The organism is Bacteroides sp. LFL-34, from assembly GCF_027257075.1.
Lineage (GTDB): Bacteria > Bacteroidota > Bacteroidia > Bacteroidales > Bacteroidaceae > Bacteroides > Bacteroides ovatus.
The window spans coordinates 1-57,671 of record NZ_JAPQKZ010000012.1; the positions used below are offsets into that span (position 1 = coordinate 1).

At 39.4% G+C, this 57,671-nt stretch carries 49 protein-coding genes, 1 tRNA gene and 2 pseudogenes (1 of these 52 running past the window's edge); 25 read left to right on the forward strand and 27 right to left on the reverse strand.

What is annotated here, in order from left to right; translation table 11 throughout:
* Nucleotides 1–143: 143 nt before the first annotated feature.
* The 3 genes from N5O98_RS09135 to N5O98_RS09145 all read right to left on the reverse strand — a co-directional run bounded on the left by N5O98_RS09135 (nt 144) and on the right by N5O98_RS09145 (nt 6,575).
* Nucleotides 144–1,604 carry a SusD/RagB family nutrient-binding outer membrane lipoprotein gene (locus N5O98_RS09135; RefSeq protein ID WP_004299187.1) on the reverse strand — a complete coding sequence of 487 codons (1,461 nt, stop codon included), beginning with the start codon at nt 1,602–1,604 and terminating at the stop codon, nt 144–146.
* Between the two features lie 13 nt (nt 1,605–1,617).
* Nucleotides 1,618–4,572 (reverse strand): SusC/RagA family TonB-linked outer membrane protein, encoded by a 2,955-nt coding sequence (locus N5O98_RS09140; RefSeq protein WP_332108454.1) that lies wholly within the window; start codon nt 4,570–4,572, stop codon nt 1,618–1,620.
* An 830-nt stretch (nt 4,573–5,402) separates the two neighbouring features.
* Entirely contained in the window at nt 5,403–6,575 is a 1,173-nt protein-coding gene (locus N5O98_RS09145; protein ID WP_004299185.1) for a site-specific integrase, read from the reverse strand.
* Between the two features lie 449 nt (nt 6,576–7,024).
* On the opposite strand from N5O98_RS09145, the gene N5O98_RS09150 reads away from it, so the two are divergent.
* On the forward strand, nt 7,025–10,060 hold the full coding sequence (locus N5O98_RS09150) for a SusC/RagA family TonB-linked outer membrane protein (RefSeq protein ID WP_269495617.1): 3,036 nt from the start codon (nt 7,025–7,027) through the stop codon (nt 10,058–10,060).
* Between the two features lie 19 nt (nt 10,061–10,079).
* A complete protein-coding gene (locus tag N5O98_RS09155; protein WP_004299182.1) occupies nt 10,080–11,492 on the forward strand; it encodes a RagB/SusD family nutrient uptake outer membrane protein in 1,413 nt (470 codons plus the stop codon).
* 626 nt (nt 11,493–12,118) lie between these two features.
* Here the strand turns inward: N5O98_RS09155 and N5O98_RS09160 are convergent.
* The 5 genes from N5O98_RS09160 to N5O98_RS09180 all read right to left on the reverse strand — a co-directional run bounded on the left by N5O98_RS09160 (nt 12,119) and on the right by N5O98_RS09180 (nt 15,861).
* Complete coding sequence (locus tag N5O98_RS09160; RefSeq protein ID WP_004323496.1) at nt 12,119–12,769, reverse strand: MarC family protein; 651 nt, start codon at nt 12,767–12,769, stop codon at nt 12,119–12,121.
* Nucleotides 12,770–12,830: 61 nt separating this feature from the next.
* Nucleotides 12,831–13,523 (reverse strand): YjjG family noncanonical pyrimidine nucleotidase, encoded by a 693-nt coding sequence (locus N5O98_RS09165; protein WP_004299179.1) that lies wholly within the window; start codon nt 13,521–13,523, stop codon nt 12,831–12,833.
* 97 nt (nt 13,524–13,620) lie between these two features.
* On the reverse strand, nt 13,621–14,478 hold the full coding sequence (locus tag N5O98_RS09170; protein ID WP_004299178.1) for a Cbp1 family collagen-binding glycoprotein adhesin: 858 nt from the start codon (nt 14,476–14,478) through the stop codon (nt 13,621–13,623).
* Nucleotides 14,479–14,511: 33 nt separating this feature from the next.
* Nucleotides 14,512–15,186, reverse strand: a complete 675-nt coding sequence (gene rsmI, locus N5O98_RS09175; RefSeq protein WP_004299177.1) for a 16S rRNA (cytidine(1402)-2'-O)-methyltransferase — start codon at nt 15,184–15,186, stop codon at nt 14,512–14,514.
* Between the two features lie 12 nt (nt 15,187–15,198).
* Entirely contained in the window at nt 15,199–15,861 is a 663-nt protein-coding gene (locus tag N5O98_RS09180) for a hypothetical protein (protein WP_004315220.1), read from the reverse strand.
* 140 nt (nt 15,862–16,001) lie between these two features.
* Here N5O98_RS09180 and N5O98_RS09185 point away from each other — a divergent pair, with 140 nt between their 5' ends.
* The 4 genes from N5O98_RS09185 to N5O98_RS09200 all read left to right on the forward strand — a co-directional run bounded on the left by N5O98_RS09185 (nt 16,002) and on the right by N5O98_RS09200 (nt 19,386).
* Nucleotides 16,002–16,601, forward strand: a complete 600-nt coding sequence (locus N5O98_RS09185; protein WP_004299175.1) for a thymidine kinase — start codon at nt 16,002–16,004, stop codon at nt 16,599–16,601.
* Nucleotides 16,602–16,622: 21 nt separating this feature from the next.
* On the forward strand, nt 16,623–17,747 hold the full coding sequence (locus N5O98_RS09190) for an AI-2E family transporter (protein ID WP_074705872.1): 1,125 nt from the start codon (nt 16,623–16,625) through the stop codon (nt 17,745–17,747).
* A gap of 103 nt (nt 17,748–17,850) precedes the next feature.
* A tRNA-Lys gene (locus N5O98_RS09195) sits at nt 17,851–17,923 on the forward strand.
* A 242-nt stretch (nt 17,924–18,165) separates the two neighbouring features.
* Nucleotides 18,166–19,386, forward strand: coding sequence for a site-specific integrase (locus tag N5O98_RS09200; RefSeq protein ID WP_074705875.1), 1,221 nt, complete (start codon nt 18,166–18,168; stop codon nt 19,384–19,386).
* A 284-nt stretch (nt 19,387–19,670) separates the two neighbouring features.
* Here N5O98_RS09200 and N5O98_RS09205 read toward each other — a convergent pair whose 3' ends face one another.
* Genes N5O98_RS09205 through N5O98_RS09215 form a run of 3 tightly spaced genes read right to left on the reverse strand, consistent with a single transcriptional unit; the run spans nt 19,671 to nt 20,612 of the window.
* A complete protein-coding gene (locus tag N5O98_RS09205) occupies nt 19,671–19,964 on the reverse strand; it encodes a helix-turn-helix domain-containing protein (RefSeq protein ID WP_002560566.1) in 294 nt (97 codons plus the stop codon).
* A 53-nt stretch (nt 19,965–20,017) separates the two neighbouring features.
* Nucleotides 20,018–20,311 carry a DUF3876 domain-containing protein gene (locus tag N5O98_RS09210; RefSeq protein WP_022199166.1) on the reverse strand — a complete coding sequence of 98 codons (294 nt, stop codon included), beginning with the start codon at nt 20,309–20,311 and terminating at the stop codon, nt 20,018–20,020.
* 22 nt (nt 20,312–20,333) lie between these two features.
* Nucleotides 20,334–20,612, reverse strand: a complete 279-nt coding sequence (locus N5O98_RS09215; protein WP_022199165.1) for a helix-turn-helix domain-containing protein — start codon at nt 20,610–20,612, stop codon at nt 20,334–20,336.
* 533 nt (nt 20,613–21,145) lie between these two features.
* Here N5O98_RS09215 and N5O98_RS09220 point away from each other — a divergent pair.
* From N5O98_RS09220 to N5O98_RS09270, 11 genes are all read left to right on the forward strand, one after another.
* Nucleotides 21,146–21,955: a helix-turn-helix domain-containing protein gene (locus N5O98_RS09220; RefSeq protein WP_022199164.1), complete on the forward strand. Its 810-nt coding sequence runs from the start codon at nt 21,146–21,148 to the stop codon at nt 21,953–21,955.
* Nucleotides 21,956–21,960: 5 nt separating this feature from the next.
* Nucleotides 21,961–23,331 (forward strand): MATE family efflux transporter, encoded by a 1,371-nt coding sequence (locus tag N5O98_RS09225; RefSeq protein ID WP_022199163.1) that lies wholly within the window; start codon nt 21,961–21,963, stop codon nt 23,329–23,331.
* Nucleotides 23,332–23,333: 2 nt separating this feature from the next.
* Nucleotides 23,334–23,573 carry a hypothetical protein gene (locus N5O98_RS09230; protein WP_022199162.1) on the forward strand — a complete coding sequence of 80 codons (240 nt, stop codon included), beginning with the start codon at nt 23,334–23,336 and terminating at the stop codon, nt 23,571–23,573.
* Nucleotides 23,536–23,946, forward strand: coding sequence for an RteC domain-containing protein (locus N5O98_RS09235; protein WP_017141875.1), 411 nt, complete (start codon nt 23,536–23,538; stop codon nt 23,944–23,946). Before N5O98_RS09230 ends, N5O98_RS09235 begins: the two co-directional genes overlap by 38 nt.
* Nucleotides 23,947–24,074: 128 nt before the next feature.
* Entirely contained in the window at nt 24,075–24,407 is a 333-nt protein-coding gene (locus tag N5O98_RS09240; protein ID WP_022199160.1) for a helix-turn-helix domain-containing protein, read from the forward strand.
* A gap of 284 nt (nt 24,408–24,691) precedes the next feature.
* Nucleotides 24,692–25,276 (forward strand): BfmA/BtgA family mobilization protein, encoded by a 585-nt coding sequence (locus N5O98_RS09245; RefSeq protein ID WP_022199159.1) that lies wholly within the window; start codon nt 24,692–24,694, stop codon nt 25,274–25,276.
* A gap of 4 nt (nt 25,277–25,280) precedes the next feature.
* Complete coding sequence (locus N5O98_RS09250; protein ID WP_022199158.1) at nt 25,281–26,201, forward strand: DUF5712 family protein; 921 nt, start codon at nt 25,281–25,283, stop codon at nt 26,199–26,201.
* A 920-nt stretch (nt 26,202–27,121) separates the two neighbouring features.
* Nucleotides 27,122–27,484 (forward strand): 4-fold beta flower protein, encoded by a 363-nt coding sequence (locus tag N5O98_RS09255; protein WP_022199156.1) that lies wholly within the window; start codon nt 27,122–27,124, stop codon nt 27,482–27,484.
* Nucleotides 27,485–27,682: 198 nt separating this feature from the next.
* Nucleotides 27,683–28,195, forward strand: coding sequence for a TIR domain-containing protein (locus N5O98_RS09260; RefSeq protein ID WP_022199154.1), 513 nt, complete (start codon nt 27,683–27,685; stop codon nt 28,193–28,195).
* 24 nt (nt 28,196–28,219) lie between these two features.
* Complete coding sequence (locus N5O98_RS09265; RefSeq protein WP_022199153.1) at nt 28,220–28,783, forward strand: TIR domain-containing protein; 564 nt, start codon at nt 28,220–28,222, stop codon at nt 28,781–28,783.
* 10 nt (nt 28,784–28,793) lie between these two features.
* Nucleotides 28,794–29,639 carry a macro domain-containing protein gene (locus tag N5O98_RS09270; RefSeq protein WP_022199152.1) on the forward strand — a complete coding sequence of 282 codons (846 nt, stop codon included), beginning with the start codon at nt 28,794–28,796 and terminating at the stop codon, nt 29,637–29,639.
* 734 nt (nt 29,640–30,373) lie between these two features.
* Here the strand turns inward: N5O98_RS09270 and N5O98_RS09275 are convergent.
* Nucleotides 30,374–31,358 (reverse strand): annotated as a pseudogene (locus tag N5O98_RS09275) (IS30 family transposase).
* 553 nt (nt 31,359–31,911) lie between these two features.
* On the opposite strand from N5O98_RS09275, the gene N5O98_RS09280 reads away from it, so the two are divergent.
* The 5 genes from N5O98_RS09280 to N5O98_RS09300 all read left to right on the forward strand — a co-directional run bounded on the left by N5O98_RS09280 (nt 31,912) and on the right by N5O98_RS09300 (nt 34,302).
* The gene (locus N5O98_RS09280) at nt 31,912–32,166 is read left to right on the forward strand and encodes a hypothetical protein (RefSeq protein ID WP_134978752.1); all 255 of its coding nucleotides are present in this window, start codon (nt 31,912–31,914) and stop codon (nt 32,164–32,166) included.
* Nucleotides 32,163–32,648, forward strand: coding sequence for a flavodoxin domain-containing protein (locus tag N5O98_RS09285; protein ID WP_022199148.1), 486 nt, complete (start codon nt 32,163–32,165; stop codon nt 32,646–32,648). The genes N5O98_RS09280 and N5O98_RS09285 overlap by 4 nt, the downstream gene beginning before the upstream one ends.
* Before the next feature lie 272 nt (nt 32,649–32,920).
* Nucleotides 32,921–33,280: a hypothetical protein gene (locus N5O98_RS09290; RefSeq protein ID WP_022199146.1), complete on the forward strand. Its 360-nt coding sequence runs from the start codon at nt 32,921–32,923 to the stop codon at nt 33,278–33,280.
* Between the two features lie 40 nt (nt 33,281–33,320).
* Complete coding sequence (locus N5O98_RS09295) at nt 33,321–33,695, forward strand: hypothetical protein (protein ID WP_022199145.1); 375 nt, start codon at nt 33,321–33,323, stop codon at nt 33,693–33,695.
* Between the two features lie 13 nt (nt 33,696–33,708).
* Complete coding sequence (locus N5O98_RS09300) at nt 33,709–34,302, forward strand: type 1 glutamine amidotransferase family protein (protein ID WP_022199144.1); 594 nt, start codon at nt 33,709–33,711, stop codon at nt 34,300–34,302.
* 99 nt (nt 34,303–34,401) lie between these two features.
* On the opposite strand, the gene N5O98_RS09305 is transcribed toward N5O98_RS09300, so the two are convergent.
* A complete protein-coding gene (locus tag N5O98_RS09305) occupies nt 34,402–34,914 on the reverse strand; it encodes a GNAT family N-acetyltransferase (protein WP_004309086.1) in 513 nt (170 codons plus the stop codon).
* A gap of 334 nt (nt 34,915–35,248) precedes the next feature.
* Here N5O98_RS09305 and N5O98_RS09310 point away from each other — a divergent pair, with 334 nt between their 5' ends.
* Nucleotides 35,249–35,614, forward strand: coding sequence for a DUF6463 family protein (locus tag N5O98_RS09310; protein WP_004309084.1), 366 nt, complete (start codon nt 35,249–35,251; stop codon nt 35,612–35,614).
* Nucleotides 35,615–35,668: 54 nt separating this feature from the next.
* On the opposite strand, the gene N5O98_RS09315 is transcribed toward N5O98_RS09310, so the two are convergent.
* The 4 genes from N5O98_RS09315 to N5O98_RS09330 form a co-directional block, all read right to left on the reverse strand.
* Nucleotides 35,669–36,247: a DJ-1/PfpI family protein gene (locus tag N5O98_RS09315; protein ID WP_004306443.1), complete on the reverse strand. Its 579-nt coding sequence runs from the start codon at nt 36,245–36,247 to the stop codon at nt 35,669–35,671.
* An 82-nt stretch (nt 36,248–36,329) separates the two neighbouring features.
* Nucleotides 36,330–37,184, reverse strand: coding sequence for a bifunctional helix-turn-helix domain-containing protein/methylated-DNA--[protein]-cysteine S-methyltransferase (locus tag N5O98_RS09320; protein ID WP_009040657.1), 855 nt, complete (start codon nt 37,182–37,184; stop codon nt 36,330–36,332).
* The gene (locus N5O98_RS09325) at nt 37,181–37,711 is read right to left on the reverse strand and encodes a methylated-DNA--[protein]-cysteine S-methyltransferase (protein WP_009040656.1); all 531 of its coding nucleotides are present in this window, start codon (nt 37,709–37,711) and stop codon (nt 37,181–37,183) included. The genes N5O98_RS09320 and N5O98_RS09325 overlap by 4 nt, the downstream gene beginning before the upstream one ends.
* A gap of 435 nt (nt 37,712–38,146) precedes the next feature.
* A complete protein-coding gene (locus N5O98_RS09330) occupies nt 38,147–40,240 on the reverse strand; it encodes a BT4734/BF3469 family protein (RefSeq protein ID WP_004306440.1) in 2,094 nt (697 codons plus the stop codon).
* A 347-nt stretch (nt 40,241–40,587) separates the two neighbouring features.
* On the opposite strand from N5O98_RS09330, the gene N5O98_RS09335 reads away from it, so the two are divergent.
* Nucleotides 40,588–41,238, forward strand: coding sequence for an HU family DNA-binding protein (locus N5O98_RS09335; protein ID WP_009040654.1), 651 nt, complete (start codon nt 40,588–40,590; stop codon nt 41,236–41,238).
* Between the two features lie 213 nt (nt 41,239–41,451).
* Here N5O98_RS09335 and N5O98_RS09340 read toward each other — a convergent pair whose 3' ends face one another.
* The 10 genes and pseudogenes from N5O98_RS09340 to N5O98_RS09390 form a co-directional block, all read right to left on the reverse strand.
* Nucleotides 41,452–42,531: a linear amide C-N hydrolase gene (locus tag N5O98_RS09340; RefSeq protein ID WP_009040653.1), complete on the reverse strand. Its 1,080-nt coding sequence runs from the start codon at nt 42,529–42,531 to the stop codon at nt 41,452–41,454.
* A 258-nt stretch (nt 42,532–42,789) separates the two neighbouring features.
* Nucleotides 42,790–44,847: a glycosyl hydrolase family 95 catalytic domain-containing protein gene (locus N5O98_RS09345; protein ID WP_022199141.1), complete on the reverse strand. Its 2,058-nt coding sequence runs from the start codon at nt 44,845–44,847 to the stop codon at nt 42,790–42,792.
* 120 nt (nt 44,848–44,967) lie between these two features.
* A complete protein-coding gene (locus tag N5O98_RS09350; RefSeq protein ID WP_022199140.1) occupies nt 44,968–46,827 on the reverse strand; it encodes an outer membrane protein assembly factor BamB family protein in 1,860 nt (619 codons plus the stop codon).
* Between the two features lie 31 nt (nt 46,828–46,858).
* Nucleotides 46,859–47,776, reverse strand: a complete 918-nt coding sequence (locus N5O98_RS09355) for an endonuclease/exonuclease/phosphatase family protein (RefSeq protein WP_009040650.1) — start codon at nt 47,774–47,776, stop codon at nt 46,859–46,861.
* 17 nt (nt 47,777–47,793) lie between these two features.
* A complete protein-coding gene (locus N5O98_RS09360; RefSeq protein WP_022199138.1) occupies nt 47,794–49,590 on the reverse strand; it encodes a RagB/SusD family nutrient uptake outer membrane protein in 1,797 nt (598 codons plus the stop codon).
* 17 nt (nt 49,591–49,607) lie between these two features.
* Nucleotides 49,608–53,120, reverse strand: a complete 3,513-nt coding sequence (locus N5O98_RS09365) for a TonB-dependent receptor (protein WP_009040648.1) — start codon at nt 53,118–53,120, stop codon at nt 49,608–49,610.
* Between the two features lie 228 nt (nt 53,121–53,348).
* Nucleotides 53,349–54,368, reverse strand: a complete 1,020-nt coding sequence (locus N5O98_RS09370; RefSeq protein WP_022199136.1) for a FecR family protein — start codon at nt 54,366–54,368, stop codon at nt 53,349–53,351.
* Between the two features lie 33 nt (nt 54,369–54,401).
* Nucleotides 54,402–55,004, reverse strand: a complete 603-nt coding sequence (locus N5O98_RS09375) for an RNA polymerase sigma-70 factor (protein WP_022199135.1) — start codon at nt 55,002–55,004, stop codon at nt 54,402–54,404.
* A gap of 52 nt (nt 55,005–55,056) precedes the next feature.
* Nucleotides 55,057–56,796 (reverse strand): annotated as a pseudogene (locus N5O98_RS09380) (ATP-binding protein).
* 299 nt (nt 56,797–57,095) lie between these two features.
* Nucleotides 57,096–57,416 (reverse strand): DMT family transporter, encoded by a 321-nt coding sequence (locus tag N5O98_RS09390; RefSeq protein WP_118161424.1) that lies wholly within the window; start codon nt 57,414–57,416, stop codon nt 57,096–57,098.
* Between the two features lie 154 nt (nt 57,417–57,570).
* Between N5O98_RS09390 and N5O98_RS09395 the strand changes: the two genes are divergently transcribed.
* A protein-coding gene (locus N5O98_RS09395) for a Crp/Fnr family transcriptional regulator (protein WP_008640756.1) crosses the window boundary here: on the forward strand, nt 57,571–57,671 show its 5' portion. The gene runs 472 nt beyond the window's last position; only the first 101 of its 573 coding nucleotides appear in the window; the start codon lies at nt 57,571–57,573; the stop codon falls past the right edge of the window.

A 57,671-nucleotide genomic window follows, 5' to 3' on the forward strand; every position in this document is an offset into this window, starting at 1 on the left:
TAACGAAAAACTTTATACCTAAAGATACGAAAACTTTGGGTAATAACAAAGCCCGGGCTTGAGAAAGTCTGGGCTTTGCGCATAAAAAAAGGCTGTGTCAGCGTTTTGACACAACCTCTTTCGTATCATTTATGGTAATTCAATTATAAATCAAACCATAGTTTTTCCCAGATTTTCGGAGATTCTTTCGGTGCATTAATATTAGCTGTCATTTCTTCAGGACTATATTCCCATCTTCTGATCAATTCTTTTGAAGTTGCATCTTCCGGGACTTGCAATGTCGGGACCTCGTTTCCGGCAGTACCAGATCGCCTCCATTGTACAAACTCCTCAAACGGACGATCCATCAAATCAATCCATTGCTGCATATGAATCTCATACAGAGCTTTTTCCTGGGTCATCGTTGTCAATTCCGGTAAACCTGTAACATATGTATCAATATCGGATTCCGCAACTCCATAAAAAGCACATGCTTCACGAATTCCTTTCAGGTACAGTTCATTAGCTTTCGACAGATTTTGAGCAACTCCTAATCCGCGCGCATAAGCTTCTGCTTCCAAAAGTAGCTGTTCTTGACAAGAATAAATCAATTCCGGAGCGTCTCTTCTGAAAAGGTAGTTGCTTACAACAGATGACAGTAGATTTTCTTCATCATCCGTCTTTGCAGCCTCTCTATTACCCAACCCCCGGTATACACCATCCGCACCCGGTTCAAAATAACAGGGAATACGGGGATCATTACGTTCTTGCATCGGTTTCAACATATAATTGCTGGCAAAGAACAATATTTGTGTCCCCCCAACCAATTCTATAAGTTCATATTTAGGGTTCTGGTTACCCGGATCTGTAGAGTAAGGAAATACCAAATTGTCCGCTGCTGATGCAACCATTCCTCCAGCCTGCAGCAACGTACCAATAGCAGCAGCCTTAGAAGGGTCTTTATCTACCATAACCATCAATGTTCTGAATTTTAAAGACTTTGCCAAAGTCATCCATTTGTTCATATCACCTTTGTAATAGATATCGTACTCATCAATTGCATTAGCATCATTCAGATCTATAAGCTGTAATGCCTCATCAAGTAATGACAAAACACCATTCAATACACTTTCCTGAGAATCAAATTTCGGATATTTAATTGTTCCGTTCCAGGATTCTGTGAAAGGAATATCTCCCCACAACATCGTTGCCTCATACATATGCTCAGCCAAAAGAATCTTACACTGCGCAATAGCATTGTGATTCACCGGTTCTGACTCTTCTGCATTTTTAATAGCTAACATCAAATTATTGCCACCTACAGAATAATAATGTTTCCAGACATTCCCTGTACTATAAGGAGAAATAGTATATACAGATTCATCCCAGCCACCGTAATCAAGTCCACCATCAACTTGACACTGTGAACTCATAGATAAAGGAATATAAAAGTCACCACCAGTGCGTGTTCCAGCCCAGTTTACAGCTACATAGTTAAACAAATACCCGGGATCAACTTTCTCGGCAGTATTGGGATCATGGTTAATATCGAGCCAATCGCTACATGAAGTTAAACATGCCAAAGCGCTCAATGCGTATGTTAATATTTTCTTTTTCATTATCATATTCGTTTAAATCTTACAATGTTAATCTGACATTAAATCCAAAACTTCTGGTAGAAGGTATGCTGTTAAACTCTACACCACCCCCAATCTGAGAAGGACCGAAGAAGTTAGCTTCCGGATCAATATGTGGCACATGATCTTTAATAATCCATAAGTTACGTGCCTCAAAACCTAAATCCAATGATTTAACAAAAAAGCTCTTGAACCATTTGCGTGGGAAGCTATAAGACAACTGTACCTCTCTGAGTTTTACAAATGATGCATTATAGATATTCCCTTCATTATTACTAGAATTGGATATATGCTGCCAATAATCCTGCATACTTTTCACAGGAACATCATTAGGTCTATATGTTCCATCATCCTGAAGGATTACACCCGGCTCAATAAAGGAAGCATCTTCACGGTGAGCTATTGTTTCAGCAGCCAAACCGCTACTTCTTAAATTAGCTACAGTCTCTGAATACAAAGAACCTCCATGACGGATATCAATCAAGAAACTCAAGGTAACTCCCTTATAAGTAAATGTATTGTTGATTCCCATCGTAAAATCAGGATATACATCTCCTAAACGCACGTTATTAACAGTTTCTCTCAAACCTGTTTTAGAATTAATCACATAATTTCCTTGGTCATCACGTTTCCAACCCGTGCCATACAAGCCAAACGAATCTCCTTTAGCAGCCTTAATTTGTAAACCGCTCAGTCCACTCGTTAACGTATATTCATCAAGTCCTTCAGCTAACTCCTCCACTGTCTGCTTATTTGAAGCAAATGTTGCATCCAGGTCCCATTTAAAATCACGTGTTTCCACAGGAGTCAACCCCAAAGTTACTTCAACACCTTTATTGGCAATCTTCCCGGCATTAATATTATTGGCAAAGTAGCCTGTTGACAATGGGACATCAATACTTACAATCTGATTCTTTGTAATATTGCTATAATAAGTCATATCTAACCTAATTTTTCCACCGAAGAAACGCAAATCAGCTCCAACTTCAAAAGAACTTTGATTTTGCGGCTTCAAATTCTCATTTGGTAAGACACGAGGTCCCGTAAAGCCAACTAATCCCATATGGGGGAAAGTGTTAACATTACCCAGATATTGCAAAAAGTAAGTACTAGCGGGAGTATATTTAAATGCCAAATTGTACGGATCTTCATCACTACCCACATTAGCATAACTCAAACGAACCTTACCAAAATTCAGAATATCTTTGTTTTCCATCAACTCCGTAAAAATAAAACTACCACTTATGGAAGGATAGAAATAGGAACGATTATTGATCGGTAGAGTAGACGACCAGTCATTACGTTCTGTTACATTTACGAAAAGCATATCTTTGTATCCCAAACTAATATCTCCATATAAACCAACAAGACGTTTCTTTTCATAATAATTTACCGGAGTAGTAGACTTCGCATTAGTATATGTGTATAGCCCATCAACAACCAGATTCTGCGCCTGCACATTTTCATTCTTCCATTCCTCCTGATAGAGATTATGCCCCATCATTACCTTAAAATGATAGTCATTTGCAAAAGTCTTCTCGTAAGAAACCATTAAGTCATTATTTATAATTCTTTTATACAAATTCCAAGTCTGGAACTTTCCGTTCAAGGCTCCTACAGTACCTTTTGCATATACCTTACGCCTTCCTTCTGTGTAAAAATCTGTTCCGGCATTATTGGTGATAGTCAGTCCTTCAATCGGTTTATAAGTCAATGTGATATTACCAATCATACGATCTAAATTATTGGTAAACTTATTCTTATTAATAATCCAATATGGATTATTACTTTTACCTTCCGGATCTAATGTGATTTGCTTTCCATTCTCATCCACCCAATTCTTTTGAATATCATGTATATCAATAGTTCTCGGCAATCCATTAATCAATGGAATCAGTAGGTTACTATCATTTGCACCTTGCGCTGGACGACCTTCAGAGTCGGAACGTATATATTGAGCAGAAATACGACCTGTGAAGTTCTTAGTAAAATTCATACCCGCATTGACAGAAAAAGCGTATTTATTATAGTCAGATCCAGGTACAACACCAGTCTGATTAGTAGAAGTAAAGCTCAAACGGAAGTCCGCCTTTTCACCACCCCCCGCAACTGATACATTATTAATATAACTCATTCCCGTTTCATAGAAATCCTTTACATTATCAGGATTTGCCTTCAAAGTCACTTTATCACCTTTGTAATCTGTAAACTGCTGATCTTGTACCGATGAGATCTTCGGTCCCCAACCATTCAACATTTTCACATTATATACACCATAACTGCCTTGTGCATATTCATTTTGAAAGTCAGGTAACTTTAGTACATTTTCAAATCGTGTAGAAGAGTTTACTGTTACAAACACCGGTGAGTTCTTCTTTCCCTTCTTAGTAGTAATAACGATAGCACCATCCTTTGCACGCGCTCCATACAATGCTGTTGCAGCTGCTCCCTTCAATACATTGATAGATTCAATATCATCTGAATTAATATCCCCTGCACGATTACCGACATCAACTATACCATTAGTTCTGTCAGGGTTATAGGAACCATTGTCAATTGGAAGCCCGTCAATAATAAATAAAGGAGAAGAAACGGTACCAATAGACGAAGCTCCACGAATCTGTATACTTGAACTACCACCTACCGTACCAGATGATTGGGCTATTTGCAGTCCCGCAATCTTACCAGACAATGAATTAAGTACATTACTTTCACGTGCTTTAGTTATTTCATCTCCCTTCACACTAGATACGGCATAACCTAGGGATTTTTCCGATCGCTTAATCCCCATAGCTGTCACTACAACCTCATCTAGATTTTGGGAATCAGACTTTAGCACAACTTTTAAAGTTGGTTTGATCACCACTTCTTGTGTCTGCATACCAATATACGAAATCTGCAAAGTCTTTGCAGAACTAAATACAACTATAATATGTTGATTACTAACAATATATATGATGTTTGCTTTCCTTTGGAAATATTTTTTTGTTGTAGTTATTATACAGATTATCAATATATTAAGCACCTACCAAACATATTAGTTTACTGATTTATGATACCAGATTTCTATCAAAAATAGGGCATAACCATCTATTAATTAATTATTTAAGTTCTTATCTTATATGATATAAGCTAAAACTTATTTCCATCTTAACTGTTGAAGATGGTTTTCTTGTTCTAAATTATATCCAATAATTATTGACTATAATAATATATTCATTAGCAAACGGTAATCTAAGAAAAAGAAAAACTCCAGATGAAAAAATGCATATTTTATTACTGTATATTTTAAAATATGCAGGGGTGGATTCAAATATCCTCCAAAATCGCAGAGAATATGATTGATGAATATTTATATTGGATGGTTATATGCTTTTTCTGTATCAAAGAGATTGTGTAATTACATCTAATTATGCAAAAAGAGGTATTTATCATTTATCTGATGCTAAAATGAAAGAACCCCAAATGCCGGATTTTAATAGCTATTAGAGGCTGTCAAGTTTATAAATTAGCTTTTAATCCTTTCCTTTTAAAGAAAGCAAGGGCTTCTCTACGACCAATGACTCGTTCCTTTTAAAGGAACGCTTTATTCCTTTAAATGGGACGAGTGATAATATTCGTAATTATGATGTATCTTTAGATTATATATATGCGTTTTCGGAACTTATATTGCATATTCTTTCATTTAATTATACACACTTTCTTCTATTAGAGAAAATTATACCTTCCATTTCTATAACCAAATCTTAAAAACAGAACACTTTCGTTTAGTTTTTGTGCTTATTATTATTTTTTTGATGAGGCAGTTTTCTCAAGATCACGCACCACTGTAATATCCATTATATTCGCATATACCTGCGTGGTCTTTACACTTTTATGTCCTAACAGTTTTTGTACAGTAGTTATATTGGCACCATTATATAATAATAAGGTAGCATTTGTATGACGGGCGGTGTGAAACGATACACGTTTATCAATTTTAGCCAAGCCTGCCAATATGTTTAATTCCTTATTAATATTAGAATTGTCTTTCAACTTGAAAAAACTATTGAAGTCATCTTTATAGCGTTGCAATATCTGGATTCCTTTACCCTCAAATAATAAATATAAAGGAAGGCGTACCTCCATACCTGTTTTGACAGATTTGTATATTATCCAAGTCTCCTGATGGAACTCAACAATATTTGCAGAGGTCAGATTAGTGAAATCAGAATATCGTAATCCAGCATAACAGCAAAATAAAAAAGCATCTTTTGTTTTTTGCAGTCTCGTATATCTTCCAGTCAGCTGCAAATTCTCAAATTTGTGTAACTCTTCCGGAGCTAAGTGTGTATGGCTTCCTTCTATACTTTTAATTTTATATTTTCTAAAGGCATACTTCTGTATATCCATATACTCCTTATTTATTGCAACATTAATATATCGTTTCAGATGCTTCATGTGCTTGGCAATAGTATTAAGGTGATAACCTTTAGATTGCAGATAATTATCAAATGAAGACACAAACTCAAATGTCAAATCGGTAAATAATACCTCTTTCTTGAACTCCTGAAGTAATTCAAGCGTGGAAAGGTGATTTTGACGGGTACTTTCTTTCAAAGAAGAATTGGCTATCTCCTCTTTAAAAAAAGTCAAAAACGACCTTCCATTGCTTAGAGGTTTATCAATAGAATTTTTTAATAAATCTAACGATATGGACTTTCCCTGTTGCCATAGTCCAAGTTCTGTTTGCTCAATAGCTGCTATATTTTCATATAACATACGATTCAAAACATTCGCATTAGGATGATTCTTCACCATTTTTCGTTTGGCATCCCACTGTTCCGGTTTGAGATATATTTTGGTGGAGAAATACATCTTTTTCCTGTTCAGATAGGCTTCTACCTGAACTAATGCCATTCCTCTTTTATTCAATCTCTTCTTTCTGTTAAACACAAGGTTGTAACTGATCTTTTCCATACTTTCATTTTTTAATTAATAATAGAACAAATTAGACGTAATTCTGTGCTATATCAGAGGCGAATAAGCATTAATATCTCTAAAAAATAAATCTTCAAATCACTTGGTATTCACAAAACTTTAAATTAAATGCCACTTTTTTATTCGCTTTTTCACGAAAAAAGCAAAAAGAATGGCTTTTAAAGGTGTTTTATGACTAAAAACGAGTAAAAGAAATATTAAAAGAGGCATTTTGCTTATGCAAAGTGTCAATTGCTGTTTTAGCAATCAAAGCTTTTGGTTGAAAAAAATATGCTTATCGGCATAAATACAGCTTGTAAAATAACAAAATGTTATATTTGCAACCTTTTTTTATTAATATAATTGCTAGTTTCAGTTTTATTAATATATTTGCAAATTGTTAGAGTAAAGATACAAATAATGTAAAGTTAAACTTTAAGAGAGAATTTATGAAAAGAAAATTAATGCTGTTATTGGCATGCCTTTTTGTGGGCATAGGCCTAGTAACTGCCCAGACTCAAAAGGTCACAGGCGTTGTGATTTCTGAAGAAGACGGGCAGCCAGTTGTTGGCGCTTCTGTGTTGGTAAAAGGTACCACTCTGGGTACAATCACAGATGTAGATGGTAATTTTAATTTGTCGAATGTACCAAGTTCTGCAAAGACTTTGCAGATTTCGTACATCGGTATGCAGACGCAGGAAGTGGCGATAAAGCCCAATTTGCGAGTGGTTCTCAAATCTGATGCACAGCTAATAGATGAGGTTGTGGTAACCGGATATGGGGTAACTAAAAAAGCGGCATTTACGGGATCTGCCCAAACGGTGGATAATAAGGACTTGATGAAAAAAACAGATGCAAACTTTATGAAGTCTTTGGAAGGATCAGTAGCTGGTTTACAAGTAAATAGCTTGACTGGACAACCTGGTGCATACGCTTCTACTACTATTCGTGGAGTTGGTTCAATGAATTCTGGAACCGAACCTTTATACGTAATTGATGGTATTGCCATTTACACAGACAAAATGGGGGCTTATAACAAAGCCGGGACAGGGGATATGGCGGCAAGTCCGATGGCTAATATCAATCCTAACGACATTGAGTCCATCACAGTTTTGAAAGATGCTACAGCTACAGCTATTTATGGAGCTCGTGCAGCGAATGGAGTAATTGTAGTTACTACTAAAAAAGGTAGTCTGGGAAAAGCGCGTTTTAATGTGAATGCAAAAGTCGGAACTAGTTTTGTAGGTAAGATAGATCATAATTATCGTACGACAAATCTGGATAAATACAAAGAGATCTGGACCGAAGGACTAACAAATGCAGGATATGACGGTGAGGATGGCATGACTTCTGCTGAATGGCTGAATGCCTATGTTATGGATTGGTATAATGTGGACTTGACGCAAAATATCAAGAGTGTGGATTGGCTGAAGGAGATTCTGCAAAATGGTTTTTCACAAGAATATGATATCAGTGCTCAAGGTGGGAATGAAAATTTGCGCTATTATATTAGTGGAGGATATTTTCAGAATACAGGTATCGTCATCGGAACTGGAATGAAACGCTATAGCGGACGTATTAGTTTAGATGGAAAAAGCGGGCGGATAGGATATGGACTTTCTGTGAATGGAGCACTCTCCGATATAAACAATACTATGACTGAAAGCCAATATACTAATCCTATTGTAGCAGTATATGACATCCGTCCGTTTGAACAGGTGCGCAATGAAGATGGAACATATAATACAAATGTTAATTATAATCCTGTAGCCATTAACGATAAAGAAAAAGGTGATAAACGCAATCAAAAGCAGATTACATTGGTTGTGAATCCATATTTTACTTATAATATTATTGATGGCTTAACATGGAAGACAAATGCAGGATTGAGCTTAATTGACTTGGACGAGTTCTTTTACAGTTCAATTTATAATCCTCAATATTCCGGTAGCGGTATGCTTGGTCAAAGAAATCAGGAAAGGGCAACAACCTTGACCATTACCAATACCGTAAACTTCAACCGCACTTTCAAAGACATGCATCATTTGAATGTATTGTTGGGACAAGAAGCACAGAAAATATCTTATAGAACAATTTATGCAGCTGCCAGTGGATATCCTAGTGATGCTGTTTTTGAATTGGACAATGCTTCCAAGCCAACAGGGGCGGGATCTTCAACCAAAGCAAGCACTCTTTCTTCGTTCTTTATGAATGCAGAATATAACTTGAATGATAAATATTATCTGTCAGGCAGTTTCCGTTATGACGGCTCGTCAAGATTTGGTGTAAACAACAAATGGGCTTCTTTCTGGTCTATAGGAGCAAAATACCGCATCTCTAACGAAAGCTTTATGGAAAATACCAAAAGTTGGTTGACAGATTTGACTATCAGAGGTAGTTATGGAACTGTAGGTAATCAGGATATTGGTTATTATGCAGCAATGGGATTATATAATTATGGATATTCTTATAATGGTAAACCAGGAGCTATTCCTTACCAAATAGCCAATCCGGATCTAAAATGGGAGACTGTTGCAAAAGCCGATATCGGTATCCATGCTGTTTTCTTTGAAAGACTGACACTCGAAGTAGATTATTATAACCAACGGACAAAAGATATGATATTTGATGTACCACTTTCTTACACAACTGGATTCGGGTCTATCCTAAAAAATGTAGGTGAGATGGAAAACAAAGGTATAGAATTCTTGATTAACGCTAACGTACTTAGAAATAAGGATTTCAGTTGGGATGTTCGTTTCACTGGTACGGCAAATAAAAATAAAATCATAAAACTTGCCACAGAAAAACCAATTGAGAATACTCTAACTATCAGAAAAGTTGGCGAGGCGTATAATACATTCTATATGCCGGAATATGCAGGAGTGGATCCTGAAACAGGAGAAGCAATGTGGTATAAAGGACAAGAAGGGGATGAGAAAACAAAAAATGTAAATGAGGCCGGTCAGCGAATTGTAGGTTCTGCCGATCCTAAATTTTATGGTGGCTTTGGAATGAATTTCAAATACAAAGGTTTTGACTTCTCTTTTGATACCAGTTTCACCTTGGGAAATAAAGTATATAACTCCGGATTTGCATTTGATATGCAGGTTGGACATTATTTCTTAGGTCCGGTATCTAACTATGTTTATGACAACCGCTGGCAAAAGCCGGGAGATATAACCGACGTACCCAAATTTGTAGCTGGAGACAACTCGGGAGCAGAAACTAATTCCAGCCGTTTCTTAATGAACGGTTCTTATTTGAGAATGAAATCCATGGTTTTAGGATATACTCTTCCGAAGAACCTTATGAATAAAGTGGCTATTGACAATTTAAGAGTTTATATCTCTGCTGACAATTTGTTCACTATCACTGCTAAAGATTTTATAGGATTTGATCCACAAACTAGATCTACCGGTATGCAGTCTTGGGCATATCCTGTACCTAGAAATATCATGTTCGGTCTTAATCTTAGCTTCTAAAAAATAACTTTAGAAATTTATGACAATGAAGAAAATATTATTTGCTTTATTAACCGGTTGGATGGCAATTTCATTCACCGCATGCGATGACTTCTTGACAGAAACGCCATCAACTTCTGTTCCGACAGAAGAAGCCTTGGTTACTACCCAAGATTTTCAGAATGCTTTAAATGGTGTATATTACACATTAGGTTCATATCGTTTTCTGGGACGTGATGTATTAGCAATTGGAGATGCGCCAACGGATATCACTTCACATTCCGTTGCAACGTCCCATTTCTATGACATCTTCCGCTATCAGATACTGGATACTAATTCATACATAGAAGAAATATGGGCATACGGATATTGGGCTATCGACCGTTGTGCACGTATCATTAAAGAAGGTGCTTCATTTAAAGAAGTAACAAAGGGGGATCTGACAGAAGTGGAAGGATGCATCGCTCAAGCCTATGCAATTAAAGCCCTCTGTTCTTTCTATTTGACTAACATGTTTGGTTTGCCATATTCGGAAGCCAACAAAACGACATTAGGTATCGTAAACGTTACTGAGCCCGTCCCTGCCTATTCACAGGTGTCAAGAGTTAGTGTAGAACAAAATTATAGCCTGATTCTTGATGATATAACGAAGGCTAAAGAATATTATGCTAAAGAAGGTGTTGAAAATGTAGGTAAACAGTATATGAATACGGCTGCAGTTGCTGCACTTGAAGCTCGCGTAAAACTCTATATGAAAAATTACGAAGGGGCTATTACGGCGGCTCAAGAGGCAATAACCCTAAGTGGTGGTACAATTGTATCAACCAAAGAAGACTATAAGAATATGTACACGACATTGGCTGTTTCGACAGAAGACATTTTCTTTATAGCAAAAGCCGAAGATGATTATTTATCTGCTAATGCTCTGAATACTTTATGGAATAAATACGGTTTGTCTATTAACAGCGCAACAATAGCAGAATATTCATCTAATGATATTCGTCTGGCACTTCTTGGCGGTACGTGGACTGGTGGAAAAATGCGTGGTATCACAACCAATAATCAGATTTCTAACTTGCCGGTTTTCAGACTGCCTGAAATGTATTTAATACAGGCAGAAGCATATGCAAAACAATCAACTCCTGATTATGGTAAAGCTAAAGAAAAACTGTTGGAAGTAGCGGCAAAAAGAAACCCGGATTTGGATGATAGTGAAATTGCAGAGGATCAGACGATTATTGATGTGATTGACAAAGAAAGAAAATTAGAACTGGTTCAAGAAGGACATCGCTTCTTTGATGCAAGAAGATTAGGCAAAATTATTAGTGTGGCAGATGGAGCGTATACTAATTTCAACATTGCCAAATTTGTGTACCCAATACCTTCTTTTGAAGTTAATTCAGGTTTTGGAGTTATACAAACAGAGGGATGGAGTGATAATCTACCTCGATAAAACATTTTTTAATATTGCCTCCATATAAGGATAAGTTTTAAATAAGTAGATGAGACCTGCAATTTTAGAATTAATCGAAATTGCAGGTCTTATTATTTATAAATATATACATAAATAGTTTTACGTAAGAAACATTTACTTCAACATCGTATCGAATAATGGGGAGAAGGAGCACGTCTATTAGACTACAGACGTTATATTGATCCGGAAGACTGGGAAATGACGATGATGATTCCAATGACAGAGTTCGACGGTAATGAAAGCTTAAATATTGCCACTGATCAGAATCCATAAACAATTCACTTCTTTTTAATGAAATAAAAAAGAGTAGATACAATATATCCAATTCCAAGATATAAAAAAGATACTGATTTATAAAGGTAAAAATGAGACTAAACTCTTTGGCAAGCCTTGGAGTTTTAGTCTCATTTCTATTAAGGGGGTTATAAAAAAACTCGGGAATCTATTTTTTACAAAAGTAATTTAAAATAAAATATTCCTGATAGTTGTCATCCATTTACGGCTTTATTTATATATATCTTATTAACTTCTATAAGGGTAGTTCATTTTTTACAGCAAAGATAAATTTCATTTTAAGGACTCTTCAACCCTTCTATCTTTTATCATCAAGGAAGCATCCCCTCTCTCACAATATCCACCAAAATCGGTTTCAATCCGCTGACGAAACATTCCACCGCAATTACCATCAGAATCAATCCCATGAGGCGCATCATTACATTGTTTCCCGTCTCGCCCAATACGTTTACCAATTTCGTAGAAGCACGAAGAATAAAGAAAGTCAGCAGATAAATCAGGGCAATAGTGCCGATCAAAATTCCCTTCATTTCATAAGAATGTGCATCCTGCATCAAGACAATAGCATTGGCAATCGCTCCGGGACCGCATAACATAGGAATGCCGAGAGGAGTAATGGAGATATCATCCGCATACGTTTTGATTTCTTCATCTTTCAGTTTCATTGGTGTATAACGGGCTTGAAGCATATCAAAGCCGATCTTGAAGATAATCACCCCACCGGCAATACGGAAGCCATTGGTAGAAATACCGAAAAACTTAAAAAGAAACTGCCCGGCAAAGACAAATACCATTATTGTAATAAACGACACAATGGTGGCGCGACGTACGATAGACTGACGTTCCTTATCCGTCATACCATGAGTCATGGTAAGGAAGACAGGCATCGTTCCCAATGGGTTGGTCAATGTAAAGAATGAAGTGAAACAAAGTAAGGCAAAAGGCAGAAGCGTACTATCCATGATTATATCGTATTTTATGCAAAATTAAAACGCAACAAAAATACGACTTAATCCAGAAAACCTATAATAAATCCATTAATTCTTTCAAGGAATGTATGTGATAAGTGGGAAGAAAAGGGAAAGTAGTCCGTTCCGTCACATTGTAAAAAGCCTGATGCATCCCTACTCCGTGCGCTCCGGTTATATCCGCTTCCCAACTGTCACCAATCATCAAGGATTCGCGCAATTCGGATTGAGTGGCAGACAAGGCAAAATTAAATATTGCCGGCCAAGGCTTCAACACTCCGAGATCTTCCGAAAGAATCACTTTTTTGAAATACCCGTCCACTCCTGCCGACCGCATCTTGCATGATTGCAATTCACGGAATCCATTGGAAAGGATATAGAGGTTATATTTAGGAGCAAGATATTCCAATACCTCCTTTGCATGAGGCATCAAAGTACTTTTAGTGGGAATAATCGCGAAAAAATCTTTCGAGAACTGTTCGGCAAGCGCTTCATCTTCCACTCCCACAGCCTGTAAAGGATAAAAGAAACGTTGACGGTTCAATTCATCTTTCGTTATTTTTCCTTCGCCGTACTCAATCCAAAGTTCGGTATTTCTTTGCTGATAAAGGGTATAATAATGATCGAACGAATCAAAATAACGGTCGAATGAATATTTCTGATATACTTCTTCAAAAGTATCACGGGCATTTTGAGAGAAAGCCCAGATGGTATCATCAAGATCAAAAAAAAGATTTTTATATTTCATCAGTAGTTATGCGTATAATAAGAAACAAAAAAGCCAATGTGCTAATTTCTTGAATCCAGGAATCAGCACATTGGCAATTCAAAAAGGGATGTCTACCTTATTTTACTTGAATAACCAAGTATCTGGATACACTCCAGAATTCAGTAGGATTAGTAATCTTCAATGTCAACTGGCCTTTGTCATCTTTTACCAATTCATAAGAACCGGACGGATGAGTAGTCAGTAACTCAGCACGTTTAGAGTACAACTTGATTTCTTTGGTTGTACGGATATCGATTTGAGTGAAATAATCCTTATTGAAATCAGCGCTCTTCAATACATCTCCGCTCTGAAGAATCTTTTGAGCTTTCAATTCAGATTTAGTACCGAATACGAACCAGGCAGCATTCAAGCTCTTTTCCTGTTCAGCAACGGTTTTAGCTTTCGCTTCGTTTTCTGCAGCCAACGTTTCTTTAGCAGCAGACAAGTCGCTGACAGCAGCATCCAATTCCTGGATACGGATATTCTTGGAAGCCAGTTCTGTTTGAAGTTCTTCGATACGTTGTTGTTTAGCGTTCAATTCAGCAGTCAAAGCAGCAACAGCTTTTTTCATCTGTGCAGAATTGTAATTGCTGTTCTTCAACTGTGCCTGCAACTTTGCAATCTGCGCTTTGTTTTCTTCCATCTGTTTAGAGATGAATTCGATGTCAGAAGCAATCTGTTGCTTGGCGCTGGCAGAGTTTTCAGTGATGGTTCCACGTTGCAAGTCAACACGACTTTCGGCAGCATTGATCTTACGGAAACCTTCCTGAACTTCATTGAAAGTACCCATCATATCATCCAGTTCAGCATTGCGCTGGTTCAGTTCCATCAAAAGAGAATCATTTTCAGCTTTCAGGTCTTTACTTCCACCTTTAAAGCTATCACACGAAGCTAACATGGCTACGCATACAAATAAAACAGCTAACTTTTTCATACGTTTACGTTTTACGTTTTTTAATGAAATTATTTAATCATCTATTCCTGCTAATACTATCACAATCTCGCCCCGGGGTTCGGTAGCGGTAAAGTGTTCTATCAATTCAGCCAAACTGCCCCGAACTGTTTCTTCGTGGAGCTTGGATATTTCACGCGACACGGTTGCCTGACGTTCAGCACCGAAATATTCGGCAAACTGTGTTAACGTCTTCAACAGACGGTGGGGTGATTCATAAAACACCATCGTACGGTGTTCTTCCGCCAATGTCTTCAGTCGTGTCTGCCGTCCTTTCTTCTGGGGGAGAAACCCCTCGAAGCAGAACTTCTCGTTCGGCAATCCCGATGCAACGAGTGCCGGAACAAAAGCGGTTGCTCCCGGCAAGCACTGCACTTCAATGCCGTTGCGTACACACTCACGAACAACCAGAAATCCGGGATCGGAAATTCCAGGCGTTCCGGCATCCGAAATTAGTGCCACCGTTTCACCTGCCTTTATTCTATTAACAACACTTTCCACCGTTTTATGTTCATTAAATTTGTGGTGAGATTGCATTGCATTCTTTATTTCAAAGTGTTTCAGCAAAATACCGGAAGTACGTGTATCCTCCGCCAAAATCAGATCGACCTCTTTCAGGACTTTGATAGCCCGAAAAGTCATGTCCTCCAGATTCCCTACCGGCGTAGGCACCACATATAGCTTTCCCATCTTGTTTTTGTTTTATGCTGATTGATTAAAAAATTTCTTTAGTAGTTCCAGAAAGTCGTTCACCGCCTCCTTTTCTTCATTCAATTCGACTTTCGAGGACAGAAATGCGACTGCAGTCTTGTAGGAACTCATTACTGATATCTGTTCGATAACCCGATTCATCAAATCAGTGTCGCCTCCGAACAGTTCACGAGAAAAACGGAAAGAATCATTCAAGCTGATAGCATGTCGCAAGCCAGCAGACAGTTTGAGACTTTCTCCCAACACAGCCGATTTAGGTTCTTCCTCTTTCACAACAGTTTCAACGACAGGTTCCGCAACAATTGCCGGTTCCTCTTCTGCTATTACTACAGGGGTCTCTTCCGCAACAATAATCTCTTCTTCCTCATCTTCTTTCACAACAACAGATTCAAGAGATTGTATAATACTAGGTGAATCTACTTCAGACCCGGCAACTTCATCCTCCTCTCCCGCTGTCTCTTCCACAGCTGACGGAGAAATTACCTGAACAGCATCCACCTCCTGTTGCAGTTCGTCCAAACGTCCCTGCATCCGTGTAATGCTCCGCTTCAACAGTTCAGACAAAGTCGGAGTCGGCTCCTTGGTAAATGAATCCATGAGATACTTCAACTCATGAACATCCAACTCAATATCTGTTAATAGCTTCTGTTTCATGTCAGTCCATTGTTTATACGGTGCGAATGTAGGAATAATTTATGCAATAACTTAAAATAATGGATAATTTAACAGTTCTTGCACATTGAATTGCTTACCTTTGTCCACATATTTACTTAATCAAGAAAACACAAAATCTCATGGTATTATTTTCAGAAGACCACATACAGGAGACTAGAAGAAGAGGCCGGATCGAAGTAATCTGCGGTTCCATGTTCTCCGGAAAAACAGAGGAATTGATTCGTAGAATGAAGAGAGCGAAATTTGCGAAACAACGTGTAGAGATATTCAAACCAGCTATCGACACCCGTTATTCAGAAGAAGATGTAGTCTCTCACGACAGCCATTCTATCGCCTCCACTCCCATCGATTCGTCAGCCAGTATCCTACTCTTTACTTCCGAGATAGATGTAGTAGGCATTGACGAAGCACAGTTCTTCGACAGTGGTTTGATTGATGTATGCAACCAGCTCGCCAATAATGGAATCCGTGTTATCATTGCAGGGTTGGATATGGACTTCAAAGGAAATCCATTCGGACCAATGCCGCAATTGTGCGCCATTGCCGATGAAGTCTCCAAAGTTCATGCAATCTGTGTGAAATGTGGCCAGCTGGCTTCTTTCTCACATCGTACTGTCAAGAATGAGAAACAGGTTCTTTTAGGCGAAACAGCCGAATACGAGCCTCTGTGCAGGGAATGTTATCTCCGTGCACGAGGGGAAGATGAGCAGAAAGTATAAACTCTATAAAAGAAAAAGATTATGGAAAGGAAAAAGATAACATTCGACAGTTTTATACGCGGTTCTATCGGATGTGTGTTAGTTGTAGGAATATTAATGCTTGTAGAACGCCTTAGCGGAGTGTTATTACCTTTCTTTATTGCGTGGCTGATAGCTTATATGGTCTATCCATTAGTCAAATTCTTCCAGTATAAGCTACGATTGAAAAGCCGCATTATTTCCATCTTCTGTTCCTTATTCCTTATTACGGTTATCGGAGTCACTTTATTCTACCTATTAGTGCCGCCGATGATTTCGGAAATAGGCAGAATGAACGACTTGCTGGTGACTTACCTCACCAATGGAGCCGGAAACAATGTGCCTAAGAGTCTTTCTGAATTTATCCACGAAAATATCGATCTTCAAGCACTGAACCGTGTATTAAGTGAAGAGAATATCCTGGCGGCAATCAAGGATACCGTCCCCAGAGTGTGGACTTTGCTTGCAGAATCTCTCAACATTCTATTCAGCATTCTTGCCTCCTTCATTATATTATTATATGTAATCTTTATATTATTGGATTACGAAGCGATAGCTGAAGGATGGTTGCATCTGCTACCCAATAAATACCGTACGTTTGCCTCCAATCTGGTTCACGACGTACAGGATGGTATGAACAGATATTTCCGTGGACAGGCTTTGGTTGCTTTCTGCGTAGGTATTCTTTTCAGCATTGGTTTCCTGATTATCGATTTCCCCATGGCTATCGCTTTGGGACTTTTCATCGGAGCATTGAATATGGTTCCCTACTTGCAAATCATCGGCTTCCTTCCCACTATTTTATTAGCAATCCTCAAAGCTGCCGACACCGGACAGAACTTCTGGATTATCATTGCATGTGCATTAGCAGTCTTTGCAATCGTACAAATCATACAGGATACCTTCCTTGTCCCCAAAATCATGGGAAAGATTACCGGACTGAATCCTGCCATCATCCTTTTATCTCTTTCCATCTGGGGTTCATTAATGGGAATGCTCGGTATGATCATCGCCTTACCACTAACAACTTTAATGCTCTCCTACTACCAACGCTTTATTATCAACAAAGAAAAGATAAAATATGATGAAGCCGAAACTACTGATAATCAAGAAACAAGCCATAACTAGGAAAAATAATTGAAACTTTTTTCTACGGAATGCTTGCAAATTAAATAAAAGTAACTACCTTTGCACCCGCAATCAGGAAATAACTGATTCGCAAATAAGGATTGATTCGCTAGCTCAGCAGGTAGAGCACAACACTTTTAATGTTGGGGTCCTGGGTTCGAGCCCCAGGCGGATCACTGAAAACAAAAGAAAAATCAAGCAAATCCCTGATAATCAGACATTATCAGGGATTTCTTTTTTCTGGCAGATAGCAGAAAACAGCCGTTTCAAGCATATTATCGGTGGATAAATCGTGGGACTAAAATTTAGTTCAAAAAAGTCCCACGAATTTGCATCTTTCTCACTGATTCATAGTATTTTGCATAGACTTACTTTGGAAGAGAATACATAGTTTTGTAACTTTAAAAACGATGTAAAAATGGCTCGAAAATCATTTTCTGTATTGTTCTTCATCAAGAAAGGCAAATTATTAAAGAACGGAGAAGCACCCGTGTGCATGAGAATCACCGTAAACGGCTGTATGGTAGATATTTCTATCAAAAGAAGTTGTCCCGTAAACCTATGGAATCAGGCAAAAGAGAATTCAAAAGGCAAAGACCGCATGTCGGTGGAGCTGAACCACTACTTAGAAATCACACGTTCCCACGTACACCAAATTTATAGAGAACTGGAAACTTCCGGTAAGGTTATCACTGTTGATCTTGTTAGAAAACTGTATTATGGTGTGGACGAAGATAACAAAACGCTATTGCAGGTATTCAGAGAGCATAATGAACAAAGCCGTAAGCTGATTGGAAAAGACTTTGTAAGTAAGACCGTCCAGCGGTATGAAACCACTACCCGATATTTAGAAGAATTCATTAAGAAAGAATATCAATTACCGGATATTGCCCTGAATAACTTGGAAGCCAACTTCATTTCTAAGTTCGATGCTTTTTTGAAGATTGAAAAAGGTTGTGCGCAGAACTCCGCTATCACCCGATTGAAGAATTTGAAGAAGATTATCCGCATTGCTTTGGAAAACGACTGGATAAAGAAAGATCCGTTTGCTTACTATCGCTTCAAACTGGAAGAAACAGATCCTGAATTTCTGACAATGGACGAGATTAAAATCATTCTCGCTAAAGAGTTCACAATTAAACGAGTAGAACAGGTACGTGACGTTTTTGTCTTTTGCATTTTTACTGGCTTGGCGTTCAGCGATGTGAAAGATTTATCACCCGAACACTTGGTAAAAGACAATAAAGGAGAACTTTGGATAAGGAAGAACCGCCAAAAGACCAAAATCATGTGTAACATTCCTGTGTTACCTGTGGCAGCTTCCATACTTGATAAATATAAGGATGTGGCAGAGTGTACCGGAAAACTTTTACCTGTATTGTGTAATCAACGCATGAACAGTTATTTGAAGGAAATTGCCGATGTGTGCGGAATTCATAAAAATCTTAGCACACATACCGCCCGTCATAGCTATGCCACAAGCATTTGCCTTGCAAATGGCGTGAGTATGGAGAATGTTGCTAAGATGTTAGGTCATACAGATACAAGCGTAACAAAACACTATGCAAGGGTATTGGATCAGAATATTTTCAAGGATATGCAAAAAGTAAATAGCTGTTTATCAGAATTAACTATATAATAAAAGTAATAGGCAATATAGAAAAAGGATTGGGAAGAATGAATTTCATTTTCTCAATCCTTTTCTTTTAAGGTAAGTTTTCCAAAACTTAATATGAAGCATTGACAAAGGTAAGTTCCGCATTTAGCCTGTTCAAGTCCGAGCCTTCGGTTTGAATAAAAATCTTCCTCTCCATTTCATTCCGAGCGTATTTTTATCCAAAGACTTGCACAGACTAAATACTTCACTGGAAAAGTCAATGATTCAAATTAAATTCCGAAAAACAATGTTTTAGGCTTGACAGATTACTCTTTCCAACTTTCAAAGTAGTGTTTTTGAAGCAGTTTATCAATATCACTCTGACGGTAGATGATTTTACCTTTTATCTGGATAAAGGGGATTAGCCCTGTATCTCGCCATTCTTGCAGGGTTCGCAAACTGACATTCAGTTTCTTGGAAACTTCATGGTTGGAAAGAAAGCGTTCCCCGTTCAGGTGGGGTTTGTAATGCTTTACAATGGATTCAATACCGTTCAGCATCGAATCAAGCGAAGAAATAAACTCTTTAACTTGCGGGGTATCTTTATTTATTAGTTCCATGATTGAAAGATTGTTTTATTGAAATATTGATTTCAAGATGGCTAGATAGCTGGCTAGTTACGCAGATAGTCACCCAGCGATGAAATGCTAAGTACATCTTTTGCCGAATCATAATCTACATAGAGCCGTTTGGATGCAGTGGCAATAAAATACTGGCTACCATCTTGCTGTATCTCATAAGTAGCGGGTGAAGCCTGTTTAGTGGTTTCCGATACATATATAATAGAAAGAAGGTACTCTTTATCGCTCCGATAAAGGATTATCGTAGGATTCAGATTAACGCTTTCCCATGTGCCAACAATGGAAAACAGATTGAAGGACGGGTAATCTTCTTTAGCTCTTTTCATAAAATGTGGTTTGTTTGAGTGATTAATTTTGTGTTTCACTGTCCGCAATAATTCTTTCAATATCGGAAGACTTATAATAAATCTTGCTTCCGATTTGAGAATAAGCCAGCCGTCCACGACTTCGGTAATATTGCAGTGTTCGTTTGCTAAAACCTAACAACAGGCACACTTCTTGACTATCCAGCCAGTTTTCTACTTTCTGCGTATGAGTGCTACACAAACTTTCTATCCGTTTGGCAAACTCAGTGAACCGTTCGCAGACATACGAAAAGGTTCTCTTTTCCATGGTTACTACTTCCATACTTTTAATTTTAAATAGTTTATAAAACGTGTTGATTAAAATTCACCAGCAAATGAAAGAAGAATCAAGAGCCGTTTTCAAAACTGTCCAAAAGTGGTATGAAGTGGTTAGCATTGTCTATCTATTTACTCACTAATCCATCTGAAGTGGATGAAAACACAACTATGCAAAGTAAATTCTAGTAAACAAGAAATGTGAATTTAATCTACTGAATAATAGACTTTTGAAAAAGAATAGTATAATAATGGGTAACGATATAGCAACGAACGCAATTCTTTAATCAGCCTTATTTCTCTACTATTTGAAACTCATAATACAAAGATTGACAAACCTCTAAAATGATCAAAATAGTAGCAAATATTTAAGGAGATACGAATTGAATATATTGATATTTGCTATCAACCTATGCCCCCTTGAATCTGTAACATTTCAACTAACTTACGAATATGAATTAAATTTCTTGTAAAAAGACTTCCTTTTTGTTGAAAATCCCTATCTTCGTTATCAATATTCCCAATTAGCCAATTGTATAAATGTACAGAGAATATAAACCAAACATATTACTTGCGCCATATATTGAAACTTATTGGGCTACGGACGAGAGTTTATCGGGTAGACAGACTTTACGTATCCTACCTGATGGAGGCATAAATGTGCTGTTTAATTTGGCAGAGAATGAAGTAGACATCATAAAGCCTTTCATTCCCTATATCATTGGTACAAAGACAACATTTTCCAATGTGGTGCATGAGAGGGCAGACCGGATGATAGGTGTGCGCTTTCGTCCATGTGCCATCTCCGCTTACACAAAAGTACCTGTATATGAATTTAATAATTGCCGAGTAGACACAAGTCTGTTCTTGTCGCTTTTTGCAGATTTTAATTCGGAACGGTTGGCTGAAAAAGAAGATGAAATAGAACGACTGAATTATATAGAAGAATATCTGCTGGGAAAACTGAATTGTCTGAACAATATTGATAAACAATTCATCTATGTGGCAGAATACATACGAATGACAAATGGTATGGTTCCCGTTAATAAACTGTTGGATAAGGTCTGTTTGAGCCAACGCCAATTTGAAAGACAGTTTAAGAATCTGACGGGAATGACGCCGAAGATGTTCAGTAGCATCACTCGATTTTCTTTATCCGAGAAATACTTGAGGCTTCATCCTAATGAAAGTCTGTTTTCGGTCGCCTTGGACTGCGGATATTATGACCACAGTCATTTGATACGCGAGTTCAAACGCTTCGGAGGTGCATCGCCGCAAGCGTTAATGTCGAATTTATACACAATTTCTCCATTATTCCCATATTACCTTTGCACCCCAAAAAAGGTGTAAAGGTTATGATGAAAAATAATTCAGCTACAATCAATGTTTTACGAGATGGAAACATGATGAAGTCCCTTGTTAAAATGGGGTTGCCAATGGTCATTTCCATGTTAATCATGGCAGTTTACAATATTGCAGATACATTCTGGGTATCTCATTTAGGTACGATTCCTATCGCAGCTGTTTCCATTGTTTTCCCTTTTGCGTTAATATTTACGGGGGTCGGACTGACTTTCGGTGTAGGCGGTGGAGTATTTGTCTCCCGACTGTTGGGAAAAAAGAAGCTGGATGAAGCAAGCGTTGTGGCTTCCGTTTCCGTGTTGACAGCGTTTATGTCAGGCATTTTCATCATGACATTCTGCAACTTGTTCATACACCGAATCCTCTGTTATATGGGTGCGGACGATGCAAGTATTAACATTGCGATTGGATATGGACGTCTATTCACCGTCTGCTGCGCAATAGGAGTTTTCAATGTGGCATCAGCGAATATTTTCGTGTCGCAAGGGGCTTCCAAAGTCTCTGCTACGGCAATGATTACGGGCGCTGTCGTCAATATGGGACTTGTGCCCTTATTTATCTATATCTTTGGTTTAGGAGTGAATGGATCGACGTATGCAAACATTGCTTCCCAACTAATAACAGCCCTCATATATTGTTGGCATTATAGCCGGAAAACTATCATCAAGGTATCTCCACGGTTGTTTAAGCCAACTTTAGCCATTTATGCCGAAGTCTTAAAAATCGGGATAGCAATGCTCTTCCTGCAAGTTTTTCAGGCTATGTCTATTAGTTTGATGCAGAAAGCAAGTGCCAAGTATGGCAATGAAGCTGTTGCCGCCATAGGCATCGTTCTAAAAATAGTCACACTTGGGTCAAATATAGTTTACGGATTCGTCAAAGGATTTCAGCCCATTGCCGGATATAATTATAGTGCGGGAAACTATCCAAGACTAAAGCAAGCTATACGGTGGTCGCTCGTACTTACCACTTCCTATTGCATCCTATGGACTGTTGTTATCTTCTCATTTTCAACTTCTATTATCGGATGGTTTGGGGAAGATGTGAACATGCAGAAAACAGCAGCAGAAGCATTGAATATCAATACAATCATGTTCTTTACACTAGGTTTTCAATTCGTCTATGCTGCGTTCTACATGTCCGCCGGCATGGGTCTGCATAGCCTCCTGCTCAATGTCAGTAGGCAAGGAATTATATTTATTCCTATCATATTGATACTGCCTACTTATTGGGGGCTGCGTGGCGTGCTGTATACGCCAATGGTGGCAGACTTACTATCGACGATATTAACCTTATTCTATGCCTTCAAGGCTAAATCAGTTCTTTACAATAAGGAAAATCCTATAAACATTAGAATGAGGTAAGTATGAAACAATTATTAGAACAGAGATTTTTCCGTCTATTGTCGGAATACTCGCAACGTAAAGTTTCTGTATCTGAATTTGCAGAAGCTATTGAGGAATTGGCTATACATTTAGCCAATTTTAGTATAAACGAACAGGATTATGCAGTATTATTGCGCTATTTTTCCTTTGGAGTAAATAAGCTCAAATCGTATCGAGTACAATTTGAGCAGGGAAAAAAATGCTTTTCTATTACTTCTTGATGAAGCAATAGAGCTGATAAATAATGAAATATGCATTGTAAAATGGCGAATCAAATATCCGGTTCAGTTCCAAAATCGGGAAAATATTTTTTTACGCTCACCTCTATATCTTACTGATGAAACATATCTTGTAGAAATCATGGAACTTGTTAGCGGAATATTCCTATCTGAAAGAGTTGTAACCCACAATGGAACAAAATCACCACTTACGGAAATTGGACGAGCTTTTGAATACCTGTTCAATATCAAGTTGGGGGACATCCACAAAAAACACGAGAATGTAATTTGCCGGAAAGCCAATAAACGCACGGAGTTTTTGGATTTACTTCGTAAAGCCATTTTCGAAGAAAGCAAAAAGAAAGGCTATCTATAAATCAGATACTTATCAATAATTGTTAGGGGTGTAGTATATCTACTCCCCTAACTTATTTGCATCTATTTGCCGAACTTTGCTTCATCAATCGATTGAAAACAATAATGTTGAACTAAAAATGGAGCAAAATGTATATAGACAATGAAAACTTCGAGAAGTGGATGGAGCAGCTTTCCAAGAAACTGATCGAAATAGGTAAAGACCTAAAGTCACTTATCAATACGGACAATGTTCTCGATGATAATGAGAAGCTGTTAGATAACCAAGATTTGGCTTTTCTCCTGAAAGTATCGTTCCGAACTCTCCAACGTTACAGAGTGAGCGGACAACTACCCTACTTTACCATCGGAAAGAAAACCTACTATCGAGCGAACGATATTCGGACTTTTGTTCGTGAACGTGCCGACTCTCAAACTTACAAGCAGTTTGAAAAAGCTAATCAATTAGAGAATAAATCTTGAAAGCAAAATGTAGCAGAGAAAAGAAGTCTATATTTAGGCTATTCCTCTACACTACCACCCCAATTTAGCAGAAACAGCTACGCCTTCCGGCTTCGCTCATTTCGCTAAATTGAGCAAGAGGGAACTGGACAAGTCCTGTTCTTCCCTCTTGCCCTGCGGGGCAAAGCCTTCGGCTTTAGCGTGTTACAAGAACACGCTGTAATGACACCTGTAATAAGCATTTTCTTTGAAACACTTATTATCAAGTATTTATCTATTCAAATTTCTATAAAAAAGTAATTATCATGCCACACAGCAGTCGGAAAACGATATTCACTACCATTTCCATAGACAAGGAAACGGCAGCTTTGGTAGAGAAGATATGCAAACGCTATTCACTGAAAAAGAGTGAAGTTGTAAAGTTGGCGTTTGGGTATATAGATAAGGCACATATCAACCCATCTGAAGCCCCTGAATCCGTAAAATCGGAACTGGCGAAAATAAATAAAAGACAGGACGATATTATCCGGTTCATTCGTCACTATGAGGAAGAACAGCTAAATCCCATGATACGGGCTACAAATTCAATCGCTTTACGCTTCGATGCTATCGGCAAAGCTCTGGAAGCTCTTATTCTCTCTCAACTGGAAGCCAGTCAGGAGAGACAAACAGCCGTGCTGAAAAAGTTAAGCGAACAGTTCGGTAATCATGCCGATGTGATAAACAACCAATCGAAACAGATTAACGCACTCTACCAGATACACCAACGGGATTATAAAAAGTTGCTTCACCTAATACAACTCTATTCCGAACTTTCTGCTTGTGGTGTGATGGATAGCAAAAGGAAAGAGAATCTGAAAACTGAAATCAGCAATCTGATAAATACATAGGATTATGCACATAGACTTTGCCCCGCCATCAAACGGAACATATAATAATGCTGGAAGTTGCCGACAGTTAGCTAATTATATGGAACACGAGGATTTAGAACGGATGGTTAAGGGCATCTATACCGAAGGCTTTTTCAATCTGACGGAAGATAACATATATAAATCAGCCGTGATAAAAGATATAGATAGCAATATCGGACAACTCCTAAAAACTGATGCTAAGTTTTACGCTATCCATGTCAGCCCATCGGAAAAGGAACTCCGAGCGATGGGTAATACAGAACAGGAACAAGCAGAAGCAATGAAACACTATATCCGTGAAGTATTTGTTCCTGAATATGCTAAGAACTTCAATAAAGGACTATCCGAAGCCGATATAAAGTTTTACGGTAAGATTCATTTTGACCGCAACGGTTCAGACAATGAGTTGAATATGCACTGTCATTTGATTGTGAGCCGTAAAGACCAAACCAATAAGAAAAAGCTATCACCGCTTACCAATCACAAGAACACCCAAAAAGGGACGGTAACGAGTGGTTTTGACCGTGTGAACCTATTCCAACAAGCAGAACAGGGCTTTGATAAGCTATTCGGCTATAAACGGCAACAATCTGAATCGTTTGATTACCACAACACGATGAAGAACGGTTCTATCTCTGAACAACTTGAATTACAAGAACAAAAAATTACTGGAGAAAAGAAAAAAGAAACATATCAATCCAGTGAAAAAGAAAACATGTTTTCTTGCAATCTTGATAGCAAGGAAGATAACAAACATTCTTACAATCAGCCAAAAAATAGTGGCGATGATTCTTTGCTATCTATTTTTTCGTTAGGAGACAGCAATAATTACGATGCAACGCAGGCAGAGAATTTACAGGTACAAAAGCATAAAAAGAAAAAGAAGAAAGGAATAAGACGATAATTGAATATGAAGAACCCAGGAATGATACAGACCGCTACCTAATGGAGCGTTCTAAGTATCGTACTTGTCAGCTTGGCGGTGAATAATATTACCACACCTCAGGAATAGCCCTATAGACTTGTATATACGTATCAGGAAGTTTGAAAACCTATTTCCATGGGCTTTTTACTATAGCCCAATTGGGTTTCAGCAAAGAGAAGATAGGACACGGAGCACACTTTATCTGATTGCTGATAGGGCTAGTCCGGAAATATAGTTTTAATCATATTGGCATTGAATGTGCCAATGCTAAAAGCAGCTCATTTGTCAAAAAGTCAGAATTTGATTCAATAGATGGTGAAAACTATTCCATAATAGTGGATAAACTAAAATCTTATTTGTTCAATGGAAAAACAATTATAATACTTTCTTTCTCTAAACACAAAAATATATTCCAAGAATAAAAGGGAAAAATCTGTTGGTTGGGAGAAGCCATTGTACTAAATGTCCAACTTCTGTTTTACCAATAGAATATTTTCGTCCCAGAAAATAGAGAAGAGCTGACTCTGCCAGAATGACACCTCTTGTCAGTCACATTTTAGGTGTATCATCTTAAAGTTACTTGAAATCTATATTTTGGCACACTAATTGTCGTATATAATTTTGACATTCAATCAATTGTTTAATCTGTAAAATAAAAAATTATGGGAATCAAACCCGGACCTAAAAGAATTGCTAAAACGACAGGAAAGCCAGACAAGCGTCAGAGGGATAATAAGGAAACCCCAGGCAATACGCCTTCTCTGAAACCGCATAAACACAAAAAGGGAGATTAAAATAAGCCCTTATGTATTTGCAGGTTGGGATTCTAGCTGTTGCTATAAAAGACCTGAAATGTTTCAGGTCTTTTATACATATATTTATAAATAAAGAAAATTAAAATGGAAACAACTTTTTATAATAAAACAGGAAAGCCACAAATTTATTTGTCAACAGACTATGACAATTCTTTTTACACGTGGGAAGGACATGCAGTAGCCTATTTGCATGAAGATAAAATTTATGGTTGGCGAGGTAAACATATTGGATGGTATTGCGAAGGGATCATTTATGATTTGAAAGGATATAGAGTAGGTTCTATAAAGGAAAAATGTCCTTACTCAGTTTACTCTGAATATTCAAAATACTCAAAATATAGCCGATATTCTCGATATTCCAGATATTCACCCTATCTGAAGCCTTCTTTTAGTACAGCATATTCAAATGTAGATTTAATTGATTTTATCACGCAAGATAAAATTTGAGTATACTAAGTTTTAGTAATAATTCATTATTAACAAATAAGCGATTTTGAACAACATGCTGAAAAACAATCAATAAACATTTTGCCATATTCCTTTTTATGTGTATTATTGCATAATAATTTAAATACTCCTTATTACAGCTTTAATAAGAAGACGATTACATGAAATTAACACATCTAAATAACAAATGATATAGTTATGACTTACAGGACAAGAACTTACATTGCTGCTGAATGGGATGGAGATAGTGATGCCGTCCAGCAATTACATAAATGGAATGATAGTAACCATTTTAGTTTGTCGTTTACTGATGCCCACGATTTACAGCAATCAAGAGATGGTAGTCTAAATTGCAGTATAAAACGTTCTCTTGCGGAAAGGCTTGATGCATCTAAAACATTTGTACTTATTGTTGGTAGCAATACAAAAAGTGTACGAAGTGGTAGTTGTCAATACTGCGGTAGTAAAAATAGTTGGACAGGAGTTTGCGCACGAGGAAATTTTGTGGATAATCGTAGTTATAGCGAATATGAATGTGAAAAAGCTGTTCGAGATGGACTAAAAATTGTAGTATTGTATAATGCTGCTACAGTAGATAAATCTAAATGTCCAGATGCTGTAAAATATGTTGGTACTCATAAAGCAATGTGTTATTATCAAAATGGACAATACTACTGGGATTATCAGACTGTTAAATCTGCTTTAGGTTAATAGTATCATTATAATATTATAGTTATGGGATATAAAAATGGTAATTATTCTGCATTTTATGTCAGTGAACCTTTTAGCGAATCATCACTAGGTGCTTATGCTGCAAAAGATTTTCAGTATTATAATTTGCTAAGAGCATGGAAGGGCAGGGATAGTTCGTTTCTTTTCAATGATTCGCATAATAAAACATATAATGTTCGTGATGGAAGTGATTGGGAGAAGACACTAAAACCAAGACTAAGAGAAAGATTAAATTGTTCCAAAAATATTATCCTCTTTCTAAGTTCCGTAACGAAAAATTCAAAAGCATTGAGAGAAGAAATTGATTATGGAATTAACACGCTTGGGCTTCCTGTAATTGTAATATATCCTGAGCTTAAAGACAAATCATCATTGTTAACATCTACAGGGAAAGCATTAAATAGTACTGTGGAAGCCCTTTGGAATAATCTCCCAATTTTCAGGGATTCAAAATCAGTAGTTCCTGTTTTACACATCCCTCTAAACAAAGAGCTTATTGAACAGGCTCTTAATGATCCAGATTTAATGATAAATAGCAAATGCGATCCAGGTGATTATTTTTTTTAATAAATTAAATATGAAAAAGGTTACTCTATTTGATAAAAGAATCTTAACGAAATTCTGGGGGTATTTTTCTATAATTTCAGGTATAATATCTTTTGTCTATTTATTTAATTTCTTTCCCGACGCATGTGAGAAATGCAATCTATGGGTAGGTCTTTTATGTCTAATTCTTCTTGTTTTTATTTATCTTTCAATATGGATTTGTGTTAACAAATTAAAGAATGTGAAGATACAAATTGATGGGAGCAGTGTAATTATCAAGGAGGGAGATTTATTTGAAGAAGAAGGATATAAAGCTATAGGATTTAATGAATATTTTGACACTCAAGTTGATAATAGAATAATTTCAGAACATTCCTTAAATGGTATTTTTATAAATACCATATGCGCCAACAAGACAAAAGAACTTGACAAGTATATAACTGAACAATGCGATGATGATGATATTATAGAGAAAGGGGTTAATAGAAAAAATGGAGGAAAAGCGATTAAATACAAATTGAGTACTATTATTGTTTACAAAGAATATTTATTAACAGCTTTTTCTAAATTCGACGATAAGAATAGGGCTTATTTAACTATGCCTGAATATGTCGAATTTCTTATCAATTTTTGGGATAGGGTTAATAGAATTTATGCTCAAAAAAGCGTTTCTGTACCTATTTTTGGATCAGGTATTACTCGAATAAAGGAACATAAAAATATAACTGATGAAGATTTATTAAAAATAATGCTTTGGACATTTAAGTTAAGCGAATACAGATTCAAATATCCTGCAAAATTAACTATCATCATACATAAAGACAAAATAGATGAAATTAACTTATTAGATATTGAATCGATGGGAAAAGGATTATAGAAAAAAGAGAATCTGCAAGAAAAGGAAAGAAAATCACCTGTTCTGTTGCAAATAGATCTCAGTTTGTGTGCTTGTAATCAATTGTAATTTAATCTATAAGTTCCTGCAATAAAATCCAATGTCAAGCCGCAAATGTTTTTTATATTACCTATACAAATAAAATGTATTTCAATAAAAAAACATGAGTCTTTGGGTAGAGGAAATTGTTTAGCTTTATAGCAAGTTTCTTGAAGATATACAGTGTAAAGACCCAAATACACACAGTTGTTAATTCGCTAAATCTATTGGCTAATTCAGTTTGTATCCTTTTGTTTAAAATTTATCTCTCAAATATGATTTTATAAAATAAAGTAACTATCTTTGTCTTCAGTATTCTCCATGAGCAAACTACCGCAAAAGCACGTAGCAAATTAATGGGATAATTCATGGGATATGCTTGAAACTAAAAATATAACGTTTTAAATATCAGCATGGTAACTCTCTTAGGAGAATCCCAGGCGGATCACATAAGAACAAAGCCAAACGGTGACAAAAAAGAGACAAGTCCTACAATATTAACGTATTGTAGAACTTTTTTTATTGTTTCAGTCTTGCTTAAAAGACAAAAAAGGGGCTCAGTCTGAAAATTTGGGGGATTTGATTCAGGGCAATCACATCCTTAAAAAAAAAGATTCATTCCGGTGCGGATTTGAATTAAAGCTGAATTCAAGTTGTAAATGCGACACCTCCTTATTTTACAAGTTCAATTTTTTCTTGAGTTGCTTAATTTTTCTAAAAGTTTGTGCCTCTTTCGGGGATAAAAATCCCAGTCTTTTTCTTGGTCTTTGATTAATTTCCAATGTCATTTCCTCTATATATTGGTGTGTAATATATTCGAACGAAATTCCTTTCGGTATATATTGCCTGATTAATCCATTTAAATTTTCATTTGCTCCTCTTTCCCATGGGTGATGTGGTTTTGCAAAGTAAAAATCGATACCTAATTCTTTCGCAATATATTGGTGGTCTGCAAATTCGGATCCATTGTCGGAGGTAATTGTATGTATTCGCCCCTTATAAGGTCTCAATAGTTGCACGGTTGCTGCCGCCACATATTTAGCTTCCTTACTTGGCAACTTGTATGTCCATAGCCACCCGGTTTTTCTTTCATTAATTGTAAGAATAGCCCCTTTATTATTCTTTCCAATAATAGTATCCATTTCCAAATCTCCCCATCGTTTTTTTCTCCACAATAGCAGGTCTTTCCGAAATATCCTTGCGATTGGGAATGCATCCTCTACTATTATGCGCGGAACCTCTCTTTCCATGCTTCCGCCCCTTTCTTCTAAGTGACCGATATAAGTCTCCGCCTTTTCGTTTATCCTCCCATATCCACTGATAAAGCCTCTCCACAGAAACCATTGGGAAGCCTAGTCCCTTACATCTGCCTACTATCTGTTCCGGACTATAATTCAACTGAACCAGCATGGCTTCGGCTCTAGCCTTAACACACATTGTGAATTTCTTTGGACGAATGCGCTGCTCTTTACGACGTTCGTAACGATACTGGGCATAGTCAGCATCATAAGAGTCTGTAGGATTCCATTTATTGCGACATAACTCTCGATAAAGGGTACTACGATGAATGCCCAATAAATGAGCTATTTCATCTTTTTTAATTCCTGCTTGCAAATACGCTTGCAATTCGTATCTTTGTCCTTCGGTTAATTGTTTCATTATGCGACTGATTTGGTAGGAGATTGAGGGAGCAAGATAGAAACTTTATTCCAAGGGAGAAGCAAGATGAAGAGTTTTTTCATCTGCTTCTCTCTAAAAATAGTTTTCTAAACTATCTTCTCAATCAACTGTCGCATTTATAACTTGAATTCAGCTTTAATCCAAATCTGTGCAGGAATGAATTAATTTTTAGGGATATGGCTGTGTCCTGAACCAAATCCCCCAAGAATTACAACTGAGCCAATACTCATCCAGACTTAGCACAATTCTTTCACCCGAATTATGTATTACGTCCCATTTCAACTACATTTACTGCAACAATCACCAATGGCAGCGAGTATCAAAATCCGGGATCTTAAGTAGGAATTTCAATATGTACAGGTATTATGGAATCAATCTTGGCACCTGTACATTATTATAAATTAAGAAATGCTCTTTGTCTCGTTTTGAGATGGGGAACATACTTTTCAAATATGAGAAAAACAAGATATAGATTAATTATATCGAAAACTGTTTGCTAGTCAGAATAAAGTCTCTACCTTTACAAAGGATAACCATGCCACTTATTAGCGGCTATTTTAAACCGCTTATGCCTGTTGAGAATATGTTCGCATTTACAGCAGTATCTACTGACGGCATCGAACGTGATTTGATATTGACTCAAAGTTGTCAGGTTGAAACACATCCTATTTCTGCGATTAAGGACATTGATCCACAAAGGTTGATGAACGTGTTATGCAAAAGTGTGATTTATCTACTTGGAGGAAATTCAGAAATAGGCTGCACTGCAAATTTAATAGAAAAAGAATGAAAACAGCTATAATATATTATTCAAAATATGGAACTACCGAGCGAGTAACACGCCTTATCGGAGATAAGTTGACCAATAAAGTTGACTACATCTCATTAAAAGAGTGTCCGAGACCTGATATTCGAACTTACGATCGAATAATTCTCGGAACAGCCATTTATGCGGGCTCTCCAAACCGAAAAATTACTCAATTCTGTCACAATAATCAACTATTATTAGAGCAAAAAGTAATAGGGTTATTCATCTGTTGTATGAACGAAGAGCAAGAAGCGGAAGAAATGAATAAGGCTTTCCCGGAGTTCTTGCAGAGATTATCGATTCCCAAAGCCATTTTAGGTGGCGAGTTTCAGTTTGACAAAATGAATTTCATCGAAAGATTTTTGACGAAGAAAATAGCGAAAGTAAATTCTTCCGTTTCGAAGCTGAGATATGATGCTATAAATGAGTTTACAACTCAGATAAAAGATAATCATTTATGGTAACTTCCTGAGTAATCTATTGAGCAACTTTGTATTCAAATAATAGGAAGTTTATGGAAATTAATACTAAAATAAAATATTACCAAACCTATAGTATACCTTTAGACATAGATTATGCTAATCTTAAGGAAGGTCGAAATGAAGAATATGGCGACTACTGCCTGAAAAATGGCGTTTAGCTATATGGTTTTTCAAACAGATATTTATATGCCTATAACAAAAAAGCGAAATACTTGAATCAAGAACTAGAAAGCGAATCTAAATAAGAAAATAAAATGAATTATAGAGACAAGGCAATACATTGTGTCAAGGATACGATATTGCCAATGCAAAGAGAGCAATTTGAAGAATGTGGCCGCTGTTTAGACGAACAGTACAAACGATACGGGAATACAGAATGGCTCTCCGCAAAGACAATTGAAGAAGGACATATTTATGAAATTGGCTACCCGGCGTGTGTCTGTCCGGAGGTAGCAAGCGGAAAAGTAAAAGACGCATCACATTGCGAATGTTCACGCCAAAGCGTATTGTATATTATCGGGAATTTGTTGCCCGATAAAAATATCAGCGTGGAAATTATCGAAACCGTTTTGGGTGGCGCAGAAAAATGTCGTTTCAAGGTAACTGTGGAGTAAGGCTATCACATTTCATATAAACTAAAAAACAAAAGACATAATGATGAAACGAGCTATTACCATAAATAATATTCCCGCCATCATATGGGGCGATGATTCTGATAGAGTCATCATTGCAATTCATGGTAATCAGTCAAACAAGGCAATTAGAACGTCAGCAAATCGTATCGACACCCATAGGGCAAGATCTATATTGGGATTATTATTGTTTCGTAAAGGAACCTCCAATCATCAAATGGAGTGTGCCAACCTATATTTAAAAGGAGACAACGACGATTTGTGTGAATCAAATGTTGTTTTTCAATTTGCCGAACGATTTTCGTGCAAGTTGAATATAACAAAAGAGGCAGGACACTATTTCCATACCCCAACTGAGCTTGCTTCACTTAATAACTGGTTAGAAAAAATCATATAAAATTATGCTAACAATGAAAAAAGAAATTCTATTTGTATTGCTCAACGAGTTTGCAGACACGGAAAGTGCATATATTGCTTCACTTCTAAACTTTGGCCTCGAACCGGGCAAAGCAAAATATACGGTTAAAACCTTGTCAGTTACCAAAGAACCGATCGTGTCTATGGGCGGCTTCAGAGTACTGCCTGATTACGACTTGCAGGATGTTCCCGATGACTATGCAGGGTTAGTTTTAATCGGAGGCATGAGCTGGTTCACCCCGGAGGCCGAACAACTCGTTTCACTGGTCAAAACTGCCATTGAAAACCAAAAAGTAGTGGCAGGCATCTGCAACGCCTCTGTCTTTTTGGGAGCACACGGCTTCCTCAACAATGTGAAGCATACCAGTAACGGTCTGGAGTATCTGAAACAATATGCTGGTATTAATTATACCGGAGATGCAAACTACATAGATCAACAAGGTGTAAGAGACGGAAATATCGTTACTTCCGGAGGGCTGAATACCCTTGAATTTAGCCGTGAGGTTCTCTATGCTTTGGATGTCGACACGCCCGAGCAGATAGAAAAGAGTTACCAAATGCACAAAACAGGCACATGGATGTTATGACCAAAGAGATATTAATTTAAGCTTTTCGGGAAAGCATCTATATGCATAAAAAATAGAATGGCCGTATAAGAAAACTTCTTTCAAAAGAAGTTTTCTTATCTATTTAAGACAATACCTATAATCGCAATCTTTTACTTTTACGAATCCATTACTTAACAATGTTCTTATGGATAAAACATTAGCCTCATCAGGGTCAGCCAATATCTCTTTCCCTCCTATTTCGGCAATTTCCCCGATCAGCTTCTTTACAATAATCTTCCCGATGCCCTTACCCAAATATTCCTCTTCGCCTATGAGATAACCTATTTCAAAGACTGTCTCTTTCTCATCGACAGTTTTTCCGTAATGTTCCGGTATATATTCTTTTTCAAAATAACAATCCAAGTATAAACAAAAGCCAATGGCTTTATCATTATAATAAACAATGAAATGTTTCATATAATGATATTGGGTATTTCTATTATTTACCTCATCCAACCAAGCCATTTTATGTTCTTCTCCGTCAGGGCAGAACCATTTATAAATATATTCTTTAGCCAACCATTTACTGAAAATGTCTACATCCTTATCACGCAAAGGCTTTATTGTGATCTTATCATTCTTAATATCCATACTTTTTTGTGGTGAGACGCCAGCCTCTTTTATAAACTCCATAAATCCAACTATCTGAAATACAAAGATATAATTTTCAATACAATAAAGAAGAACTAAAGGATATTTATAAAGCAACTCATGTCCACAGATATCACAACAAGAAAACGAATGACCAAGTATAAAGAATCTAAAACAAACACAAATGTCGAAATCATACGTTGGGAATCGTACATGATTACTTATATTTGCGTTATCGAGCAACTTATTAAGAACCGGATGATATGTTAAAACGGATTAAATTTCAAATTCTGTAGAAGTGTACATCCCAATAAAATACTAAAAAGGCAAGAACATGAAACTTTGGAAATATAGTGGAACACTTTTAACAGCAACAGGAGTCATTCATACCATTTATGCGTTATTTCTTGGAAAAGAAGCTTTTACGGAAATGCTTAACAATGGATTAATAGACTCTATTGGAGAAAATCATAACCTGGGCTTTGCTTTCTGGTTCCTAATCTGCGGAATAATACTTATTCTTTGGGGAGAGACACTTCAATACTATATCAGAAAAGAACAAAAACCGGCACCTTTATTTTTAGGTTACTTCATTCTACTGTTCACCATAATCGGTTGCATAGTCGAACCAATATCCGGTTTCTGGCTTTTCTTACCGCAAGCACTTATTATTATTTATTCAAACATGAAAAAGCAGTGAGAAGCATCATCCATAGCGAACTCAAAACCGAGTGCAGTGCTTAAATGCAACTTATTAAAATCCCATAGCATCTTTCACTAAAACCATTTCTTTATGAGAGGTCAACTTCTCTAATAAAAGCAATGCAACCCCGTATGATGTTTGAGGACAATAAGAAGTTATGATATTATCATCCACCACGATGGGAGAATTTACGATAGTTGCTCCAAATCCCTGAAGCACTTTCTGTTTATGAGCACCTCTAAGATGATAAGTTGTTGCTTTCCGACCGTTCAACACTCCACTTTTCCCAACAGGCAAAGCTCCCACGCAGACTGTTGCGATCCATTTCTTTTGTGAGTCAAACAGTCGTATCAATTCCAGAAGTTGTTCATTATATGCCTCCTCATAGAATCCGAATTCTTCAAATCCGCCGGGTATCGCAAGCGCGTCATATTCATCTGCAGACACTTCATCCATGACTTTATCCACCAAAACAGGAACATTGAAAGAACTAATCACTTTTTGATTCAAGCCACAGGTCACAACATCTATTTTACAATCAAAATCCGTCTTTGCCCATCCCATAACATCTATAAAAGCACTAAACTCAATCGTTTCAAACCCTTTAGCAAGGAATACCAATAATTTCATAATCAAATTAGTTATATATTAATAATATAAGAAACAGCATTGCACTAAAAAGAATGTGAACTAAAATCACCTTCATTCTTTCCTATAATCCCCTCTTTACCTCACCTTTTGCAGCCTCCCAACCAATCATTGCAGTCTTGCGAATCTCTCCCCAATGGTAATTTCCCAACTCACCGGAAGCACGAATGACCCGATGACACGGAATAAGGAAAGCTACGGGATTCTCACCGACAGCCGTTCCAACAGCCCGGCAAGCTCTCGGATTATTGATTCCTACGGCTATATCTCCGTAAGTAGTCAAGCCACCGACAGGAATTTTCAGTAAGGTTTCCCATACCTTTAGTTGAAAGTCGGTACCTTTCAGATGCAATTTTATTTCTTTGAGTTTACTCCAGTCCTGCGTGAAGATAAATAAAGCATTTTGCTGCACTTCATCCACAATCGAGGTAAACTTTGCATTAGGAAACTTCTTCCGTAAAGAGTTAAAAGCCGCGTCATGATCGTCTGCAAACTCCATACAACAAATACCTTTATCGGTAGACGCAATGAAGATTTCACCGAAAGGACTTTTGGCAAAACTGTAATTGATAGAAAGACTTTCACCTCCGTTTTTATATTCGCCCGGCGTCATCCCTTCTATATTTACAAACAAGTCATACAATCTGCCCGTACCGGAAAGCCCTGTTTCCTGTGCCGCATCGAATAAAGACGCATGAGTTTCATTCAAGATTCTCTTGGCATATTCAATACTGGTATATTGCAAGAACTTCTTAGGACTAACTCCCGCCCACTCCGTAAACATACGTTGGAAATGCGCCGTACTCAACGCCACTTCCCCGGCAATCTCATCCAATCCCGGTTGCCTTTTAAAATTCTCCCTTATATACCCGATTGCCTGCGCAATGCATGCATAGTCAAGCATCTTTTGCTCATTCATAACAGAGGTTTGCCATTTAATTCCAAATCCAGCAACCGCTTTTTGGCAGGCAATCCGCCTCCATACCCAACAAGCGTGCGGTTACTACCGATGACACGATGGCACGGAGCAAAAATAGAAATAGCGTTCGCCCCATTAGCTGCAGCAACAGCACGGACAGCTTTCGGCAAATCGAGTTGTTTTGCCAGCTCACCGTATGACACAGTCGAACCGTATGGAATCTCCAACAACTTATACCATACACTCTTCTGAAACTCCGTACCAACAAAAAGCAAAGGCACCTCAAACACAGTCCGCTCGCCATTGAAATATTCATCCAACTGGCTCATCGCCTCCAGTATCACATCTGATGTACTTTTCTCATAACCAGCTTTCAGCACTTTCCGCAATCTCCTGTCTACGATATCCCTATGACTTTCAGCCGCCCAGTCACAAAGACAAAGCTTATCCTCAAACGAGCCAAGCATCAAATCACCACAAGGAGAATGATAACGCTGTATCTTAATTACATTCGTTTTATCTTCCATACTTCCAAAGATACGTTTATTATATTTACAGTTGAAATAACAGCTAATAATATTTTCGTTTTTACACTCGCACTCTCATTTCCAATGCCGCAAAATTACTACACGCATCACTGATAAACGACCCGAAAATTGCTGTTTTTACGTAGAAAAGACAATCCCCCTCCCACTCCTCCATACAATCAATCGTTCTCAATATACTTTATCACCCGGCAAGGACTGCCGACCGCCACACAATTCTTTACCATCCGATTCAATATCCAATTATTTTTTATACATGATTTACTCTCACACCCTCACACTTTCCCTGCATCCCCCTATTCATCATCCTTTCAGTGATGAGGGTAAGAGTGAGGGTAGGTGAGGGTAACTTTTTGCCCTCACCCTGTCTCGTCCTGATTGGGTTGACAAAGCCCCCTTTCACACCACCTTTATCAATTACTTCACTTTCATCAAATGATAAAGCGTCCCTTTACGAGACTTACGACAAGGAATATTCAGTTTTTGAAGTGCACGCCCAAACTGTCCTACCTTATTAATAGCCAGTTTATCCCGTGTTTTCGTCTGTAAATAACTCAAAATCTGCATGGCAGTCAGCCATTCGCCTTCCATTTCCTCTTCTACGGGATTAAGATAGCAGTGGAACAGCTGTTCCAGCGGACTCGCCTGTTCAAACTCACGGTTAGTCTGTTTTAATATGTTTTCATCCTCATCATTCAGCCAATAACGTTCACCTTTATAAATAGCCTCCATCGCTTGAGCATAAAGCTGCTTGTAATTAATCGTAACATTCGTATTAATAGGAGCCGTCACCTCAATGCAAATAAAACGGCGGCTACCGCTAGGATCAGTAAGCAAATCTTTCTGATTGCTGGTACCGATAAAAGAAGCATAACGCCTCATTTCCCGAATCGTATTACCGTATGGTTTGCGCAGATTCGCCACAGGCTTCTGCAACAAATGCTTCAAGAACCCCTGCTGACTGACATTAATCTGATCGAACTCATCAATATTTATCAGAAAAAAACGTCCCAAATAGCGTTCCGCCTCCTGTTTACTTTTAAAATCAATACTGTCCGTATAGCCGAAACGCAACTCCGGCGGCAGAATAATGCGACAGAATGTAGACTTACGATACCCCTGCGAACCAACCAGCAAAGGCGAAGTATTATTACCATGCTGCCGATCGACTCCCCTCCAATGCGCCACCATACTAAGAAACCAGCGGTAAAATAATTCCTGCCAATGCGGATTATCACAAGGCACCAGACCAGCCAATGCACGGATACGATCCTTCCCGTCCCAGCGACCTGTCTCATAAAGATATTCCTCCACAGGATTATACAAAGGAACACATTCCGAATTCAGAAAACGATCCACATCACGGTCCCACGCACTGATGCCTTCCTTCAAAGCATTGATCGCAATACTGTTGCGCACCCGTTTATCCACCGGCTTAAAGCAAAAGTGAACAGAATCGCGTTGCCGATATTCCAAATCGTCCTGCACCGTATTGTAACGGAATTCATACCGACGTTTCATAAACTCTTCCAACAGAAAAGCCGTCTCCTGCTCTTTATTGATACTGCTTTTCTTGCCGAATCCCTTACACTCCTGATAAAGATTATGCAGTATCGAACGGATCACCTGCTCTTCTTCCTCGCGATAATAATGAATCATCGTCTGTCGTATCGCTTCCTCTTCGGGAAGCCCCGCTTTGAAACAATGCTCGGCAAGGCGAACCAATAAAGGCTGCAAGTCGTCCCCACGTTTCCAATCCTCCATTTCCTGAAGTGCCCTGTTCAAGGCCGCTTCATAAATCTTCGTGAATGTTTGCGCCGACTCATATCCCGGCTGCAACCGTAATAACGGATTTTTCTCTCCCTGTTTCCGCTGGCGGAAAGTCTCTTCTCCCAGCATCGTAAGCGGTTGTTCCAGGCAGAACGGCACCGCATCCGGATTATAATAAGGAGATTCGTCCAGCGTCATACGGCATCTCTGTGCCAAAACAGGTTCTTTCAAATCAATATCGAAAGGCAACATCGGCTGATAACATTTCACAGCCAGCCAATAAGCATGAACATGAAATAATTCCGCCTCCGCTTCCTTGACCGGCAACCCTCCGTCATCCGGCAAAGCGAAACGCACCCATATTTTCACGCTACGCCCGCTGGAGCCACAAAAAGCGGCAAAAGTCTGTGGCAGAAGTGCCGCTTGCCGTTTCACAAACTCCGCTTCCGAGCCACCGGCCAACCGGCTCACTTCCAACTGTACCAAACCGTTGTACTGCTTCATTTTCCGTTCGCCCTCTTTGGTACGGGTATATTCCACAGCAGAATAAATGTATGGCAATTTATCAATATGTTCGTATCGGGCATACGTACCTTCCAGCAACGGTATAATCTCCCGCAAAGCCGTGATATGTCCCGCTTTAGTTTCCGTCTTCATTTTGTCGAATAGTGTGCCTGTCTCACAAATGCTAAGAGTTTCTTTTCCGCTCCCGTTGTCTTGTCTGATTAAAGTAACTTTCATCCTATTTTTGTCTATTTTTTCTACAATCACATCTACATATTTAATTCCTGTAAAGATACGCTTTTATCCTCCGGTAAACAAGCATTTTATCCGATAAATACCTGCATATTATTTGCATTTGCCTTATTATTTATGTATCTTTGCTTAGTAGTTGTCAAGGGCTCACCCGTGTGAACAAACAGGCTATCAATTGTAAATAAAAACGTCTACAGACGTAAACAGCCTTATTCACATGGGTGAGCCCTTGCAAATCATTAGAGTTTAACAAAAGAAACATTAAGCATTAATGTATTACTATCTAAGAGAATACATAACAAGAAGAGTTCATTTAAAACAAATATAGAGCTATGGCAATATTATTCGATTGGTATGAAGACCCGAAGCCTTCAAACAAACAGCAGGGAGAAAACGGAAACACCCTGCATCCGCGCATCAAATACAACGGTTCCACAGGGACCGACGTACTGCGCCGACGTATTCAAGAACGTTGTTCACTGACAGAAACAGACGTCACAGCCGTACTTGATGCGCTTTCGCACATCATGGGACAGGAATTGGCGGAAGGACGCCAAGTTCATCTGAACGGCATCGGTTATTTCCATCCGTGCCTGACCACTACGGAACCCGTAACGATAAGTACCAAACGGAAAGCAACTAAAGTGAAACTGAAAGCAATTCAGTTTCGCGCTGACCAAACATTGAAAAACGAGTTCGGTGTGCTTAAAGTGAAAAGCCTCAAAGGAGGACTGGATTTCACCCAACTGACAAACGAAGAAATTGACCTGCAACTGACTAAGTACTTCCGTACTCATCCATTTATGCGAAGACATGACTTCCAATATCTTTGCGGAATGGCAAGAAGTACAGCCATGCGACATATCCGGCGCCTGCGCGACGAGGGTAAACTGAAAAATATGGGTGGAACCATGCAGCCGATTTATGTGCCGGGAAGTGGATATTATGGTAATAATAAAGAAGTTAGTGTAAAAACGGAATAAGATTGGTCAACTCAAATCAGGACGAGACAGAGTGAGAGTAAAAAGTTACCCTCACCTACTCTCACCTTTACCCTCACGCCTGTAACCCCGATGAATAAATGGATTGAGCACAAAGGGTGAGGGTGTGAGGGTAAAACGTCACCAACATTTATTTGAGAGCATTCTTAATGCGAGCAACTATTATACAAGAGCACCTCCATACCGTTCCATATTTTACCGGGGAATCTTAACCATTTCAACCGGCTGCTCCTGTATCTTATCCAACGGTTGTGATTGATATTTTACCTTTGAGAAATCAATAGCTTTTAAGTCAATGCAACGTATCGAATTGTTATAAGCTGTTTTATAATAAACCTTCCGGTTCGTGAGGTCGATAGCTGAGGTCCATTGCGTAGCACTGGGAATATCCGGAATATCACCCTGTGAATGTTCTATACCAATAGGAATATCAAAATTATTAAGCAAGTGGAAACATTGCTGCACGGTATCAAAGCCTGTGGCACGTTGCGGAGCTGTCCCCCGGTAAAAGGCCGCACGCACAAACCGCGAAGGAGGCGTGGCATCACCCGGAATGCCGAGAAAACCGGAGTTGCCACCAGTAGGTTGCAACGTAATACCGCTCAATTTTTGCACGGAAGCGTCACCCGGATGAAGATTGACGTAGTTGTTCAAATTTGTAAGTTGCCATTCAAAACCGGGGGCATTCGTCAACACTCCTACTGTATTCTCATAAAAATGCGGTACGCCACCTACAATTTCCAATACAACCTGACGCCCCGACGGTTCACCGATACGCCAATGTACTACCGCTGTCTTTTCCAGTCCTACAACACGTACAGAAGAAAGGGCTGCCTTCACCTCGTCAATAGTGGAAAACTGCGACAACAGCCACTCCGTCACTTGAAGGTCTGCCAGTGTCCGCTGGTTCTGTGCAGCATCATACGTTTCATATCCCCCATAATGAGGAAAGAAAAATAGTCCAGCCGAAAGTCCTGCCTCATTGATTCCTTCGGCAATAAACTCTTTTTGTACAACAGCCAGACCGACCACTCCATATTTTGCCGTAAACGTTAGTCCATTGACACCCGTAGGAGTGAATGACGTGAGCTGTTGACCACGTGGAATAATCACATACTCGCTTTGCAACACACCGCGCGCCCATTCAATCGTACGGGCTTGCACATAACTGCCGTCACGGGACGTCAGCGAGATTCCCGTACAAGCTACAGCCTGAAAAGTGCTGCCACATACGGCAGCAATCCCTAACAATAAGTTCTTTGTCATCTTCATCATTATTTATATATTTATTCGCTAAAAACTCAATACTGTATAAAGACAACAAAATATGGGTTATTTTAGTTGCAGATATATCTTTAGAAAGACAAGACTATTGCTCTGTCATCTGAAATAGCGGCATTTGTATTGTAAAAAGCATAATGGCGCAGAATAATAATCAAAGAGTAACAAATAAAAAAGCAATAAATAAACGAACTTAAATAAAAGGTATCCGAACTCTTTTGAGCAAAACAAGAAATCTCATATCCCGTCAATTCATTTAATGATATAGTTCTTTTTCTCTTTTCCTATTCCTTTCAGAGTCAAAGATTTCCATGCATCAGGGATTGCTCCTTTTCCGGCAACAATTCCCTTATCCGTAATATCCAATCCACCGAATCCCATCAATACGGACTGTAATACACCACCTGCCCCTGTCAGAAAATAAGGATTTGTACCACCGTCAAACTCGGCTATAACCCGGAAGGGCGGATTCAGATTGGGAAGATAGGAATCTCTAAAGTAATGCCATGCACGTTCACGGTCTCCCAAACGGGTAAACAAAATAGAGTAGATAGACTTCGACATGGCAGGTGTCTTCTTTCTCGGAACAGTCTGTAGATAGTATTCCAAATCCCTCCAGATCTGTTCTTTATCCGTAACAAGTTTTAACGGGAAAGCCAACAGGCAGACATCCGCTTGTTTGGTTATAGCTCCATCATACGTATCATGCTCTGCCGTTACTCCATTGGCTAGTTTCCGGAAACGAAGTTTCTCTGCCACAGTCGTCCACATAGGGTCTGATTTTACATTCAACAGTTTGGCAGCCTTACAGGCAGCTTCCAGAGTGGATTTCGCAACGCCGTTTGTATAAGCATTATTGTTCACGTTCTTTCCTCCTTGAGGGTTCTGATTCCATTCATCCGCTCCTATTACATTCCTGATTTCATACTCTCCCGCTTCATTCGGTTCCGAACGGCTTACCCAGTATTCGGCAGCAGCACTAAGAATGGGAAATCCCTTTTGACGAAGCCATTCCAAATCCTGCGTCACAGCATAATATTGCCAGGCTGCCATAGCTACATCTCCCGTAATATGATTTTCAAAAGGGCCGTAAATGTTGGTAACTGTATTATCTTCGTTTCCTTTACCACTACTTTCCCACGGGTACATGGCTCCTTTATACCCATGCATGAAAGCGTTATGCCTGGCTGCATCCAAACGCTGATAGCGGTACTCTATCATTGATTCCGCCAATTCGGGATGCAGCAATAATAAAGCCGGAAAAATCCACGTGTCAGCATCCCAGAATACATGCCCGTTGTAACCGAAGCCCGAAAGCCCCATCGGAGAACAGGATAATCCCGAACCTTCCCGCACAAAAGCATACGTGTGATAAAGCATACTGTGAATGTCTTGTTGCGACTGAAGATCACCCTCAATCACAATATCGCTTTCCCAAAGCTTGTCCCATGCAGCGATATGTTTGCTCCATAATCGTTCAACACCCTCTACTGCTGCAAATGCCGTCAACCGTTCCACTTCATTCTTGACGTCAGCATGAGTAGCAGCGGAAAGTGTCGTCCCGACAATCGAAAAAGTGTAAGGCTGGCCTGCCTGCAAACGGACCGTAAATTCTTGTGTATGTACCCCGACTCCGCGTGCACTCCGATGGCATACTTCCGGACGGGGAAAAGAATCGTCGAAAACAAACGATGAACAAGCACCGATTTCAAGTTCCCGGGTCGGAGATTTTGCGATTGATGTGCAGAAATCAATCGCTGTTTTTCCATTGAAGATGCGGTTGAAAGACTCCTGCGGACTACGCAACGATTCATGCACCGTCAGTATATTCGCCACAGCTACTTCTATATTTTCTTTCGGAACGATCCGCACACGCAGTAAACACGAATAAGGTAAATGACGTAATGCCGTATATTGATATTCAATATGTGCAAGCGATTGATAATCAAATTCTCCGCAAAACAATCCCTGACGCATATCCAAAGTCTGTTTATAACCGGATATTTGGGAAGCTTTCACCGTAGTTCCGTTTATCTGCAATTCCGTATCCAGCATATTGATGCCATGCAAGAAATTATTCACTCTTCCCTTTCCATAGATATCATAAAGTCCTCCCAACACGACACGGGAAATCTTCAAAGGATCGGGGGAAGAAACTAATCCCAGCATACCATTGGCTACCGTTATTCCATAATAGGACGAGGGTTCAATCTGTTCGGCAGTTATTTTCCAGGCATCTTGCGCAGATACACCAATGACAGGCCATAACCTGCTCAACAGCAGTAATATTAAAAAGTTCCTTTTTCTCATCTTATCTCTATTTATAAGCCTTTTGTAAATGTACAGTCAGTCTTTTCTCATCGGAGCAGGGCAACGCCTGCTCCGACAAAAAAAGAGACATGCTAACTAAAAGTTTGTATGGATAAAAAACTAATACATATATCCGCTCTTACCCGGATTACCGCCCATCTGCGACCAGGCATTGGCTGCATAGCCTGTCGCCGCTCCTTCAACAGCAAATAGAGTCGGTTTTCCTTCCAGCATACCGGTCACATAGATTGTGCCGTCAGCAGATATGGTGGGCGACGATTTCAGTTCGGTTCCAAGCTGGAGTGAAGCGATAGCTTTTCCTGTAGCCGGTTCGAGTTTCACCAAGGAACCTTTTTCTGCATCATTATAGTAGATATACCCTTCATTATCTATAGCAGGAACGCCATAAGCAGTACCCGCTACTTCCGTTGCCCACAAAACGGAACCTGTAGAAGATATGGCAGTAATATATTTGTCAGTAGCTACATACACAACCCCATTTCCATCAACCACCAAGCCATAACCGGTTTGTTTATTTTCCCCTTTCACGGCAGTATACCATTCTGGAGTCGAAACTTGCCCCTTGGTAGTCTTCTTGGTATCATAGCAATAGACTAATGCTTTTGTCTCATTGGTAGATATGCGGGCTCCTAAATTAAGGCAAAGGATATATGCTTTGCCATCTGCACCAATAGCGATCTGGCTGCCATTAGGCTGGTCATTTGGAGCATAATTCTGCTCATTGGTCGACTTGCTCCAGCTATTGCCTTCCGGGAAGAATATGTGTGTACCATACGATCGTCCACTACTCTGACCCGTGTTAACAAGTATCCTACCATCTTTCAATCCTACACAACCACCATAACTTCCGGAAGACGTTTTTTCCGAATATTTAAGTACCCCGGATACCTTATCATAAATACGGAAATGTTTTCCATCTGTGCTTGGCGCCGAATTCGTTAGGATCATCACATATTGATCCGTGACAGCCGGAGCACCGAAAGGACGCATACTCGATTTTGCACCAATCGCTGTAAACCACATCTGCGTACCACCGTCTGCACCGCCTTTAACAGCATAGAGACTGGCAGACTTGGATGCATCTGCTCCCGCCTTGGTAGTATTGTCTCCGACAGCCACATACACCGTTCCGTCGGAATCCACCGTAGGAGTCGGGTGCTGATAGTCAGAACCTCGGTTCGGTTCATTATTCTGTCCGCAATCAAATCCCCAAGTCCGTTCACCGAGTTTCGTGAAACAAACCAGGTTATAATTGCTGGAAGAAACATATATATACTGACCATCTGTGCTTGTTGCCGGAGAAGTGCCGTACACCACTCCCTGCTCATCGTAGGAATGAGACCATAACACGCCAAGACTACCGGCTCCCTTTGCTATATCCATTGTGACAGTCTTCGTATCTTTCCTTTTTTTATTGTCCGTCACAGTCAGTGATACGTTTATTTTTCCATGCGAACCGAAAGTGATTTTCGGGTTTTCCTCTGTAGAGAGGATAGCACCGAATGTCCATTCTCTTTTGACAATCTCAGACCCTTCCGCTGCTTTCGATTGATCCGTAAAAGCAACCTCTTCTCCCGCTACAATTCGTTCGGGCAACCAGCTGAAGTCTGCCGTAGGACGGACACCGTCATCTATTATTTTAATTGTCTTTTCAAAAACTGATTTCATCGCACCGCGATCCGAAGTGACAGTCAGACGAAAAAGATAGTCTCCGCCCTCTTCCACGCTAAATGGTTCGGGAGCAGTCAGTTCGTAGGAAACTTTACCCATAAATTCCCATTTGCAGACTGCAATCTGGGCATTCTCCGCCGTCGACGTATTTGTCAGGGTAATCAGATCACCAATCTCATAGGATTCTTTATCTGTAGTGAATCCCGCCTGTACCCACGTCTCTTCATCAGGTGTACACCCAACCAACAGACCGATAGCAGCTACCAATAAATATATGATTCTTTTCATTGCGTTTCTGTAATTTTAGATGATCGTTTCATTACTTCACGTATTCCAATTTACCGATGATGGGATAATGATCGGAGATATAAGTGATATTCTGATAAACTTTATCTATTGTCTCGAACTTCAAAGCCTTAAAGCCTGTACAAAAGATGTGATCTACAATATAAGGATTGGCGGTACCAAAGCCTGTATAAGAGTATTTCGAGTCTGTGATCGGAGCCGATAAGCGGACATTTGTCATGAATGTTTTAACTCCGTTAAAAATATCACTGTCAATCTGCTTGTTAAAGTCGGCGGTCAGTAACATCGGCAATCCTTCCGGATTGAGCTCGGACATTTTATTCACAATCACTTCCATCGACTTGCCCGGAGCGATGGTAGAACCTACATCGATGTGAGTATTGATGAAGAAGAATTTCTTACCGGAAGCAATGTGTTTGAAAATAGCCCATGTCGCTATACGGGGAACGGTACTGTCCCAACCTTGAGAACCCGGTACATCCGGAGTTTCAGAAAGCCAGAAACAATCCCACTTGATTAGTTCAACAGCCTTTTTTCTATAAAAGATAGGAACAAACTCATCATTGTTAGCGTTGTTGGCACGGCGTCCCTTACCGACATATCCATAATCTTTCCAGTTCTCTTCCAGCCACTTCAGTTGTGGTGGCCGCGCTTCCTGCATACCGATCACTGTCGGTTTATGTTCTCCGATCATCGGTATAAAAGCTGCCGTACGGGCTTCCCATGACTTTTCTCCCGTATCTTTGGTATTATAATACCGGATATTGAACGACATGACTTTAATTTGGTTATCATTCAGTGACGGGTCTTCCTCTTTTACTGTTTCAGGGTCCTTATAAAATTCTGAATAATCAGGAGTAGTATTACTGCATCCGCCTAACGCTACAACATAGATAGCAATTACAGGCAATATCTGGTTAAATTTCATCATACTAAATCTTTTATATTTTAATTCCAATTGGGGTTCTGTGATAGTTTATATCCGGCACTCTCATAGTCGCGGATCACCTGTGCAGGAACAGGATAAAGATATTGGCGGTCGTCATCGTACCAGATGCGGTTTCCCGAACCGGGGTTATATCTCAAATCGTATCCGCCTGCGGCATTTGCTGTGGCATAAAGTCCTGTTTCATTCTTTACGTTCACCGTTTTGCAGTCTTTATTGGATGATTGCGTACCGTTATCAGTAAAGTAGCAATCAGGAGTTCCGTCACCATTCAGGTCAATATCCACATTCAATGCGCTGATGTGCATACCTGTCCACGGTAGTTCCTCTATCAGTTCACCACATTTCCAACGACGCAAATCATTGAATCTCGTTCCTTCAGCCACCAACTCAATGGCACGTTCCCGACGGATTTCCAGTAAAACCGGATTAGTGATATTCGGATAAAAGACCTGCTGCAAATATGAATCAACAGTTGTAGGGAGTTTTTCCGTTCCGCCTGTAATTCCGGCACGTCGGCGCAAAGCGCCGATGGTAGTGTTCCAGTCAGCATCAGTAAGCCCACCCAGTTCGGCTTGTGCTTCGGCATAGTTTAGCAGCACTTCAGCGTAACGCAACAGGGGGATACTGTTGTTGTTCTTTTCATTGTTATCGTATTTTGTATCGTCAAGAGAATACTTGATTACATGATAACCGGTCAGGCAAACTGTCATATCGGCTACTACGGCTTTTCCGTCACGTTTGAAATCCAGTCCGCGGATGGTCTGTGCCAAACGCAGGTCACGATTCTTCATCTCTTCCACGAAGTTTTTGGTTTCATAGCCTGTTTCGGCAGTGAACGGGGTACCGTCCAATTTCAAGTAAGTATTGACAAACGGACGAACCAGACTCCAGCCTTTACCGTACGACAGCGAATTGTACCAGTAATTTTGAGTCCCGTAAATACCTGATGCGCTATTGGCACATACCGCCAGAATTACTTCGGAGGTAATGGGAGCTTCCAGATAGAACAAATCACGGTAGGCCCCTTTGGTACCTGTTGCCGTATTCAGCGAAAGTCCGCTGTTGTCCATCACCAGTTTGGCTGCACTGGCAGCATGGCGGTAAAGTTCTTCCGGAGTGATTTCCAGACCTGTCAGTTTGTGATAACGGCGATAGGCGGCTTCGAACAGGCACACACGTGATTTGAGTGCGGCTGCAGCCCATTTGGTGAGTGTAGAGCTATTGACAGAAGAAGTTGCCTGAATATGTTCGTAAGCAAAATCGAGATCTTCGATCATATTCTTGATAATGACGTCCCGGCTGTCACGCTCTTTATACATGACATCGTACTGGTAAGACTGGATTTCACTGCCAAACCAGGGAACTTCGCCATATTGGGTCAACTTGTCATAATAAAACCAGGCGCGGAACCAACGGGCGATACCCAAGTAATTATCGCGGGTAGCTGCATCCACTGTACACTCCTTTGAGTAGCAACCGTCGATAAAATAATTGATGTTCCGCAGGGTTCCCCATGACCAGCTGGTAGCTGTTTCCGAATTGTACGCATTTTGCTGAATAAACACATTCGTCTGCCGTACAGCGGCAATATCACACATCTCATCCTGCTGATAGCCCGTAGAAAGTGTAGGCAATGCCCGATAGAAGGAATAGGCATAAAGGCGCAATCCGGACTCGCTGCCGAAAACCATAGATTTGTCAGCCTCTACCTGCATCGTCTCCGTCAAATCGCAACTACCTAGCAGCACCGTTGCACACAGAAGCAGGATATTACGTATAGTACTTAATCTTTTCATATCTTCTTTGTTTCTATTTAGTAAGTAATAGAGATTCCTAAACTTAGATTCCGCATCGTCGGATAGTTGAAACCGTCTCCTTTATTACCGGAAGTCAGGTCATTATCCGAACCTTTTGTTATCACTGTCACATCGTAATCTTTCGTGTGACGGTAGAGTGGAGACCACGACCATAAGTTCTCGCCCGAGAAATAGACAGATACTTTAGAAAACCCGGCTTTTGCTATCCATTTCTTTGGCAAATTGTAACCAAACTGCAAATTTTTGAGCCGGAAGTAAGATACATCCTGCAAGTAGCGTGTATTGGCCGTGCCTTTATATAAAGGATTGTAATAACCCGAATAACGCGGCAGATAAGCATCAGGGCGGTCTTTGGTCCAATAGTTATTCAAGTGCCACACCGGAACTTGGTTGTAAGGACGGTTATACTGTCCCCAGAAAGAACTCTCACCACTGGGATACCAGTCTTGTTTTCCCACACCGTCGAACATGGCTGACAGAAAGAAGTTATTCCAGTCGGCACTAAATGAGAGGGTATAGATGTAGCGCGGTTCGGAGTTTCCTATGATTTTCCGGTCGCCCGGTGAGTCTACTGTGTTGGCTCCGTTATCAATAGTACCTGTATTGTTCAAGTCTTCGAAGCGCATATCACCGGGATAAGTGATGTAATTGACAGATGTCTGCATCAGGTTGTTTTTGTAACCCTTTCCGTCAAAAGCCGCATCGATTTCGTCTTGTGACTGGAACAGTCCGTTACAAACAAATCCCCAAATCTCACCGATACGCTGACCTACATAATAATCATCCAAGTCACGTTTCGGGTTATTATATTTGTCTATCACCGAATGATAATCGGCAAGGGTTGCTTTGATGCCGAAGCTAAATGGTTTGCCAGCCAAACGGAACGAGTCGTTATATCCCAAAGAAATCTCGTAACCATAGGTACTCATGTCAGCATAGTTCCCTTTGGGCGACGATGCACCGAATGTATCGGGAAGCGTCGGTCCCACCGTATACATATTAACAGTCTTACGTACGTAATAATCGGCGGATAACGTAATTTTGTTGTTCCAGAATCCCAAATCGATACCGCCATCAATGGTTCGTGAGGTTTCCCAACCGATATTGTCAGGAATTTGGGCAGGATTGAGCGTGTAGCGTAACTGTGCCTTACCGTCGAGATAGCGGCCTTCGCTCGATGAGCCGGTAGTGGAATAAGTCTTCAATGAGAACTTTTCCAGATAAGAATACGGCTTCACATTACTATTGCCCAGCGCACCATAAGAGACACGCAGCTTTCCATTGGAGATAATAGCCGGATTTACCTTCCAGAACTTCTCTTCCGAGAAACGCCATGCTGCCGAAGCTGAAGGGAAAAATCCCCATTGCGAATTGTTGGGGAACTTCGAAGAACCGTCATAACGCCCGTTCACCTCAAATAGATAACGGTTGTCATAGGAGTAATTCAAACGGAAGAATGCTCCGGCATACCGCCACCGGTTACCATCACTCTTAATGGACATATTATCTCCCATAGCAAAATTTATATTTTCCACATCAGGCATCAACAAACCATTCCGCTCCGAAGAGATTGCCTTGTAATCCTGCTGTTCGTAATTATATCCCGCCAAAGCTTTCATATAATGTTTTCCTGCAAATGTATTCTCATATTCGGCATATACATTGGTGGATATATAGGTAGTCTGTTGCACTTTCTCCAACATCTTATCATCTGTTTCCGGTACTCCGAGATATTTAATCACCCCTTCGTAATCGCTATACGGAACAGCGGTAGTCTTCTTGTCTTCTATAAAATCTTTCGTACGGAAAGAGAAGTCTCCGGTAAAACGCAATTTGTTGTCCAGCATGGTTATATTCAGGGTAGTCGTATTTTTCAGCGTTTTAGTCGTACGCTTTATCCAGTTGTTGCCTGTTACCAGTCCACCGACAGAACGTGCTCCGGAGTGTGTCAAGGTTCCGTCCGGATTGAAGATTGGTTCGGACGGATGCCCTTCCATGTTGATGGCTTTCCAAACCAGACCCTCATTCTGTTCTACATAACCCAATGGTTGTGTATATTTATCATGAGTATAGTCTATATTATTGGAAATTTTCAGCCAGCTGAACACTTGTGCGCTGATTTTGGTACGCATATTCATAGTGCGGTAGGTGTCTGAGTTATAATTGAACAGACCGTCATAATCGTATAACCGTGCGGAAGTGTAGTAACTTATTTTTCCGTTCGAACCGCTGATAGATACATTATGCGACTGTGCAAACGTATGATCCTTATAAAGCGCATCATAGTAATCCTCATTTCCATAGTATGTATATTTCCCATCGGGGCCAACTGCTGTCTGTAACGTATTTCCTGCCAACTTCCGTTGCCGGAAAGTCTCCAGCCATTCTTTTGAGAAAGGTTGTGACTTATTAATGCTGGTAGGCTCTATCCCGCGGTAATTGTATTCCGCCTCACGAAACAGATAAGCCCAAACATAACCGTCATCAACGACATCCGGCACAGCATACGGAGTTTCATAGGAGAAATTTCCCGTATAATTGACCGTAAACTTATCTTTTTGCTTTGACGGATCTTTTGTTGTAATCAGGACAACCCCATACGGAGCACGTGAACCGTAGATGGCTGCCGAAGCCGCATCTTTCAATACGGACACGCTTTCTATGTCATTCGGGTTCAGCATGGCCGGATCGCCTTCTACACCGTCTATCAATACCAGCGCACTACCGCCCGCTCCGATAGACGTTACACCACGGATATTATACGAAGCCGATTGATTGGGCTTACCGTCGACTAACGAAATATTCAGATTTGGTACAGCGCCTTGCAACATCTGTGTGACATTAGCCACCGGACGATTTTCAAATACATCCGATGATACATTTTCTACCGCCCCTGTCAAGTTTATCTTTTTTTGGGTACTGAATCCGACCACCACTACTTCGTCCAACGTCTGTGTATCATCTTTCAACACTACTGTCAGATAATTCTTATTTTTCACGCTCACCTCTTGCGTCAAAAACCCCAGGTAGGATATTTGTACCACACTCCCTTCACTGACTGTCAACTGGAACTTACCGTCCATACCTGAGATTGTACCTGCCGTGCCATTCTTCTCTTTTATATTGGCTCCGATGACAGGCTCCCCTGACATGTCCTTCACTATCCCGCTAATAGTGTATTTCCTGGAGGATTGTTGTGCGGACTGGCCGCTTTTCTTCTTGATGATAATATCTTTCCCTTGGATAGTGTAGCTAACATCTTGTCCTGCCAAGACCTGTTCTACCACCTTCTCAATAGGTAAATCTTTGGCTAGCACTGTCACAATCTTTTTGGTATTCAGATCGTTTGTTGCAAATGCAAATGAATATCCGTTTTGCTTCTGTATTGTTTCAATAGCCTGCTTTACTGTTACATTCTTCAACTGCAAATTGATAAGCTGCGCAAATGAGCTTAGATAAGAGCATAGCAAGAGCAGGACCATGAAAAAGACTTTCTTCTTATTTTTCATAAGTCAATGGATAAATAATTGATAAATAGGATGAGAAGTTTAGGATTTTATTTATATTTGCCTAAGCTTTCATCAATTAAAGTCACTGTGGCTTTTAAGATAGAAAGGCAAGAGGTCAGGGGATGGAAAAGGAACCTGACCTTTTTATATTTCTATCAGGAGAGGTGAATCATGTTTTTACTAAATGGCTTTTCATATTTCTTTAAGTTTTAAAGGTTTAACATCTGTTCATTTGGGAAGTGTGATCACAATATTTTTTCCATTCATGGTATAAGTCATTTTGTCTGTAGACGACAATACATTCATAATCTCCTGAATACTTTGCTCTCTTTTACGGAAGTTTCCATAAAAACGAATCGTATTTAACGTGTCATCTGCAACGGTTATTTTTACGTCATAGCTTCTTTCCAGTTCTTTAATGATATCTGAAAGCAAAATTTCATCAAAGTAAAGGCGGTCGTTTGTCCATTCAGCACTGTAAGCGGCTTTGGTATCGGATACAGATAGTTTTCCTGTTTTTTTATCCAACAGCGCCTGTTGGTCCGGATGAAGTATGGTCTCTTTTTGCCGGGTATTCAGCGCTACCTTTCCTTCCAGCAGACAGACTTTAGCTTCCAAATCGTCTTTATAATTCCGGAAATTAAATTTAGTTCCCAATACTTTGACGTCTAGTTCTTCCGTATGTACTTTAAAAGGTATCTCCTCATTTCTGGTTACTTCAAAATAGGCTTCTCCCGACAAGTTCAATGAACGTTCATTAATTCCAAAATCTTGTGCATAGCTCATTTTGGAACCCGCATTAAGCCAAACCAACGTTCCATCAGGAAGATACAGTTTGGTTTTTGAACCGTATGGAGCTTCCACCGTAATCTGTGTCAATTGATTCCGGAGTACTCTCTTTCCACTCTGAAAGGCAATCGTTCCACAGAAAAAAACAATTACAACCATTGCAGCGGCATACATCCACGGACTGATAGTGAGTGTTTTTCGTTTTACCGATGGTTGCACAAGGTTTTCTGTATGCTCTAAAAATAATTGATAAGCCCGCTCTTTGTCGAAATGCTGTTCATCTGCTTCATCAGAAGCAGCGATCCATACTTCTTGCATATCGGAAAAATATTTCCGGTTTTCTTCCGAAACATTCAGCCAATTCTGTAACGACTGCATCTCTTCCGGTGTCAGACTGTTTGTCAGATAACCGATTATCCAATCATTGACTATATCCGTATGTGGTGATTGTTCATTCATAAAAGATAGTGCCTTTATATATACTACAGTTTTTTATAATAACAGGGTAGGATAAAAAGCAAAAATAATACATAAAAAAGTGCCCAGTTCTTTTTTAAGTATTACTAATGCGCTCTTTATATGATACTTAACCGTATTTACAGAAATGCCAAGTTCACGAGAAATTTCTTCGTAACTCATTTCCCGGAAGCGGCTCATGGTGAATACCTGTTTGCAGGCAGGCGGTAATTTGTTGATAGATTCGTGGATTTTCGATTCCAATTCTTCTTTTAGCAGGTTGCCTAAAGGATGCTCATTGTCAGAAACGATATTTTGCAATTGAATACCAGCCTGTTCAATGGTAGAAAAACGTATCTCTGTCTCCTGCTGTTTGAGGGCTAAGTAGTTCAGACATTTATTGCGTACGGCTATTATCAGATAGTTGCGAAGAGGAGGCACCAGTTCCAATTTGTCTCTGACTTCCCAAAGATGAAAGATTACATCGTTCACTATGCTTTCCGCCTGCACTCTGTCTTTCAAGAGATAATAACTAAGTTTGCAGAGAGCAACATAATGATAATCATATATGTATTTATATGCTTCATTATCTCCGGCCTTTAGCTTTTTTATAATGTGTTTTTCATCAATTGGAATCATATTCTATTTTTTCTGCTCTGCAATATTCGGATAATATATTGAAAGATGCAAATTAATCAGTAGAAAAATTGGAATTAGAAAAAGCATCAGGAACATACGGATGAGTGAACCAGAAGCACGAACCTTCCCCCTCACGGGATTCGACTCCAATCTTTCCGCCCATCCTTTTGACCAGGCTTTGACAGATGGATAATCCCAATCCGGCACCTTGTACAAATGAGTCCAATTTTACAAAACGATTAAAAATTTCATGTTTTTGTTCGTCGGGAATCCCTTTGCCCGTATCCGTTACACAAAAACGTACCTGACTCTCATCTTCCAATAAATAGGAAAGTGTGATTGAGCCTTTAGTGGTAAACTTCAAGGCATTAGTCAGAAAATTAGAGAGTACTTGCACGATTCGGTTTTTATCAGCATCAATCACAATCTGCGGTGAATTTTCATCAAACCGCAGTTCGACCGCAGTGTCACGTTTTTTATGTGAGAAGGTAGCAATCACTTCCCGGCAAAGTTGTGGTACATCCACCCGTCCCATAACAAGATCTATCATACCGGCTTCGATTTTGGAGATGTCCAGAATGTCGGAAATAAGGTTGAGCAACAGCTCATTGTTCTCCTGCACTAAAGACATATATACATGACGCAGCTCCGCCTCATCGGTTTCGGCAAGCAGACTGGAAAAACCGACGATGGCATTCAAAGGAGTACGTATTTCATGGCTCATATTGGCAAGGAATGCTGATTTGAGCCTGTCCGATTCTTCCGCTTTTTCTTTAGCTTGAATCAGCTCCAGTTCCACCTGTTTGCGGGTGGTGATATCGGTAGCCAGTTCCATGATTGCCCAACGTCCGTCGAGCCATTTTATTGCCATGCTCTGGATGGTATACCAACGTTTGGTGACCGGATTATAGTCTTCCCAAAAATGAACGCCTGTAAACTTACGGTTGGCATCGAGCAACTTCGGCTTCGGGCAGTGTTTACACCCATTTTCCAGACCTGCATTCAACATTCTCCAACATTCCGCATTTTCCGGAACTTCTCCTGCTTCTTCCCTGAAAGGCTTATTGGCAAAAATCACTTTCAACGTATCGTAATCACTCACAAAAATATTGGCATTGATATTGTCCAATACCTTTTGCATGGTTCGCTGCGACTGTTGCAGCGATGTTTCAACTTGCCAGCGTTTAGTAGCAGTAGATACAATTTGCGATATCTGGCTCATCAGTTCCACATCTTTTTCATCCCATTGTTTGTTCCAGCAAAAGTTGAACGAAAGAAAGCCGAAATGTACTCCCAATTGTGACAGGGGAAAAACAGCAATGGCTTTTACGCCTTGCACTTCGAGCATTTGAGTAATAAAGGGATCAAGCGAATAAATATCGGACGTACAAATGATATGGTTTTCTTCCAGCATGTCGAACCAGGGTTTTCCCGCTTCAATGGTCATACTCCGCAAGTAATCGATAGCGGGTTCTATACCGTCGTTGCACCATTCGTTGGTGCAGCCATACGTAACTCCGTCGAGGTGGTTTTCCCATGTCGCCAAACGGTCGACACCAGTATAACGGCCAATTTCGGCCAGTGCCATATTCATAGCAGTAGGTATATCCGGTTCCAATTACAAAATTTGCAGTACCTTGATAAATAATGCCTGCCGTCGGTTGGTTGCTTCGAGATTCTCCTGAATAGCGATCAAGTCTTTAGATTTCTCTTCAACCATCTGTTCGAGGCTGGTACGGTACTGTTCCAGTTCCATACCGCCCCCTTGAGGTTCAGAATCAGTGGATTTCATGTTTAATAGATAACAGTAAATAGAATTTTAGTTTAGTTTCGAATCCGGACGAGATGCGTCCCACATTCTGCAAATATATACATTTATTTTAGAAACCAAACTTTTTCCCATCAAAACGACTTCTTATAAATGCCTAATAATCGCAGAATTACGAAAGCATATATTACATAATCGGCCTCATCAGTTCCAAATTTCCCCAATATTATACCGGATGGAATCTTTTCAACAATATATGACTTACACTGAAAAAGTCCTTATCACACTTTTCTATCTATTAAAACTAAATCCTATTCGTCTGATTATATCAGTTTCAACCCTACGATTGAAATAATCAGAGTCGTCATAAAAAACAAACGACCCAAAGTTGCCGGTTCATGAAAGAACAGGATACCGATCAATACAGTCCCCACCGCTCCTATCCCTGTCCAAACAGGATACGCAGTGCCGATAGGCAATGTTTGCGCAGCCTTTGCCAGCAGGAACATGCTTAAGGTTACAGAGATTACAAATCCCGCTCCCCACAAATAAAAAACGGTGCCTGTCGCTCCTTTAATCTTGCCTAGACAAAAGGTAAAACCAACCTCAAACAGTCCGGCAATAATCAATATAATCCAATTCATATCCTTCTATTTTTAATATTAGACTGCAAAATTAACAAGATGCCCGGAGCTTTCACTTTACATTTGATAAGAAATGACAGTGTAAGAGTATCATCAATTCTTCTTTTCCTAATATAACTTTTTGTATTTTTGCAGAATAATGATTCAATGCGATATGGATATACACGAGATTATAAACAGGATATATCGGATGCCGGAGGCTTCAGCAGATAAGGTGGTCAAACATCTGTCAAAAGTCACATATCCCAAAGGTTA

Excerpts from the sequence above, each read along its gene's own strand:
- N5O98_RS09135 (WP_004299187.1), bottom strand. The coding sequence starts at position 1,604 with ATGATAATGAAAAAGAAAATATTAACATACGCATTGAGCGCTTTGGCA.
- N5O98_RS09145 (WP_004299185.1), bottom strand. The coding sequence starts at position 6,575 with ATGGAAAAGATCAGTTACAACCTTGTGTTTAACAGAAAGAAGAGATTG.
- N5O98_RS09150 (WP_269495617.1), top strand. The coding sequence starts at position 7,025 with ATGAAAAGAAAATTAATGCTGTTATTGGCATGCCTTTTTGTGGGCATA.
- N5O98_RS09155 (WP_004299182.1), top strand. The coding sequence starts at position 10,080 with ATGACAATGAAGAAAATATTATTTGCTTTATTAACCGGTTGGATGGCA.
- N5O98_RS09160 (WP_004323496.1), bottom strand. The coding sequence starts at position 12,769 with ATGGATAGTACGCTTCTGCCTTTTGCCTTACTTTGTTTCACTTCATTC.
- N5O98_RS09165 (WP_004299179.1), bottom strand. The coding sequence starts at position 13,523 with ATGAAATATAAAAATCTTTTTTTTGATCTTGATGATACCATCTGGGCT.
- N5O98_RS09170 (WP_004299178.1), bottom strand. The coding sequence starts at position 14,478 with ATGAAAAAGTTAGCTGTTTTATTTGTATGCGTAGCCATGTTAGCTTCG.
- rsmI (WP_004299177.1), bottom strand. The coding sequence starts at position 15,186 with ATGGGAAAGCTATATGTGGTGCCTACGCCGGTAGGGAATCTGGAGGAC.
- N5O98_RS09180 (WP_004315220.1), bottom strand. The coding sequence starts at position 15,861 with ATGAAACAGAAGCTATTAACAGATATTGAGTTGGATGTTCATGAGTTG.
- N5O98_RS09185 (WP_004299175.1), top strand. The coding sequence starts at position 16,002 with ATGGTATTATTTTCAGAAGACCACATACAGGAGACTAGAAGAAGAGGC.
- N5O98_RS09190 (WP_074705872.1), top strand. The coding sequence starts at position 16,623 with ATGGAAAGGAAAAAGATAACATTCGACAGTTTTATACGCGGTTCTATC.
- N5O98_RS09200 (WP_074705875.1), top strand. The coding sequence starts at position 18,166 with ATGGCTCGAAAATCATTTTCTGTATTGTTCTTCATCAAGAAAGGCAAA.
- N5O98_RS09205 (WP_002560566.1), bottom strand. The coding sequence starts at position 19,964 with ATGGAACTAATAAATAAAGATACCCCGCAAGTTAAAGAGTTTATTTCT.
- N5O98_RS09210 (WP_022199166.1), bottom strand. The coding sequence starts at position 20,311 with ATGAAAAGAGCTAAAGAAGATTACCCGTCCTTCAATCTGTTTTCCATT.
- N5O98_RS09215 (WP_022199165.1), bottom strand. The coding sequence starts at position 20,612 with ATGGAAGTAGTAACCATGGAAAAGAGAACCTTTTCGTATGTCTGCGAA.
- N5O98_RS09220 (WP_022199164.1), top strand. The coding sequence starts at position 21,146 with ATGTACAGAGAATATAAACCAAACATATTACTTGCGCCATATATTGAA.
- N5O98_RS09225 (WP_022199163.1), top strand. The coding sequence starts at position 21,961 with ATGATGAAAAATAATTCAGCTACAATCAATGTTTTACGAGATGGAAAC.
- N5O98_RS09230 (WP_022199162.1), top strand. The coding sequence starts at position 23,334 with ATGAAACAATTATTAGAACAGAGATTTTTCCGTCTATTGTCGGAATAC.
- N5O98_RS09240 (WP_022199160.1), top strand. The coding sequence starts at position 24,075 with ATGTATATAGACAATGAAAACTTCGAGAAGTGGATGGAGCAGCTTTCC.
- N5O98_RS09245 (WP_022199159.1), top strand. The coding sequence starts at position 24,692 with ATGCCACACAGCAGTCGGAAAACGATATTCACTACCATTTCCATAGAC.
- N5O98_RS09250 (WP_022199158.1), top strand. The coding sequence starts at position 25,281 with ATGCACATAGACTTTGCCCCGCCATCAAACGGAACATATAATAATGCT.
- N5O98_RS09255 (WP_022199156.1), top strand. The coding sequence starts at position 27,122 with ATGGAAACAACTTTTTATAATAAAACAGGAAAGCCACAAATTTATTTG.
- N5O98_RS09260 (WP_022199154.1), top strand. The coding sequence starts at position 27,683 with ATGACTTACAGGACAAGAACTTACATTGCTGCTGAATGGGATGGAGAT.
- N5O98_RS09265 (WP_022199153.1), top strand. The coding sequence starts at position 28,220 with ATGGGATATAAAAATGGTAATTATTCTGCATTTTATGTCAGTGAACCT.
- N5O98_RS09270 (WP_022199152.1), top strand. The coding sequence starts at position 28,794 with ATGAAAAAGGTTACTCTATTTGATAAAAGAATCTTAACGAAATTCTGG.
- N5O98_RS09280 (WP_134978752.1), top strand. The coding sequence starts at position 31,912 with ATGCCACTTATTAGCGGCTATTTTAAACCGCTTATGCCTGTTGAGAAT.
- N5O98_RS09285 (WP_022199148.1), top strand. The coding sequence starts at position 32,163 with ATGAAAACAGCTATAATATATTATTCAAAATATGGAACTACCGAGCGA.
- N5O98_RS09290 (WP_022199146.1), top strand. The coding sequence starts at position 32,921 with ATGAATTATAGAGACAAGGCAATACATTGTGTCAAGGATACGATATTG.
- N5O98_RS09295 (WP_022199145.1), top strand. The coding sequence starts at position 33,321 with ATGATGAAACGAGCTATTACCATAAATAATATTCCCGCCATCATATGG.
- N5O98_RS09300 (WP_022199144.1), top strand. The coding sequence starts at position 33,709 with ATGAAAAAAGAAATTCTATTTGTATTGCTCAACGAGTTTGCAGACACG.
- N5O98_RS09305 (WP_004309086.1), bottom strand. The coding sequence starts at position 34,914 with ATGGATATTAAGAATGATAAGATCACAATAAAGCCTTTGCGTGATAAG.
- N5O98_RS09310 (WP_004309084.1), top strand. The coding sequence starts at position 35,249 with ATGAAACTTTGGAAATATAGTGGAACACTTTTAACAGCAACAGGAGTC.
- N5O98_RS09315 (WP_004306443.1), bottom strand. The coding sequence starts at position 36,247 with ATGAAATTATTGGTATTCCTTGCTAAAGGGTTTGAAACGATTGAGTTT.
- N5O98_RS09320 (WP_009040657.1), bottom strand. The coding sequence starts at position 37,184 with ATGAATGAGCAAAAGATGCTTGACTATGCATGCATTGCGCAGGCAATC.
- N5O98_RS09325 (WP_009040656.1), bottom strand. The coding sequence starts at position 37,711 with ATGGAAGATAAAACGAATGTAATTAAGATACAGCGTTATCATTCTCCT.
- N5O98_RS09330 (WP_004306440.1), bottom strand. The coding sequence starts at position 40,240 with ATGAAAGTTACTTTAATCAGACAAGACAACGGGAGCGGAAAAGAAACT.
- N5O98_RS09335 (WP_009040654.1), top strand. The coding sequence starts at position 40,588 with ATGGCAATATTATTCGATTGGTATGAAGACCCGAAGCCTTCAAACAAA.
- N5O98_RS09340 (WP_009040653.1), bottom strand. The coding sequence starts at position 42,531 with ATGATGAAGATGACAAAGAACTTATTGTTAGGGATTGCTGCCGTATGT.
- N5O98_RS09345 (WP_022199141.1), bottom strand. The coding sequence starts at position 44,847 with ATGAGAAAAAGGAACTTTTTAATATTACTGCTGTTGAGCAGGTTATGG.
- N5O98_RS09350 (WP_022199140.1), bottom strand. The coding sequence starts at position 46,827 with ATGAAAAGAATCATATATTTATTGGTAGCTGCTATCGGTCTGTTGGTT.
- N5O98_RS09355 (WP_009040650.1), bottom strand. The coding sequence starts at position 47,776 with ATGATGAAATTTAACCAGATATTGCCTGTAATTGCTATCTATGTTGTA.
- N5O98_RS09360 (WP_022199138.1), bottom strand. The coding sequence starts at position 49,590 with ATGAAAAGATTAAGTACTATACGTAATATCCTGCTTCTGTGTGCAACG.
- N5O98_RS09365 (WP_009040648.1), bottom strand. The coding sequence starts at position 53,120 with ATGAAAAATAAGAAGAAAGTCTTTTTCATGGTCCTGCTCTTGCTATGC.
- N5O98_RS09370 (WP_022199136.1), bottom strand. The coding sequence starts at position 54,368 with ATGAATGAACAATCACCACATACGGATATAGTCAATGATTGGATAATC.
- N5O98_RS09375 (WP_022199135.1), bottom strand. The coding sequence starts at position 55,004 with ATGATTCCAATTGATGAAAAACACATTATAAAAAAGCTAAAGGCCGGA.
- N5O98_RS09390 (WP_118161424.1), bottom strand. The coding sequence starts at position 57,416 with ATGAATTGGATTATATTGATTATTGCCGGACTGTTTGAGGTTGGTTTT.